The 57,671-nt window shown below is 72.7% G+C and carries 46 protein-coding genes (1 of these 46 running past the window's edge); 27 read left to right on the top strand and 19 right to left on the bottom strand.

Going from position 1 to position 57,671, the window contains the following annotated elements; translation table 11 throughout:
* Positions 1-212, top strand: partial view of an ATP-binding protein gene (locus NQO67_RS08130; protein ID WP_255948647.1) — the 3' portion only. It extends 292 nt beyond the left edge of the window; the window shows 212 of its 504 coding nt (coding positions 293-504); its start codon lies beyond the left edge, outside the window; the stop codon is at positions 210-212.
* On the opposite strand, the gene NQO67_RS08125 is transcribed toward NQO67_RS08130, so the two are convergent.
* Positions 205-1,239 carry a LacI family DNA-binding transcriptional regulator gene (locus tag NQO67_RS08125; RefSeq protein WP_255948646.1) on the bottom strand — a complete coding sequence of 345 codons (1,035 nt, stop codon included), beginning with the start codon at positions 1,237-1,239 and terminating at the stop codon, positions 205-207. The two genes, NQO67_RS08130 and NQO67_RS08125, sit on opposite strands and share 8 nt — an antisense overlap.
* Positions 1,240-1,339: 100 nt before the next feature.
* Here NQO67_RS08125 and NQO67_RS08120 point away from each other — a divergent pair, with 100 nt between their 5' ends.
* The 3 genes from NQO67_RS08120 to NQO67_RS08110 all read left to right on the top strand — a co-directional run bounded on the left by NQO67_RS08120 (position 1,340) and on the right by NQO67_RS08110 (position 6,315).
* Entirely contained in the window at positions 1,340-1,888 is a 549-nt protein-coding gene (locus tag NQO67_RS08120) for a DUF3558 family protein (protein ID WP_255948638.1), read from the top strand.
* A 234-nt stretch (positions 1,889-2,122) separates the two neighbouring features.
* On the top strand, positions 2,123-4,315 hold the full coding sequence (locus tag NQO67_RS08115; RefSeq protein ID WP_255948636.1) for an alpha-galactosidase: 2,193 nt from the start codon (positions 2,123-2,125) through the stop codon (positions 4,313-4,315).
* Positions 4,316-4,371: 56 nt separating this feature from the next.
* Positions 4,372-6,315, top strand: a complete 1,944-nt coding sequence (locus NQO67_RS08110; RefSeq protein WP_255948634.1) for an alpha-L-fucosidase — start codon at positions 4,372-4,374, stop codon at positions 6,313-6,315.
* 56 nt (positions 6,316-6,371) lie between these two features.
* On the opposite strand, the gene NQO67_RS08105 is transcribed toward NQO67_RS08110, so the two are convergent.
* The gene (locus tag NQO67_RS08105) at positions 6,372-7,007 is read right to left on the bottom strand and encodes an SMI1/KNR4 family protein (RefSeq protein ID WP_255948632.1); all 636 of its coding nucleotides are present in this window, start codon (positions 7,005-7,007) and stop codon (positions 6,372-6,374) included.
* 113 nt (positions 7,008-7,120) lie between these two features.
* On the opposite strand from NQO67_RS08105, the gene NQO67_RS08100 reads away from it, so the two are divergent.
* Positions 7,121-7,537, top strand: coding sequence for a nuclear transport factor 2 family protein (locus NQO67_RS08100; RefSeq protein ID WP_255948622.1), 417 nt, complete (start codon positions 7,121-7,123; stop codon positions 7,535-7,537).
* Between the two features lie 24 nt (positions 7,538-7,561).
* Here NQO67_RS08100 and NQO67_RS08095 read toward each other — a convergent pair whose 3' ends face one another.
* Both NQO67_RS08095 and NQO67_RS08090 read right to left on the bottom strand, forming a co-directional pair.
* On the bottom strand, positions 7,562-8,002 hold the full coding sequence (locus NQO67_RS08095) for an SRPBCC family protein (RefSeq protein ID WP_255948620.1): 441 nt from the start codon (positions 8,000-8,002) through the stop codon (positions 7,562-7,564).
* A 149-nt stretch (positions 8,003-8,151) separates the two neighbouring features.
* Positions 8,152-9,411, bottom strand: a complete 1,260-nt coding sequence (locus tag NQO67_RS08090) for a glucuronyl esterase domain-containing protein (protein WP_255948618.1) — start codon at positions 9,409-9,411, stop codon at positions 8,152-8,154.
* 393 nt (positions 9,412-9,804) lie between these two features.
* Here NQO67_RS08090 and NQO67_RS08085 point away from each other — a divergent pair, with 393 nt between their 5' ends.
* Positions 9,805-10,935, top strand: a complete 1,131-nt coding sequence (locus NQO67_RS08085) for an SGNH/GDSL hydrolase family protein (RefSeq protein WP_255948616.1) — start codon at positions 9,805-9,807, stop codon at positions 10,933-10,935.
* A 134-nt stretch (positions 10,936-11,069) separates the two neighbouring features.
* On the opposite strand, the gene NQO67_RS08080 is transcribed toward NQO67_RS08085, so the two are convergent.
* Positions 11,070-11,873, bottom strand: a complete 804-nt coding sequence (locus NQO67_RS08080) for a DUF4190 domain-containing protein (protein ID WP_255948614.1) — start codon at positions 11,871-11,873, stop codon at positions 11,070-11,072.
* Positions 11,874-12,134: 261 nt separating this feature from the next.
* Here NQO67_RS08080 and NQO67_RS08075 point away from each other — a divergent pair, with 261 nt between their 5' ends.
* Positions 12,135-14,330 (top strand): N-6 DNA methylase, encoded by a 2,196-nt coding sequence (locus tag NQO67_RS08075; protein WP_255948612.1) that lies wholly within the window; start codon positions 12,135-12,137, stop codon positions 14,328-14,330.
* 373 nt (positions 14,331-14,703) lie between these two features.
* The gene (locus tag NQO67_RS08070) at positions 14,704-16,449 is read left to right on the top strand and encodes a protein kinase domain-containing protein (protein ID WP_255948601.1); all 1,746 of its coding nucleotides are present in this window, start codon (positions 14,704-14,706) and stop codon (positions 16,447-16,449) included.
* 122 nt (positions 16,450-16,571) lie between these two features.
* Here NQO67_RS08070 and NQO67_RS08065 read toward each other — a convergent pair whose 3' ends face one another.
* The 9 genes from NQO67_RS08065 to NQO67_RS08025 all read right to left on the bottom strand — a co-directional run bounded on the left by NQO67_RS08065 (position 16,572) and on the right by NQO67_RS08025 (position 28,911).
* Positions 16,572-17,855 carry a transporter gene (locus tag NQO67_RS08065; protein WP_255948590.1) on the bottom strand — a complete coding sequence of 428 codons (1,284 nt, stop codon included), beginning with the start codon at positions 17,853-17,855 and terminating at the stop codon, positions 16,572-16,574.
* Positions 17,855-18,496, bottom strand: a complete 642-nt coding sequence (locus NQO67_RS08060; RefSeq protein WP_255948588.1) for a hypothetical protein — start codon at positions 18,494-18,496, stop codon at positions 17,855-17,857. The genes NQO67_RS08065 and NQO67_RS08060 overlap by 1 nt, the downstream gene beginning before the upstream one ends.
* Positions 18,493-20,631: a hydantoinase/oxoprolinase family protein gene (locus NQO67_RS08055; protein WP_255948586.1), complete on the bottom strand. Its 2,139-nt coding sequence runs from the start codon at positions 20,629-20,631 to the stop codon at positions 18,493-18,495. Before NQO67_RS08055 ends, NQO67_RS08060 begins: the two co-directional genes overlap by 4 nt.
* A 69-nt stretch (positions 20,632-20,700) precedes the next feature.
* Positions 20,701-22,116, bottom strand: a complete 1,416-nt coding sequence (locus NQO67_RS08050) for an FAD-dependent oxidoreductase (protein WP_255948584.1) — start codon at positions 22,114-22,116, stop codon at positions 20,701-20,703.
* Between the two features lie 2 nt (positions 22,117-22,118).
* The gene (locus NQO67_RS08045; protein ID WP_255948582.1) at positions 22,119-23,732 is read right to left on the bottom strand and encodes an FAD-dependent oxidoreductase; all 1,614 of its coding nucleotides are present in this window, start codon (positions 23,730-23,732) and stop codon (positions 22,119-22,121) included.
* Between the two features lie 141 nt (positions 23,733-23,873).
* Positions 23,874-24,929, bottom strand: coding sequence for a LacI family DNA-binding transcriptional regulator (locus tag NQO67_RS08040; RefSeq protein WP_255948580.1), 1,056 nt, complete (start codon positions 24,927-24,929; stop codon positions 23,874-23,876).
* Positions 24,926-25,720, bottom strand: coding sequence for an SDR family NAD(P)-dependent oxidoreductase (locus NQO67_RS08035; RefSeq protein WP_255948578.1), 795 nt, complete (start codon positions 25,718-25,720; stop codon positions 24,926-24,928). Before NQO67_RS08035 ends, NQO67_RS08040 begins: the two co-directional genes overlap by 4 nt.
* A 230-nt stretch (positions 25,721-25,950) precedes the next feature.
* Positions 25,951-27,396, bottom strand: a complete 1,446-nt coding sequence (locus NQO67_RS08030) for a cellulose-binding protein (protein WP_255948576.1) — start codon at positions 27,394-27,396, stop codon at positions 25,951-25,953.
* Positions 27,397-27,801: 405 nt separating this feature from the next.
* The gene (locus NQO67_RS08025) at positions 27,802-28,911 is read right to left on the bottom strand and encodes a LacI family DNA-binding transcriptional regulator (protein ID WP_305125574.1); all 1,110 of its coding nucleotides are present in this window, start codon (positions 28,909-28,911) and stop codon (positions 27,802-27,804) included.
* Between the two features lie 436 nt (positions 28,912-29,347).
* On the opposite strand from NQO67_RS08025, the gene NQO67_RS08020 reads away from it, so the two are divergent.
* Positions 29,348-30,166, top strand: coding sequence for a phosphotransferase family protein (locus NQO67_RS08020; RefSeq protein WP_255948573.1), 819 nt, complete (start codon positions 29,348-29,350; stop codon positions 30,164-30,166).
* A gap of 149 nt (positions 30,167-30,315) precedes the next feature.
* Here NQO67_RS08020 and katG read toward each other — a convergent pair whose 3' ends face one another.
* Positions 30,316-32,532, bottom strand: coding sequence for a catalase/peroxidase HPI (gene katG / locus NQO67_RS08015; RefSeq protein ID WP_255948571.1), 2,217 nt, complete (start codon positions 32,530-32,532; stop codon positions 30,316-30,318).
* 592 nt (positions 32,533-33,124) lie between these two features.
* Here katG and NQO67_RS08010 point away from each other — a divergent pair.
* Both NQO67_RS08010 and NQO67_RS08005 read left to right on the top strand, forming a co-directional pair.
* The gene (locus NQO67_RS08010; protein WP_255948556.1) at positions 33,125-33,535 is read left to right on the top strand and encodes a Fur family transcriptional regulator; all 411 of its coding nucleotides are present in this window, start codon (positions 33,125-33,127) and stop codon (positions 33,533-33,535) included.
* A gap of 44 nt (positions 33,536-33,579) precedes the next feature.
* Positions 33,580-34,110 carry a DEAD/DEAH box helicase family protein gene (locus NQO67_RS08005; protein WP_255948554.1) on the top strand — a complete coding sequence of 177 codons (531 nt, stop codon included), beginning with the start codon at positions 33,580-33,582 and terminating at the stop codon, positions 34,108-34,110.
* A gap of 34 nt (positions 34,111-34,144) precedes the next feature.
* Here the strand turns inward: NQO67_RS08005 and NQO67_RS08000 are convergent, their stop codons facing one another.
* Positions 34,145-36,934, bottom strand: a complete 2,790-nt coding sequence (locus NQO67_RS08000) for an AAA family ATPase (protein ID WP_255948552.1) — start codon at positions 36,932-36,934, stop codon at positions 34,145-34,147.
* Between the two features lie 366 nt (positions 36,935-37,300).
* Here NQO67_RS08000 and NQO67_RS07995 point away from each other — a divergent pair, with 366 nt between their 5' ends.
* The 3 genes from NQO67_RS07995 (at position 37,301) to NQO67_RS07985 (ending at position 40,878) form a co-directional block, all read left to right on the top strand.
* Positions 37,301-37,963 carry a helix-turn-helix transcriptional regulator gene (locus NQO67_RS07995; protein ID WP_255948550.1) on the top strand — a complete coding sequence of 221 codons (663 nt, stop codon included), beginning with the start codon at positions 37,301-37,303 and terminating at the stop codon, positions 37,961-37,963.
* Between the two features lie 151 nt (positions 37,964-38,114).
* Positions 38,115-38,792, top strand: coding sequence for a Pvc16 family protein (locus tag NQO67_RS07990; RefSeq protein ID WP_255948548.1), 678 nt, complete (start codon positions 38,115-38,117; stop codon positions 38,790-38,792).
* Positions 38,793-38,820: 28 nt separating this feature from the next.
* Positions 38,821-40,878: an ATP-binding protein gene (locus NQO67_RS07985; protein ID WP_255948546.1), complete on the top strand. Its 2,058-nt coding sequence runs from the start codon at positions 38,821-38,823 to the stop codon at positions 40,876-40,878.
* A gap of 93 nt (positions 40,879-40,971) precedes the next feature.
* Here the strand turns inward: NQO67_RS07985 and NQO67_RS07980 are convergent, their stop codons facing one another.
* Positions 40,972-42,327: a ricin-type beta-trefoil lectin domain protein gene (locus NQO67_RS07980; RefSeq protein WP_255948544.1), complete on the bottom strand. Its 1,356-nt coding sequence runs from the start codon at positions 42,325-42,327 to the stop codon at positions 40,972-40,974.
* Between the two features lie 301 nt (positions 42,328-42,628).
* Between NQO67_RS07980 and NQO67_RS07975 the strand changes: the two genes are divergently transcribed.
* From NQO67_RS07975 to NQO67_RS07960, 4 genes are all read left to right on the top strand, one after another.
* Positions 42,629-44,212 carry a phage tail sheath subtilisin-like domain-containing protein gene (locus tag NQO67_RS07975; protein WP_255948542.1) on the top strand — a complete coding sequence of 528 codons (1,584 nt, stop codon included), beginning with the start codon at positions 42,629-42,631 and terminating at the stop codon, positions 44,210-44,212.
* Positions 44,213-44,298: 86 nt separating this feature from the next.
* On the top strand, positions 44,299-44,742 hold the full coding sequence (locus NQO67_RS07970; protein WP_255948540.1) for a phage tail protein: 444 nt from the start codon (positions 44,299-44,301) through the stop codon (positions 44,740-44,742).
* Positions 44,742-45,269 (top strand): hypothetical protein, encoded by a 528-nt coding sequence (locus NQO67_RS07965; RefSeq protein ID WP_255948538.1) that lies wholly within the window; start codon positions 44,742-44,744, stop codon positions 45,267-45,269. Before NQO67_RS07970 ends, NQO67_RS07965 begins: the two co-directional genes overlap by 1 nt.
* Positions 45,266-45,424 (top strand): DUF6760 family protein, encoded by a 159-nt coding sequence (locus tag NQO67_RS07960; protein WP_255948536.1) that lies wholly within the window; start codon positions 45,266-45,268, stop codon positions 45,422-45,424. Before NQO67_RS07965 ends, NQO67_RS07960 begins: the two co-directional genes overlap by 4 nt.
* Before the next feature lie 161 nt (positions 45,425-45,585).
* Here NQO67_RS07960 and NQO67_RS07955 read toward each other — a convergent pair whose 3' ends face one another.
* Positions 45,586-45,804 (bottom strand): hypothetical protein, encoded by a 219-nt coding sequence (locus NQO67_RS07955; RefSeq protein WP_255948534.1) that lies wholly within the window; start codon positions 45,802-45,804, stop codon positions 45,586-45,588.
* A 2,158-nt stretch (positions 45,805-47,962) separates the two neighbouring features.
* Here NQO67_RS07955 and NQO67_RS07950 point away from each other — a divergent pair.
* The 9 genes from NQO67_RS07950 (at position 47,963) to NQO67_RS07910 (ending at position 57,403) form a co-directional block, all read left to right on the top strand.
* Positions 47,963-48,853 (top strand): extensin, encoded by an 891-nt coding sequence (locus tag NQO67_RS07950; RefSeq protein WP_255949669.1) that lies wholly within the window; start codon positions 47,963-47,965, stop codon positions 48,851-48,853.
* A gap of 156 nt (positions 48,854-49,009) precedes the next feature.
* Positions 49,010-49,435, top strand: a complete 426-nt coding sequence (locus NQO67_RS07945) for a phage tail protein (RefSeq protein WP_255948525.1) — start codon at positions 49,010-49,012, stop codon at positions 49,433-49,435.
* 52 nt (positions 49,436-49,487) lie between these two features.
* A complete protein-coding gene (locus tag NQO67_RS07940) occupies positions 49,488-50,213 on the top strand; it encodes a CIS tube protein (RefSeq protein WP_255948523.1) in 726 nt (241 codons plus the stop codon).
* On the top strand, positions 50,213-52,120 hold the full coding sequence (locus NQO67_RS07935; protein ID WP_255948521.1) for a VgrG-related protein: 1,908 nt from the start codon (positions 50,213-50,215) through the stop codon (positions 52,118-52,120). Before NQO67_RS07940 ends, NQO67_RS07935 begins: the two co-directional genes overlap by 1 nt.
* An 82-nt stretch (positions 52,121-52,202) precedes the next feature.
* Positions 52,203-52,646 (top strand): GPW/gp25 family protein, encoded by a 444-nt coding sequence (locus NQO67_RS07930; RefSeq protein WP_255948519.1) that lies wholly within the window; start codon positions 52,203-52,205, stop codon positions 52,644-52,646.
* Complete coding sequence (locus NQO67_RS07925) at positions 52,646-54,604, top strand: putative baseplate assembly protein (RefSeq protein WP_255948516.1); 1,959 nt, start codon at positions 52,646-52,648, stop codon at positions 54,602-54,604. Before NQO67_RS07930 ends, NQO67_RS07925 begins: the two co-directional genes overlap by 1 nt.
* Positions 54,605-54,674: 70 nt before the next feature.
* Positions 54,675-55,232 (top strand): phage tail protein, encoded by a 558-nt coding sequence (locus NQO67_RS07920; RefSeq protein ID WP_255948514.1) that lies wholly within the window; start codon positions 54,675-54,677, stop codon positions 55,230-55,232.
* The gene (locus tag NQO67_RS07915; protein WP_255948512.1) at positions 55,229-56,632 is read left to right on the top strand and encodes a zinc ribbon domain-containing protein; all 1,404 of its coding nucleotides are present in this window, start codon (positions 55,229-55,231) and stop codon (positions 56,630-56,632) included. The genes NQO67_RS07920 and NQO67_RS07915 overlap by 4 nt, the downstream gene beginning before the upstream one ends.
* Positions 56,633-56,827: 195 nt before the next feature.
* Positions 56,828-57,403, top strand: coding sequence for a toll/interleukin-1 receptor domain-containing protein (locus NQO67_RS07910; RefSeq protein WP_255948511.1), 576 nt, complete (start codon positions 56,828-56,830; stop codon positions 57,401-57,403).
* A 21-nt stretch (positions 57,404-57,424) separates the two neighbouring features.
* On the opposite strand, the gene NQO67_RS07905 is transcribed toward NQO67_RS07910, so the two are convergent.
* Positions 57,425-57,671, bottom strand: a 247-nt coding sequence (locus tag NQO67_RS07905) for a hypothetical protein (RefSeq protein WP_255948509.1), incomplete at its 5' end; no start/stop codon positions are given.

Below are 57,671 nucleotides of genomic sequence, written 5' to 3'. Positions count from 1 at the left end.
GGCCGGCAGTGACCACGAAACCGTCGGACGAGGCGGCCACGTTGGCCGACGGTGGCAGGGGCCTGCTGATCGTCGACGCCGTCACCACCCGCTGGGGCGTCGGTGAGCGGGTCGGTCCGGGCAAGACCGTCTGGGCGGAACTGGACCTACGGGAGTGGCGAGGGCAGGGGCAGCGGCAGGGACGAGGGGACGACGGCCGACCCGTCACGTAGACCCCCGTACGACCAACTCCGTCCGGATCACGGTGTCCGGCGTCCCGTTCGCCGAACCGCCCGCCGAACCGCCGGTCGTACCGGCCATCTGGTCCGCGACCTGCTCCACCGCCGCCCGCCCGAGCCGGTGCTTGTCGATGGCGAGGGTGGTCAGCGGGGGGTCGACGAGTTCGCCGAGGGCCAGGCCGTCGAAGCCGACGAAGGCGAGGTCGGCGGGGACGGCGTGGCCGCGGGCGAGGGCGTGGCGCATCGCGCCGATGGCGATCATGTCGTTGTAGGAGACGACGGCGGTGATCTCGGGGGCGGTCGTCAGGAGGCGTTCCATGGCGTCCGCCCCGCCCGCGACGGAGTTGTCCGCGAGCTGGCGCCAGCCCGGCTCGACGGGCAGGTCGAACTCGGCGGCGACCTCGGTGAACAGCGTGCTGCGTACGTCGTTGGTGCCGGACTCCGCGCGGGCCCGGTCGTCGATCATGGCGATCCTGCGGTGGCCGCGGGAGACCAGGTGGGCGAAGGCCTGCCGGATGCCGGAGCCGAAGTCGATCCGCACGGTCGGGGCCTGAACCGGGCGGTCCTCGTTGCCGAGGAGGACGAAGGGGAGACCGGAGGAGGCGATGCGGGCGATGGCGGCGTCGTCGAGGAGGAAGGCGACGCAGGCGTCCGCGTGGTCGATGACCGTCTCCGCGACCTCCTGCTCACGGGCGATCCGGGACGCTGTGGTGTAGACGGCCACGTGCCAGCCGCGGGCGTCGGCGGCCTCCAGGACGCCGGCCACCACCTCGGGGAAGAACGGGTTCAGCACGTCCGCGATCACCAGGCCGAGCGTGGTGGTGGACTGCCGGACCATGCCGCGTGCGAAGCGGCTGGGGCGGTAGCCCATCCGCTGGGCCGCGGCGAGGATGCGCTGACGGGTGGCCGGGTCGATCTCGGGCTTGTCGTTGATGGCCCGGGACACGGTCTGCCGCGAGACCCCCGCCGCACGTGCCACGTCGTCGATGGTGACGCGGCGCGGCCTGTTCGTCGTAGCCACGGGGGAACCCTAACCGTCCCGGACGCCTTCCCGAGAGGAAGCACCCCGACGACCCCTCCGATACGATTCGGCCTTGACCGGAATTGAGGGGGGACACTCAATGCGACGTGTGGTGGCGGCTGCTGCGATCCTGGCCTGCGCGCTGGGGCTCGCAGCCTGCGGCGGCAACGGCAAGGGCAACGGCATGGGCGTGGGCGGCGTCAGGAGTTCGAGCAGCCCGGGAAGCGGCGACACGTCGGACGCGGAGGGTAGCGGCAAGAGGGGTGCACCACTCGCCGGCACCGACCCGTGCACCCTGCTCAAGCCCGCCGACGTGCCGGAACTCAACAAGGACAGCACCTTCAAGCCCACCTCCAGCGGCGACACGTGCAGCGGTTACGACTTCGCCATCCGTATCAAGGACGTCAGCAAGGACGTCTACGACATGGACTTCCACGGTTCGACGGTCAAGGCGCTGCCCGACATGGCAGGGCACAGGGCCGCCCTGTCGGAGACCAACGTCGGCGGGTTGAAGAGCTGCAACGTCGTCCTCGAAGTGACCGCCGACGAGCTCGTGGACGTCACCGTCACGCACGACGTGGATCCGCCGAAGACCTGCGACATCGCGCAGCAGGCGGCTGCGGTCGTCGCAGGCCGGATACCCGCCTGAGATGCCCGCCTGAGCGGGCAGACATGTGCGGCCCGGCCCTCGTGGGGTCGGGCCGCAGTCGTTGGTCCGGCCGCAGTCGTTGGTCCGGCCGCTGTCGTCGGTCGGGCCGCTGCCGTCACGGGGGTTGACACTCGGTACCGGCCGTCCCAGGCTCGTCCGTGAGCCACGCACGTGAGCGCTCACGTGAACGCTCACGGACCGCCGAGTCGCGCGCCAGAATCGAGAGGACGGGCCATGGCCTCCGTTGCCGTCGACCGCAAGCGACGCGTCTGGGTGCTGTCCACCGGCACCACCAGCTACGTCGTGCACGCCGCGGCGGACGACCGGCTCGTCCAGCTGTACTGGGGCGCCCGGCTGAGCACGGCCGATGCGGTGGGCCTCGCCGGGCGGTCGGGAGAGCCGTTCACCACGGCGCCGTACGGGCTGCCGTTGGACGTCGCCGAGCTGTTGCCGGTGGACGGCGGGCTGCGCTGGGGAGTGCCGTCGCTGCAAGTGACGTTCCCCGGCGGGGTGCGCTCGCTCGAACTCGTCCTGATCTCGGATGACGTGGTGGAGGAGGAGCACGGCAGGCGGCTGGATCTCGTTCTCACGGATCGGCACTTTCCGCTTCGGGTGGTGCTGCACCACCGGGTGAGCGAGGGCTCGGACGCGATCGAGCGGTGGGTGACGCTCCGTCACACCGACCCGGCCGGGTGGCCGCACGACGTCGCCCTCACCGTGCACCGCGCCGACTCCGGGAGCTGGCTGCTGCCCGAGCTGCCCGACTACCGCTACAGCGCGGTCTGGGGCGCCTGGGCCGCCGAGAGCCAGCTGCGCCGCGAGCGCCTGCCCGGCGGCGAGCTGACCCTGGGCAGCCGGCACGGCATCACCGGCCACCACGCCAACCCGTGGATCATGGTGGACGACGGCACCGCCACCGAGGAACGCGGCGAGGTGTGGAGCGTGGCGCTCGCCTGGAGCGGCACGTGGCGGCTCACCGCACAGCGACGCTTCGAGGGGCGTGCGGCGGTGACCGCGGGCTTCGGGCACGACGGCGTCACCTGGCGGCTGGGGCCGGGGGATGAGCTGACCACCCCGCCCGTGCTCGGCGTGTACGGCGACGGCGGTTTCGGCGCCGTGAGCCGCGCCTGGCACCGGCACGCACGCACCCGTGTGCTGCCCCGTCCGGGAGAGGTCCGGCCGGTGCTCTACAACTCGTGGGAGGCGACCGGGTTCGACGTCGCCGAGGCCGGTCAGCTGGAACTCGCCCGGAAGGCGGCCGACCTGGGCGCCGAGCTTTTCGTGGTCGACGACGGCTGGTTCGGCGGGCGGCTGGACGACACCGCCGGGCTCGGCGACTGGTGGCCCAACCCGGACCGCTTCCCGAACGGCCTGCGGCCGCTCGCCGACGCGGTGCGCACGCTCGGCATGGCGTTCGGCATCTGGGTCGAGCCGGAGATGGTCAACCCCGAGAGCGACCTCTACCGCGAGCACCCCGAATGGGTGCTGCACCACCCGCACCGCCACCGCGACACGTTGCGCGGGCAGCTGGTACTCAACTTCGCCCGCGAGGACGTGCGCGAGTGGGCCTTCGACTGGCTGGACCGGCTCGTCGGCGACCACGGCATCAGCTTCCTGAAGTGGGACATGAACCGGGCCTTCGCGCAGGCTGGATGGCCGGAGCGGGCCGCCGGCCCCGACACCGCGGGCGACGGCGCGCGCGACGGCGACCAGGATCGCCTGTGGATCGACCACACCCGCAACGTGTACGCCGTCATGGACCGGCTGCGCGCCCACCACCCCGCCCTGCGCATCGAGTCCTGCGCGGGCGGCGGTGGCCGCGCCGACCTCGGCATCCTGGCCCGCACCGACGAGGTGTGGACCTCCGACAACACCGACGGCCACCACCGGCAGTCCATCCAGCACGGCTTCAGCCAGATCCTTCCCGCGGGCGTCATGGCGGCCTGGGTCACGGACGCGGCGCGCACCCCGCTTGCCTACCGGTTCCACGTGGCGATGGCGGGCGTGCTCGGCATCGGCGGCGACCTGCGCGCCTGGGCACCGGAACAACTCACCCAAGCCCGCGGGCTGGTCGGACGGTACAAGGAGATCCGGGCCGCCGTGCAGTTCGGCGAGCAGCACCGGCTGGGCGCCGAGCCCGGCCGGGGGCTGTCAGCGGTCCAGTACGTGCAGGGTGGCGACGTCGTCGTCCTCCTCTACCGTCCGCACGCCGACCTCGGGCCCACCCCGGGCGTGCTGCGGCTGGCCGGGCTCGACCCGGACGCGCGCTACGAGGAGGTCGGCACCTCGCCCGAGGGGGACGGCGCCGCCTCCGCTTCCCCCGTCACCGGCCGCCTCCTCATGCACGCCGGCCTGCCGATCCGCGACCGCCTCGGCAGCGGCGACTGGGCCAGCGCGCTGGTGCGTTTGCGCCGCCTGCCCCAGTAGGTGCGACCTCACCCACTCAATCAACGCAACAACCGTCAAGGAATCAGGTGACGAGCATGACGTCGAACATGGATGGCGAGGCACGGACGCCCAGCGCGGATGGCCTGGCCAGGGCGTCCAGACGCACCGTCCTCAAGGCGACCGGCGCCCTTGCCGGTGCCGTGGCGCTGTCCGGTGCGCTGCCGGGGGTGGCGACCGCGCGGGCGGCGGCCGTGCCCGGGGCGCCGGACTCCGGCACCGCCACGACCCCGAAGGGTGCCCCGGCCGACCCCTCCGACCTCCCCGACCTCCCCGAGGAACTGTTCGACCCCCGGCAGAAGTGGCTGCGTGCCGCGACGGCCGGCCTCTTCCTGCACTGGGGCATGCGCACCGTCCCCGAGCACCAGGACGGCGCGTCCTGGGAGGCGGCGGTCACCGACGGCGGTTGGAGCGCCGACTACTGGGTGGCCGAGGCACGCAAGCTGCACGCGAGTTACCTGGTGCTGACCACGTTCCACAGCAGGCTCGGATACGCACGCGCCTGGCCGTCGAGGATCCCCGGCAGCGCCCGCACCCAACGGGACTTCCTGGGCGAGACCATCGCCGCCGCCAAGGCCGAGGGCCTGCACGTCATCCTCTACATGACCGACGACCCGCAGTGGCACGACCAGGGCGGCTTCGAGCAGCTGGACTCCGCCGCGTACTCGGCCTACAAGGGCAAAGAGGTCGACCTGACCACCCGGATGGGGTTCGGCGAGTTCTCCTTCGACAACTTCGTCGAGGTCATGGACGGCTACCCGGACCTCGCCGGCTTCTGGATCGACAACGACAACGAGTACTGGGAGCAGAACGGCCTCTACGAGCTGATCCGGAACAAGCGCCCGGAGATGCTGCTCTCCAACAACAACGAAGACACGTCGATCATGGACACCGTCAGCAACGAGCAGAAGGTCGGCATGACCCCGCCGTACGACTACCCGGCGGCCGTGTGGACCCCGATGCCGCGCATCGTCGAGGCGGACTACAAGCTCCCCAGCAAGGGCTCGTGGTGGTTCGACGGCTCCGACTCCGACGTCGACCTCGGGCTGAACGTCGGCCGCTACATCACCAACGCAGGCTCCTCCATCAAGTCGCTGATGGCCGAGACCGCGCAGGTGAACGGCAGGTTCCCGGACAAGCAGGAGGCCTTCAACGACTTCATGGCCGGCTATCTGCCGCCGATCTGGGAGTCGATCTCCGGCACCCTCGGCGGCGGGTACATGTACGGCGGGCTCCAGCCGGGCGCGTGGCGGGACGGCGCGTACGGGGTGATCACCATCAGCGAGTCCGACCCGTTCCGCCAGTACATCCACGTCACCACCCGGCCGAGCACCGATGCCCTCATGCTGCGCGACAACGGCTACCGGATCCGCCGGGTGAGCGAGCTGCGCACCGGCAAGCGGCTGTCGTTCACCCAGCGGGACGGCTGGGTGTCCATCACCGGCATCACGGACTGGGACCCGTACGACACCGTGCTGACGGTCCTCACCGGGGACCGCGAGGGCTTCTACCCGCAGGGTTCGATCAGCTCGACGGCGAGCGCCGGCGCGGCGGGCCACGGGGGTGAGAACGTCACCGACGGCTCGTTCCTGACCTGGTGGGACAACGACACGAACCTGCCGGTCTCGCTCACCCTCGACCTGCACGGCCGACGGCCCGTGACGTTCCTCGCCGTCAACCAGCGCGAGAACTCGCCGACGTACAACCGCGAGACCTTCGGACGCAAGGAGGACTCGGCCCGTATCAAGGACTACCAGGTGCACATCAGCGACGACGGCGCCGACTGGGGCGCCCCCGTGCTGACCGGCGTGCTGGAGAGCGCGCGCGGTGTCCGCTTCATCGACCTGGACGTCCCCGACACCCGCTTCGTCCGGCTCACCGTCGACACCACCTGGGCGGCCGAGACGGTGCCGAACTTCTACCGGAAACTGGCCATCGACGAGATCCGCGTCGGCTTCCGGTCACCGGCCGGCCAGGGGTGAGGGCCGGCAGGGATGAGGACGGCTGACGCTGAGGACCGGCGAGGGGTGGGCGAGGGTCAGAGGATGTCCCAGTCCAGCTTGCCCTCCGGGGTGACGAACGGCTTGCAGCCGCCCACCTGCTCGCCGGTCTCCAGGGCGGTGGCCGTCATGGCGAGCAGCGCCGGCAGCGAGGTCCACATGGGCCCTTGCCGGAAGTTGCACCCGTCCTCGTGGTCGGCGTTCCCGATCCGCCCGCGGCGCCGGGCGGTCGGGCGCTCGTCGACCACCAGGTAGTCCCCGCAGTCGTCGGCGGCGAAGGGTATCCACCGCCGGTGCCACCACGGCCCGTGGTCCGCGTCCGGATCGTCCTCCTCCTCGTCCTGGTCCGAGGGCCACAGGTCTCCGTGGATGTCGGTCCGCATACGCCAGCTGTTCGCTATCTCCGCGACGTTCAGCAGTCTCCAGAACGGTGGCAGCAGGGTGCGGTAATCCGTCGTGCCGTCATGCCGCAGCAGCGACCTGCGCAACGGCTCCGGGAAGGGCATCTCGATCGCTTCCTCCGCCGCGGCGACGGCGGCGCGCTCCGCCGGCGGCGCCAGCGCGGCGAAGGTGACCGGCGCGTGCCCGGCCAGCCAGGTCTCGATGCGCTCCCAGGCCGCCTCCACCGGCGCCATCGACGCGACCGGTCCCGCTGACCCTCCTGGTGCTGTCATACCGGCATCGTGCCACCCGGCACTGACAGCCACCGGAATGAAAGGATCGACGCCTGGTTGAAGGATCGACGCTCGGGCTGGCCCCGTTCCGCGCCAGCCCGGAGAGGACGCCCGTGTCACTCGCTCTTGAAGACCGCTTGGCCATCACGGAACTGATCTCGTTGCACGGTCATCTCGTCGACGACGGCAGCCTCGACCGGTTGGACGAGCTGTTCACCCCCGATGTCGTCTACGACGTCACTGAGTTCGGCCAGGAGCCGCTGGTGGGGGTGGCGGCCATCCGGGAGGCGGCGTGGGCGCTGGGAGCCGCCAACCCCGTCGCGCACCACGTCACCAACGTCGTCATCACGGCGTCGGCGGACGGCCGGGTACGGGTCCGCTCCAAGGGCCTCGGCGTCCAGGCGGACGGCTCCTGCGGTTCCGTCTCCTACGACGACACCGTCGTGCGCACCCCGGACGGCTGGCGGATCGACCACCGCAAGCTGTCACCACGCCGCACACCTCTGGGCGGGCTGACGAGCGCCGGCTAGCCCAGGCGGCGAGCCGTCGCGGTGTCAGCCACCGTCGCCCTGCGCCCGCTGCTCGCTCAGCCGCTTGATGCCGTTCGCCTCGTAGGACATGTACCGCCGGGTCATCGCCCCGGTGAACCGGGCGACGGGGCCCGCCAGCAACCCGTCCTGCCGGATGAGGAGTTCAAGCCGCACGCCGCCGTCCTCGGCGACCAGCAGATGGTCAGCCCGCGTGGTGATGCCGGCGGCACGGGACTCCCAGGAGTAGTACTCGCCGGCACGGACCTCCGTGACGGTCCAGACGGTGGGACGCAGTTTCGGCTGCTTGAGCAGGAAACGGTTGCCCGTCGCCACCACGTTCGCATCCAGTGCCCGGGACGAATCCACGGACGGCGTCATCTCGGGCCATCCCTCGATGTCGGCGACCACCTCCCACACACGCTCGATGGGCGCCTCGATCCGAAGCGTGAACGTGAATTCCGGCATGTCGGCCTCTCACGGGTGCAGCGAGCTGAAACGAGCGGGAGTGGCTGGAACGAGGTGAAGCGAGCCGTACGTGGACCGCAGTCAAACACACCGAGGCCCGACGCTCGCGCGCCGGGCCTCGGGTCCTTTCACCGCGTCAGTCGCAGCGACTAGCTGAGGGTCGGAGTCGTCCAGGTCCGCCACTGCGACAGGTCGCCGGGCTTCTTGCTGGAGACCTTGAACACGCCGGGCGGGGTGCCGGAGCCCTTCAGGAAGGTCTGGATGCTCTGCGTCAGCGGAGTCTTCCACTCGGGCCGGACGGCGCAGTGCGTGCCGTCCTGGACGTCCGAGATGTAGCTGATGTTGGCCTGCTGGCCGAGCGCCTTGTAGATCTCGGCGCCACCCAGGGCCGCCACGCTGCCGGACTTGGCGCCCAGCCAGTCGATGGAGGGGTTCTCCATGATGAACAGGCCGCGCGGCGCGATCAGGCCGATGATCTCGTGGGTGTCGATCGGCAACGCGTTCGGGTTGCCGGTGAAGGAGTTGAACGCGTCACCGAACCACGGCTGCTCGGAGTAGGCGCTGCTCAGCGGCTGGGAGCCGCTTTCCTGGGCGATGCCGCGGTAGATCGGGACACCGGCGGTGCCCGACTCGATCGGCATGGTCAGGGCGATGCGCTGGTCCAACGCGCCGATCGCGAAGGCGCCCTTGCCGTACCGGGAGCATCCGGTGACCCCGACCGCGTCCGCCTTGAGGACACTGCCGCCGGACTGCTCGATGACGTCGATGATGCGACTGACGCCCCACGACCAGGCAGCGAGCAGGCCCGTGGTGCTCGACGAGCCGTAGATGCTGTAGTACGCGCCCTGCTTGTTGTTCCTCGGCGTGCCCTCTTTGCCGACCGCGAGGGGGTCGTAGTTGATGACGGCTGCGCCGGCGGCCTTGATGGTGGACGTGTCGGCGCCGAACCCGCCCAGGACCACGACGGCCGGGAAGGGACCGGTACCGCTCGGCAGGGAGACCGACGCGGAGAAGCTGGAGCTCTTGCCGTTGTCCGACACGTTCACGGTGATGTTGGAGCTGGACACCGTGCCCGTGACGCTGGACGGCTTGGGCTGCTTCGTGCCGTAGACGTACGTCTCGGCCATCTTCTTGATCTCCGCGCGCCGGCAGCGCCAGTCGGACTTGGCGGTGACGCGCGAGCCGTCCATCTTCGTGAACGGGTCCGGCAGCTTGGAGTTGTTGGTGGTGGTCGGGGTGGGCACCTGGCAGTCGGTGCCGTCGTCCTCGACACCACCGGCCTGGACCTGCGGGGCTCTGACACTGTCGGCGACGCCGGCCTGTGCCATCGGGGTGGTGATGACCAGGCTCGCTGCGGCCACGAAGACCGACGCGATCCACACCCGGGGCCGATATCGATGGAAGCGCATGCTGAGGGACCTCCATAGGGAGGCGCGCACTCGACAACACAAGCCTTTCTGCCGCACGGCACGAAGCCGTGTCGCCACGCGAAGCCGCGTCACGACTCGACGGTCGCCCTGCGACTTCAAGCTGTATGCCCGCCGGTGCACGCCAGTTTGTGGGAAGTGCACCAGACCACGATGTTTCGTCGAAGCTGCCCCCAGGCCTCAACCGCGGCCCAGTACACAGGAACGGTAAGGGATGTCAGCTGGCCGCGCCACCCCATCCGACCCGGCCAACGGGTCGGTCGTGCACGGGGATTGACGGGCACGTAGGCGGCCAGTCACCCTCAATGGGAACAAAATGGGAGCGCTCCCATTCGAGGGTTCCCGCTCGTCCGTCCCCCCACCAAGGAAGGGCCCATGCCCCCATCTCGTCACCTCTCCCGGCGGACCTTCCTCGCGGTCGCCGCCGCGGGCGCCGTCACCGCGATCGCCTCCCCCTCGCATGCCTCTCCCTCGCAGGCGTCCGGCGCGCAGTCCGGGTTCCACACGGTGGGCCGGGTCAAGGACGCCGGTGACGGCACCGTGCAGTACACCTGGCCCGGCATCTACTTCGAGGGCCGGTTCCGTGGCACGGGCGTCGGGATCGTCCTGGCCGATTCCGACAACGACTACGACGTCCAGGTCGACGGCGCGACGGTCGCCACCCTGGTGCTTCCGGGCCAGACCACCTACTGGGTCGACCAGCTTGCGGACGCCGAGCACAGCGTGCGGCTCGTGAAGCGTACGGAGAGCACCTGGGCCGCCGGCCGGTTCGGCGGGTTCGTCGCCGCTCCGGGGGGCGAGGTCCTCGCCCCGCCCGCGGCGCGCAGCAGGCAGATCGAGTTCATCGGGGACTCCTACACCGCGGGCTACGGCAACGTCTCGGGCACCCGGGACTGTTCGAGCAACGGCGGCGTCAACCGCAACTCCGACGCGGACCTCTCCTTCGGCGCCCTCACCGCGCACGGCCTGGACGCCGACTACCAGATCAACGCCTTCTCCGGCCGGGGCATGGTCCGCAACTACGGCGGCGGCGATCCCGGCACCGACTTCCGCACCTACTACGACCGCGCCCTGCTGAACGTCGAGGGCGACGTCTGGTCGGTGCCGAGCAGCTGGCGCCCGCAGGTCGTGGTGATCGGTCTGGGCATCAACGACTTCTCGACGGCGCTGGGCGCGGGTGAGAAGTGGAGCACCCAGGACGAGCTGATCGCCGACTACGAGAGCGCGTACCACGGCTTCCTGGACAAGCTGCGCGCCCGGTACGGCGCCGGCTCGTTCCTCGTGGTCAGCGCCACGGCGGTGTCCGGCACCACCGCCTTCGCCGACACCGCCCAGCGCATCGTCGCGGACCGCAACCAGCGGGGCGACGACCGGATCGGCTACTGGTACTACGACGATCCGAGCCTGGACCGGCTCGGCTGCGACTGGCACCCCTCGGTCCACGACGACCGGATCATCTCGGGGCTGCTCGACGACTACCTGGCGACGCTTCCGCTGGACTGGTGAGACGGCCGGCGGGCGCCGGGCGGCGGTCCGCCCTGTGAACGGCGCCGGTCCGGCACCGCGGGAGCGCGGTGCCGGACCGGTCGGGGGAGGGGAGGGAGAGGAGGGGGGAGGAGCGTGGCCGTGCGGCGCGTGCCTCAGAGGCCCAGCTTCCAGTGCACGCCGTCGAGCAGCAGGTCCGGCGTGACCTCGACGTCCAGTTCCTTGGCGGTCGGCGGCACGTCGAAGACCATCTCCACGCTGGCCGACTCGCCGACGGCGATCGAGTCGCCGAAGTCGGCGTGCAGCACACCGTGCTTGTCGTCGTTGACCTCCTGGACCTCCTTGCCGTCCACCCGGGCCTTGGTCTGCACGAGCGGGTCGTCGAAGACCTTGCTGCCGCCGTTCTTGACCGTCACGGTGACCAGATACGCCTTGTTGCCGTCGGCGTGGCCGTCGATCAGCGTGTTCGGGTCGATCGTGTAGGGGCTGGTCTTCGAGACGGTGACCTGGACGCCGTTGTTGTACTTCGCCGTGGCGCCCGGGGCGAGGTTCTGGGCGCTCTTGCCGGAGGAGTCCTTCGGCTGGCCCTGGAGCTGGTCCACCTGCTTCTGGACCTCGTCGGTGGCCTTGTTGACCGCGAAGACGGTGACGCAGGCGCCGACGATCGACAGGATGATCGCGATCACGCCCAGGATCAGCCCGGTCATCGCCACGCCCTTGTTCGTGGCCTGGCCCTTCTTGACCCGGCTGCGGCCCACGAAGCCGAAGATCAGCGCCAGGATGCCGAGCGGGGCGGCCAGCCAGAAAAGGATCATCGGGATACCGCTGAGCGCTCCGATGATGCCGAGGACCAGGGCGGCGGTGCCGAGCCCGTTACGGGCTGCCTGGGGCATCTGAGCAGGCGGGGGAGCGCCGTACGGCCCCTGCGGGCTGGGCTGGTACTGCATTTGCTGAGACATGCGTGGGCCCCTTCCGGCCACTCGACTGGGTAGTCGCTGAAGCGATGGGTCAATCAGAGCAGAGCCTGTGAATCGAGTCAACACGAGTAAAGAAAGATGCATGGTTCACGCTGTGAAGGGTGATTGCTGGAGGTGGATTGTTATGCTGACCGTGAAGGACTCGGGGGCGCGGGCAGGTCGGGTAGGTCGGGCTGGGAGTACTCCGCCACCGCCTTACAGGCGTGGGAGGTGCTCCCACCCACCCCTCACGGCAGGAGGAGCATGGGAGCCAGCCAGGCGGTGGACGGCGCAGCACCGGACAAGGCCGCGGACTCCGGGTCGGCGGATCGCCCGGCTCAGGTGACCGCCACCGGCATCGCCCGGCTCGCCGGCGTCGGCCGCGCCGCGGTCAGCAACTGGCGGCGCCGCCACGCGGACTTCCCCAAGCCCGTCGGCGGCACCGAGTCCAGTCCCGCCTTCGCCCTGCACGAGATCGAGCAGTGGCTGCGCGACCAGGGGAAACTCGCCGAGGTACCGCTGCGCGAGCAGGTCTGGCAGCAACTCGTCGGGCACCCGGCCGGCGCACCGGCGGCGCTACGCCAGGCCGGTGCCGTGCTGCTGCTGGTGCACGAGCGCCCCACGGTGTGGAAACGGCTGCGCGCCACCGATGACGCCGCGCTGACCGGCGTCCTGCCCGCGGTGCTGGACTCGGTGCTGGCCGACCGGCTCGGCGACGCACACCCCGTCGGCGGGCTGACCGGCGAGGCCCTCGCCCCGTCCGCCGCGCTCGCCCGGGCCACCGGCGACCTCGCCGCCCAGGACGGCGCCGCGCAGGCGTACGACTTCCTGCTCGGCCGTCACCTGGCGACCAACCCCCGCCAGTACACCCTGACCCCGCCGGGGCTCGCCGACCTGATGGCCGAACTGGCCGCGCAGGCCGGCCCGCTGGGCACCGTCCTCGATCCGGCCTGCGGCGCCGGCGCGCTGCTCACCGCCGTCCCCCGGCCGTCCGGCAGGCGCCGGGGGGACCCGCCCGTCACGCTCTACGGGCAGGAGGCCGACCCGGACCTGGCCGCGCTCGCCGCGCTCCGCCTCGCGCTGGCCGCGCCCGGCGCCGTGGTCCGGGCGCAGGCCACCGACACCCTGCGCGCCGATGCGTTTCCCCTGGTCACCGCCGACGCCGTACTGATCCACCCGCCGTTCAACGAACGCAACTGGGGTCACGAGGAACTCGCCTACGACCCCCGCTGGGAGTACGGCCTGCCGGCCCGCACCGAGTCCGAGCTGGCCTGGGTGCAGCATGCACTGGCCCGGCTGCGCGAAGGCGGCACCGCCGTCCTGCTGATGCCGCCCGCCGCCGCGTCCCGCCGCTCCGGCCGCCGGATCCGTGCCGACCTGCTGCGCCGCGGCGCGCTGCGCGCCGTGATCGCGCTGCCCGCCGGCGCCGCCCCGCCCAACGGCATCCCCCTGCACCTGTGGGTCCTGCGCAAGCCCGGCGCCAGCACCTCACCCAACCCGCACCTGCTCGTCGTCGACACCGCGAGCCACGACAAGGCCGACTGGGCCAGTGTCCGGGGCACCGCCATCGAGGCGTGGCAGACCTTTGAACGCGACGGTGACATCGAGGAAACGCCCGGCGTGCGCCGTTCGCTGGCCGTCATCGACCTGCTCGGCGAGGACGTCGACCTCGCCCCCGCCCGGCACCTGCCGCCGCCCGCCGCGGCCGGCGGCCCCGGTGAACTCGCCCGGGTGCACGACCGGCTGACCGACACCCTCGCCCGCACCACCGAACTCGCCCCCCGCCCCGCGGACGGCGCCGTCGCGCCCGGTCCCGGTCCCAGCACCACCGCGTCCGGCCGCTGGCCCCTGACCACGATCGGTGAACTCGCGCGCTCCGGCGCCCTGCTGCTGCGCTCCGGCGGTTCCGGCACGGCGGCCTCCGGTGGGGGTACCGCCCTGTTCGAGCGAAGCCGAGAACTTGGGGGAGCCCCGGTGGTGCTCACGGACCACGACGTCATCGGCGGCGACGCACCCTCCGGCACGCTCCCCGAGGCACCCGCGGCCACGCCCGCCGAGGAGCCCGTGCTGCTCGACGCCGGCGACGTCGTCGTTCCCGTCCTGGGCGGCGGGGCCATCGCCCGGGTCGTCGACGAGGCCACCGCCGGTGCCGCACTCGGCCGCAACCTCATGCTGCTGCGCCCCGACCCGGCCGCCCTCGACCCCTGGTTCCTCGCCGGCTTCCTGCGCGGCACCGCCAACACCCGGCAGGCCAGCAGCTACGCCTTCACCTCCAGCCGGCTCGACGTGCGCAGGATCCAGCTGCCCCGGCTGCCGCTCGCCGAACAGCGCCGCTACGGACGCCGGTTCAGCGAGCTGGCCGCGTTCGAGGGCGCGCTGCGCCTGACGTCCCGGCTCGGCGAGCAACTGGTGCAGGGGTTCTACGACGGGCTGACGGACGGCTCGGTCACGCCCGACTGAGCGCGTGCGGCGGGCCCATCCCGGGTCCGGGGCCGGTCCGCGGGCTCCGCTGCGGCGGCCGGACATCCGGCGAACGCCGTGCCGGCGATCGGCCCGTCGGCGACCCTTACGTCCGCACCCCGTTCCTCGCCGTCCGCCGTCATATCCGGCCCCGCGGTGCACGGTCGTCCTGCTAGGCTCGCTCACCTGTTCCCGCGGCCCGTCGCGGTCGCCCGGGCCCACTTCCGCTCCACGCCCGAAGTCCCAGCCGGACGAGGGCGTCCGCCCCGGAACCCGTGACTCCCCTGATCGAGATCCGTATGTCGCCCGCACCGTTCCCCGGCCAGCACCCCGCACCCGTCCCGCCCGTCCCGTGCCGCACGGAGGCAGCACGGTGAACGGTCAGGTCATCGGCGGGCGTTACGAACTTTCCACGCCGCTCGGGCAGGGCGGCATGGGCCAGGTCTGGATGGGCTACGACCGGCGCCTCGACCGTCGGGTGGGCGTCAAGCTGATGCGCGTGGACCGGGTGACCGGGACCCTGGACGCCGCGGAGACCCGCCGTCGCTTCGTGCGCGAGTGCCGGGTCACCGCACAGGTCGACCACCCCGGACTCGTCACCGTCCACGACGCCGGAAGCGACGCCGAGGACCTCTACCTGGTGATGCAGTACGTGGACGGGGCCGACCTCGCCGACCACCTCGCCGAGCACGAGCCCTACCCGTGGCGCTGGGCCGCCGCGGTCGCCGCACAGCTGTGCGCGGTGCTCACCGCCGTCCACGCGGTGCCGGTCGTGCACCGCGACCTCAAGCCCCGCAACGTCATGATCCGCCCGGACGGCACCCTCGTCGTCCTCGACCTCGGCATCGCCTCCGCGCTGGGCACCGACACCACCCAGCTCACCCGCACCGACTCACCCGTGGGCAGCCCCGCCTACATGGCGCCCGAGCAGGCGATGGGCGGCACCGTCGGGCCGTACACCGACCTCTACGCGCTGGGCGTGCTGCTCCACGAACTCCTCAGCGGCCAGGTCCCGTTCGCCGGGCCCACGCCCATGGACGTGCTCCACCGCCACCTGCACGAGGAACCGGTCCCGGTGCGCAGGCTGCGCCCCGACGTTCCCGAGGCCCTGGAAACCCTGATCCTCCACCTGCTCCGCAAGGACCCCGAGGCGCGCCCCGGCAGCGCCCAGCAGGTCTACCAGGCACTGCTTCCGCTGCTGCCCGCGTCCGTCGCGGGACCGCAGGCCGAGCCGGCGCCCGCACCGCTCGCCCCCATGGACCCCACCCGGCCGTTCCGCCAGCCGCACGCCCCCTGGCCGATGCTCCCCGCACGCGCCCACGCACCGGACCGCGCCCACCCGTCGACCGTTCCCGCAGGCACCGGTGCGGCGGCCGTACGCCCGGTGCCGGTGTCCGACCCGCGCGTGTCGGCTCCGCGGCCCGCCGAGCCGGCCGGCCCCCAGCCCGTCGCCCCCGTCGCTCCCGACGTGGCCCGCGCCGGTGCCTGGACCGCGGTGGCCGCCGCTCCTGCCGCCGCGCCGCCCGGACAGCGGTCCGCCGCGTCCGCCGCGTCCGCCGGGCCCGACGTCGGGGCCGCCGTCGACGAGGTCAAACGGCTGCTCGACCAGGGCCTGGTCACCCGCGCCGTGGACATCCTCGGCGGCATCCTGCCCGCCGCGGCCGAACGCCACGGCGCCCACTCACCGGTCGTCCGCAGCCTGCACAAGCAGTACGCCGCCACCTTGATGGACAACGGCCAGTACCGCCAGGCGCTGCCCGTACTCCGCCTGCTGGCCGCTGAGTACGGCAAGGAGACCGGCGTCGGCGCCACCCGCCAGGCGCTCCGGTTCCACTACGAGGCCGCCCAGTGCCTGGAGCAACTCGGCGAGGTCGCCCAGGCCCTGGAGGCCTACCGCACGCTGCTCCCGTCCTTCGAGTACTACACCGACGACCCGACGCGCCCGCTGGAGATCCGGCGCTCCATCGGCCATCTGCTGCTGGCCCAGGGCGAACGCGACCGCGCCCGGGACACCCTCACGCACCTCCTCTACGACGCCGAACGGCTGCACGGGCCGCAGCACGCGTTCCCCACGGAGATCCGCCGCATGCTGCACTGGCTGGGCCAGGTCCCCGGCTGAACCGGCTCCCGGGCCGGCCGCCGGTACGCGGCCGATCGGGTCGACGGGGACACGGAGTTCATGGGCCCGCCCTTTTGGCGACCGCGGGTTTATGCCGGGATTCATTCGCACCCCCCGCGACGTCAGCTGAGGAAGCGAACCGCCGTGAGGGACAGGCCTGCGACGGCGATCAGCCAGGTGTAGGGCAGCGTGCGCACCAGCACCTTCTCGGGGCGCACCCCCGCGTACTCGGCGCTCCACACGGTCTGCGTACTGGTCGGGTCGGAGACCCCGAGCACCTGGTTGTACGAGGCCATCACCCCGAGGACCGCCGCCGCCGGGTACACGTGGCCGGCGAGCAGCACGCCGGCCACGCCGGCACCCATGCCGTAGATGTTGAACGGGCCGCGGTACAGGCACAGCGGCACGAGCAGGCCGAGCACCAGCACGAACACCACCGGGTTGTGCGGGGTGACGGCGTCGACGAGGGGCCGCAGCGCCTTGACGGCGCCGGGCAGTTGGACCGCCTGGAGCAGCATGCCGATCGCGAGGAACATCATGATCGGGGCGGCGGCCACCTCGAAGCCCTGGTAGGCGGTGCGCAGCGCGGTCGACGAGAGCTTGCCGGGGCGGGTCGTGGTCAGCAGCGCGTACACGATGCCGACGAGCAGCGAGGGCACGATGGCCACCTGGAACACCAGGGCCAGCACGATCGGCACGAGCGGGGTGAGCAGCGCGTACCACGGGGCGTCCGTGCGGGCCTTGCGCACCGCGGGTTCGGGGGCGGCCGTGGGCATGGCCCAGGTGTGCACCGTGCCGCGCCGGCGGGACTCGATCAACACGAAGGCGAGCCCGAGTACCAGCACGATGGGGAAGAACGTGATCTGGAAGTCGCGCACCACGTGGACCGGCACGCCCACCGCCTGGGACAGGAACTGCCAGGAGGACAGCTCGAACGGGTTCCCGGCGGACAGGCCCATCACCACCACGCCGGAGGCGGTCACCGGCGGCAGCCCGATGCCGATCATGGCGGGTATCGCGATCAGGCCGACGAGCATCGCGGCCGGTGCGGAGCCGGTCACGGTGCCGGTGAGGGTGGCGACCAGGAAGACGCCGACGGCGACGCCGTAGGGCCGGTCGCCGCCGAGCTCGACGGTCTTGCGCACCACCGTCGAACCGATGCCGGTGACGTCCATCAGGGCGCCGAGCCAGGAGCCCAGCGCGATGGCGATGATCGTGTCGGCCAGCATGGCCGAGCCGGTCTGGAGGATGCCGTCGGTGATGCTGTGCTCGCCGCCGGTCAGCGGCGCAGCGGCCAGCAGCCCGATGCCGACCGCGAGGAGCGCGAGCGCGAAAGCGGTGGGCAGCTTCTTGGTCAGGATGAGAGCGACGCATGCCGCCATCAGGGCGAGGATGAGGAAACCCATCAGCCGTCGTCCTTCGCTGTGCGGGCACCGGCCACCAGGGCCAGCGCGTGGGTGATCAGGAGGGGTGAACGGCCGAGCCCGCAGGCCTGCTGCGCGTAGCCGTGGGCGAACACCTCGTGGGCGCCGCCGACATGGCCGTACCGCTGCACGCGGCCGAGCCGGAAGGTGACCAGGCCGAGCCGGGCACGCAACTCGCGGGCGGCGGGGCCGTGCAGCAGGCGGTGGCCGAGCTCATGGGTGACGGCCGCGTCCCGCAGCGCCCCGGCGGGGTACCAGGCGCGCCAGCCGAGCCGGTCCACCAGCCGTTCCGCCAGGTCGAGGGCGTCGTGGTGCAGGCGCACCTCGCGTTGCCGTTCGTGGTACTCGGCGACGACGACCCAGCCGGGGCGTAGCCCGTCGGCGGCGTCGACGACGGTGAGGCCCGACCTGCGCGCCTGCGCGCGCGGGTCGGCACCCGCCGTGCGTGCCTGCGCGCGGCCGGCCTCGGCCGCGACACCGGCCCAGTGGCGCAACTGCTCCGGTGCGCGGTGCGCGTGCACCTGCTGGGTGGCGAGGAACCGGGCGGCCAGCGCCGTGTCGTCAAGATCGGCGAGGGCCGCGCAGTCGTCCAGCACCGCGTCGGGGGCGAGCGTGGCGGTCATACCGGCACCTCCGCGATGACCGCGACCGGTTCGGCACCGTCCCGGCCGGACAGCTCCGTCTCCGCCACGCCCAGCACCTGCTCGGCCCTGGTCATCCCGGCCAGGTTCACGATCCTGCCGCCGAGCAGCAGGTGCACGGCGGGCAGCCGGGCCCCGCCGTCGCCGTACGCGGTCAACTCCTCGAGCACGCTGCCGAGCGTGTCCCGCGCCGCCGCACACGTCGAGGCGCGGACCTGACCGTCGGGCGACTGGAACCGCACCACGCCCTCGCGGTCCACCACCCGCAGCGGCAGCCGCTCCTTGCGCAGGTACCGGGCGGCCCCGCTGCGGGAGTCCGGCACGCCGAAGACGCGGTAGTGCGGGGTCTCGGCGAGCAGCCGCAGGTCGGCCGGTGCCACGCGGGCGGTGACCGCCGCGCACTCGCGCGCCCGTTCCTCGGACAGCGGGCCTTCCCCCAGGTCCTTGGTGCGCAGCTCGGTCGCGCCCGTGGCGATGGCCTGCACGGTGTTGCGGCGCGGGTCGATGACCACGTCGACCTCGACGGTGTCGCTGTGCGCGCCCTGCGCGACGACGGCTCGTTCGGCCTCGCGGCGCACCGCCAGCACATCGGACTGGGACGGCTGCGGGATGACCCGCTCGACCTGCTCGCGCACCATCGCCAGGGCCACCCCGATCGGGCTGATCACCTCGTTGTGCGCGGCGATGCGATGGGCCAGGTCCATGCCCTCGCCCAGGAACGGGGTGACCGCCGCTGCGCCGCCCCCGCCGCCGACGAGCACCAGGGCGTCGCGGTCGAGCCGGTACTGCTTGACCAGCGTCTGCACCACCTCGCGCACCGCCTTGGTGGCCACCTCCAGCACCTGCTTCGCCGCCCCGTCGACCGAGCTGCCGAGCGCCTTGGCCAGCGGTTCGAACGCGGCGCGCGCGGCCGCCGGGTCCGCATGGGCGTGGTCGCCCTCCGGGACCAGGCCGAGGGCGACGGCCGCGCAGGAGACGGTGAGCGCGTAGCGCCCGCCGGCCGCGTCGACGGCCACGTGGTCGTCCGGATCGTCGCCCATCGGGCGCACCGTCACCAGCGTCGCGCCGGCGAGGTCGGCCGGGTCGGCGTAGGCGGCGTACGGCAGTCCCGCGATGTGCGCGCTGCGCGGGCCGACGTGGGTGACCCGGCCGTCGCCGAGGCGCACCATCGAGCCGCCGCCGACGCCCACGGTGCGCACGTCGAGCGCGTTGAGGAAGGTGCGGTGGCCGCCGATCTCGGCGTGCCGCACCGCGACCTTGCCGCGCCGGATGACGCTGATGTCGGTGGAGGTGCCGCCGGTCTCCAGGAAGACGCCCTCGCTGATCTTCTCGCCCATCAGGGCGCCGGCGACCCCGGCGGCGGGTCCGGAGAGCACCGTGAGCAGGGGGCGCGCCCGCATCTGCGCCAGGTCCATCACCCCGCCGTCGCACCGCATCACCATCAGGGGCGACGTGATGCCGGCCGCCTTGATGCTCTTGTCGACCAGTTCGGCGGTGGTCAGCATCCGGGGCAGGATGCCGGCGTTGATGACCGCGGTGCGCACCCGGGTCTTGAGCCCGTACAGCTTGGTGATGTCGTGGCTGGTCGACGCGAGGACGCCGAGTTCGCGTGCGCACGCGGCGACCGCGTCCTCGCCGGCGGGGTCGTCGACGCTGAACGCCTCGGCGCCGACGACGACTTCGGCCCCCTCGCCGACGACCTTCCGCACCGCATCGGCCACCGCGGCTCCGAGGCCTTCGGCGTGCGCGTACGCGGCCTTGAGGTGCTTGCCGGGGGCCAGCCTGATGTCCTGGCCGCGGGTGAGCCGCCGGGTGCGCCAGCCGTCGAAGCCGGTGCCGAGGCCGACCACCCCGACCCGTGCGACGTCGCCCTCCAGGAGCGCGTTGGTCGCCTGGGTGGTGCCGTGCGCGAGGAACCCGACGTCGTCGGCGGTGGCCCCGGTCTGGTCGAGCAGTCGCGTCAGCGCGTCGACGATGCCCTGCGCGACGCCTTCGGCATGGTGGTGGGTCGTCGGCACCTTGACCTGGCCGACGAGTGCGAGCGTCTGCGCGTCGATGGCCACGGCATCGGTGAACGTGCCGCCGACATCGATGCCGACGCGGATGCGTGCGGGCATTTCAACCGCCTCCTTGTGGGGGCGACCCGCCGCGTTGCGGGCCGCCGCTGACCTGTGCGCTGGGCGCGCCTACGCGTGGGGGGTGAGTTCGGGCCCCAGGTACGCGTCCTGCGCGAGGAGGGAGCGTTGGAGCCGGTCGATGTCGACCTTGCGGGGGGTGATGCCGTCCTGGACGGCGAGTGCCGCCGCGACGCCCGCGGCGTGCCCGGTCGCGAACGCGGGTGGCATCACCCGGGTCGCGGCCATCGCCTCGTGCGTGGCGGACAGGCAGCGCCCGGCCACCAGCAGCCGCTCCACCCGGAGCGGCACGAGGCTGCGGTAGGGGATCTCGTAGGCGTTCGCGGTGCCGTACGCCTCGTCCACGCCGCCGCCGGCGCCGGTGGGGTCGTGGATGTCCACGGGGTAGCCGCAGAGCGCGATGACGTCGTCGAAGTGCCGGGCCTGCTGGAGGTCGGCCAGCGACAGGACGTGCTCGCCGACGATGCGCCGGGTCTCGCGCACGCCGACGGTGGCCGCGGTGTCGAGCAGCTCGCACCGCTCGAAGCCGGGCAACTCGGCCTGGAAGAACCGCACCAGCCGGTGGACCTGCTCGCGACCCGCCAGCTCGGCGGCCGTCAGATCGCGCGGGTCCGTGCCGTCCTTGCCGAGGATGCGGCTGGTGTTGATCCGCCACACGCCCGGCCGCAGCGTCTTGTACAGCCCGATCCCGCGGCGCGGCGACGGGAACCGGCCCTCCGCCGTGGCGCGGGCGACGATGGAGGCGTACGGCCGGTAGTCGTCGGGGTGGGAGCGCACGTACTCCTCGACACGTGCGTCGTCCACGCCGCGCACCCGGAAGAACGTGGTCATCGGCTGGGTGAGACCGTCGGACTCCCGCCCCTGTTCGAACGGCACACCGGCCGCCGCCGCCACGTCCGCGTCGGCCGAGCAGTCCACCACCACGCCGGCCGGCTGCACGCGCAGCCCGCCCTTGCCGGCGCACACCACCCCGGTCACCGCGCCGGCCGGGTCGTCCTCGGTCAGCACATCGGCGACGAAGGTGTGGAACAGCAGCTCCACCCCGGCTTCCAGGCACATCCGCTCGGCGACCACCTTGACGGCCTCGGGCTCGAACGGGGTGACCTTGTCGTGGCCGTACTCGATGAACCCGCAGTACGCGCTGCCCGCCGGGATCTCCGAGGGGTGCCGTGCCTGTCCTTCAGCGGCCATCCGCCGGATCAACTCGTCGAAGACACCGCGGATGAGCTGCTCGGAGCCGTCCAGCGAGAACGACGTCATGCACGGACCCACCAGGCCGGCGGTCAGATTGCCGCCGAGGTAGCCGTACCGCTCGACGAGCAGGGTGCGTGCCCCGGTCCGTGCGGCGCCGATCGCGGCGGCGATCCCCGCGGGCCCACCGCCCACGACCAGCACGTCCACGGGGTCGAGGACGGGGAGGGTGCGGGCGAACTCGACGCTCGTCCCGGGCGTTGTCGCAGCAGTCATGTTCAGTAGCCCCTCACGTCGGGCCAGGCCAGCTCGAAGCCCTGCCTGACCAGGTCGGACTGGAATGCGGAGAGCAGCTTCGGATCGGCGTGCACCTGGTGCGGGCGAAGGCCGTGCGCCAGGCAGTGCGCGGCCAGCGCGCCGGCCGCCTCGCCGACGTTCCACTCCACCGGGTGCAGCCGGTAGCAGCCGTTGGTGATGTGCGTGGTGCCGATGTTCTTGCCGGCCGGCAGCAGGTTGCGCATCCGCACCGGCAGCAGCGCACCCAGCGGGATCTGGAACGGCAGGCTGCCGACGTCGATGTAGGTGTCACCGCCCGTCGAGGGGTGCAGGTCGATGCGGTAGGCGCCGATGCCGACCGAGTCGGCGTAGCGGGTGGCGCCGCGCTCGCCGCGCACGGCCAGCGACACGTCGTTCTCGGTGACCGTGGTGACCGCCTCGATACGGCGGGACTCGCGGACGTAGGGCGCCTTCGCGAGGCCGTCGCGGGTGCCGACGATGTCGTGCCGCAGCCTGAGGCCCGGGAACCCGCTCCCGCCGTCCGCCCGCGGTGCCTCGGTCTGCAACCAGTACAGCAGGCTCAACGAGAGCTGCTTGGCCTGCTCGATGTGGCGCGCCGCGGTCTCGGGGGCGACCTCGATGACGTTGCCCAGCCAGTAGTCGTTCATCGGCCAGTTGACCAGGGTGACGTCCGAGTCGAACGCGCCCGGCAGATGGTTGCCGCGCGCGATGATCCGGCGGAACAGCCAGAGGTCCCTGTCGCCCTGGTCCTTGCGCTGGTCGGCCTGGACCGCGGTCGGGTCGTCGCCGGGCGCGGGGTTGAAGATTCGTTCCTGCACGCTGAGGGTGCGCGGGTCGGGGGCCTTGAGGCCCAGCAGCGGACCCGGCCAGAAGTCCGGCCGGTAGTCGCGCCAGAAGGCGTAGTCGCGCGGCCGGTCGATCACATGGTTCTCGCCCGGACGGTGCTCGATCGCGAAGCAGAAGGTGATGCCCTGCATGTTCGCCGGGTCGGCGACGGCGGGGGCGCTCGGCTCCCCGTGCCGGTCACGGCTCTCCGCACCGGTCACGTACGCCACCCCGGCCAGCGGCAGGAGATCGCCGCACTCGGTGGCGTCCAGCACGTAGCCGGCGTGGACGGTCACCGGCTCGCCCGTCGCCTCGTCCCGCAGCGTGACCGCGCGGACGGTGTCGCCGTCGGTGTGCGCCTCGACGGGCACGTGTTCCAGCAGCACGGTCAACCGGCCCGCCGCGCGGTGCGGTGCGAGCATCGCCTCGATCACCGCCAGCGCCACCCGCGGCTCGTGGCACAGCTTGCTCACGCGTCCGGCACCCGGGTTGAGCGCACGCTGGGCGCGGGCCGCGGAGTTGAGCGGGTAGTGCGTGCGGTAGTGGTCCCGGATGCCCTCCCGCAGCCGCCGGTACGCGGCCGTGCAGCCGAACTGCTCGATCCACGGGTGCTCGTCCGGTGGCACCGCCTGGCTCGTCAGCTGACCGCCCAGCCAGTCGGTGGGCTCGGTGAGCACGACCCTGCGGCCCGCCCGGCAGGCCGCGAGGGCGGCGGCGACGCCACCCAGCCCACCACCGACGACGAGCACGTCGGTCTGGATCTCGGACACGGAATTCCCTTCTCCCTGGACTTCTCGATCTCTGGCTTTCTCGGACTTTCGCCGGCTTTCTCGGACCTTCCCGAGCCTTCGCGGGCTTTCCCGAGCCTTCGCGAACCTTCGCGAGCTTTCTTCGAACGGGGCGGCGGCGCGTCAGCGCGCCGGCGGACCGGTGGTGTCACCCACCGCCAGCGGGCAGGCGAGCAGCTCCTGGCGCCCCGCGCCGCCGTCCCCCGCGAGCAGTTCCACCAGCATCCGCGCCGCCCGGCGGCCCATCTCCCGGCGCGGCACGGCGAACCCGGTCAGCACCGGCGTCCCGGACGGGGCGTTGACCTCCTCGCCGAGCAGGGCGAGCGAGAGGTCCTGCGGGCAGCGCAGCCCGGCCGCCGAGACGCTGGAACGCAGCGCGTGGAGCGCCGCCTGGGTGTCGGTGGCCTCCACCACGAACGCGGTGGCGCCGTCCGCCAACCAGCCGTGCAACCGCGCCTGGTCGAGGTCGCCCCCGTCGGTGAGGACGACCTCGCCGTCGATCCCGGTCTCCCGCAGCCCGAGGCGGACGCCCTCCTCACGGTCCAGCGAGGCGATCGCCTGGTCGGGCTCGCGCACGTACACCAGACGCCGGTGCCCCAGCCGGGCCAGCTCGGCCACCACGTCGGCGGCGGCCCGCACGTAGTCGGCGCCGACGTACGGCAGCCGGGTGCCGACGCTGTCGTTGCGTCCGACGTAGACCAGGGGGAACCCGTCGTCGAGCAGGCGCACCAGCTCGTCCTTGGGTGCGTGCCGGCCGATGAGCACGCAGCCGTCCGCCAGGCGCAGCCGGTTCAGCCCGGCCGCCTCCCCGTGTGGCCGGGTCGCCTCGGAGCCGGTGAACAGCAGCATGTCGTAGCCCTGCGCGGCGGCCTCCTCCTCCACGCCCACCAGGAACGGGTAGTAGGAGTTGCGGAAGTCCACCGGGAAGGTGGCCATGAACGTGTGGACGCCGAGCAGCCGGTTGTTCCGCGAGACCAACCGGCGTGCGGCCGGGTCCGCGACGTAGCCGAGCCGTCTGGCCGCCTCCAGCACCCGCTCGCGGGTCGACTGCGCCAGCGCCATCCCCACCTCGTTGTTGCTGAGCACCAGCGAGACCGTGGCCTGGGAGACCCCGGCCAGCCGGGCGATGTCCGCCTGCCGGGGCCGGCCGGACCGCGGTGCGCCGTTGCCGGGGCTCACCGCAGCATCAACCCGCCGTCGACGTCGAGGGCCGCGCCCTGCACGAAGGCGGCGGCCGGCGAGCACAGGTAGAGGATCGCGGCGGCCATGTCCTGCGGGCGGCCCATCCGGCCGAGCGGGATGTTCGCGGCGATGCGCTTCTTGAGGTCATCGGGGACGCCCGTGTGCATGGGGGTGTCGCTGGGCCCCGGCACGAGCGCGTTGACCCGCACGCCCTTGGCGGCGAACTCGCGGGCCAGGGACTTCACCAGGGACAGCACGCCGGCCTTGCTCGCCGCGTACGCCGAGTCGCAGATCAGACCGCCACCGCCGCGGAACCCGGCGTCCGAGGCGACCAGCACCACCGAGCCGCGCCCGGCGGGTTCCATGTGCCGCAGCACCTGCTGGGCCACGGCGAACGTGCCCACCAGGTTCACGTCCAGCACGCGGCGCCAGTGCCCGGCGTCCGCCGTCCTGCTGTGCTGCGAGGTGATCACGGCGGCACAGTGCGCGAGATGGTCGATCCGCCCGTGCTCCCGTGCGACCTCGTCGACGACGTGCGCCACCCGCTCCTCGTCGGCGACGTCCAGCGCCACGCCACGGGATCCGGGGATCCGGGCGGCCGCCCGCCGCACCCCGTCGGCGTCCCGGTCGGCGAGCACCACCCGCGCGCCGCAGGCCGCGAACGCCCGCGCGGTCTCGAACCCCATACCGCCGGCCGCCCCGGTGACGAAGGCGACCTCACCCTCGAAAGCGGACGGAGAGAAGACCTGCCAGGCACTCACGACGGTCTCGTCGCTCGCCGTGCTCATATCCAACCTCGCTCACTCATGGCACCGTTCGGTGAAGCCGTGTTATTAATACGTATTAACTACGAACCTGGGACGAGACTGACGGGCGCCGAGCGAGCTTGTCAACCCTTCGTGCGGCTTCCGTGCCCGCGCGGAACGGCGCAGGTGGCGGTGGGGTAGACCCAGGTCAGGCGGGCAAATCCGGCCGGCGGACCCGGAGATGGGCCCGCCGGCCGGGACGCCGGGTGAGGTCAGGAACCCGGGTGCAGACGCACGACCACGATCGAATAGGCCGGTACCGTCTGGCTGGTGGCGCTGCCCGCCGTGGTCGAACCGATCGACGTGGCGTTCTTCAGGTACGAGTGGACCGCCGGCGTCGCCGTCGACGGGGTGAACCCGTGGTACGACAGGCTGACCGTGGTGTCGTTGCCGGGGTCCTTGTTGATGAGCATGACGGCCACGTCGCCGTTCGCGCTCCGGACCGCGTGCGCGGACACCAGCGAGGTCGAACTGCTGGTCTTGACCAGGGTGTCGTCCGGCGAACCCAGCTTGGTGACCATCTGGACGCCGTAGTACGGCGGGAACGGGGTGTTCAACGACGGCTCGCAGGAGGCGCCGCTGGACAGGATCCCGCCGTCGTCGTAGTCGGTGGCGCCCTCCACCGTGGTCACCTTGGAGCAGTCGGTGCCGTTGTGCAGGTCCCACCAGTCGAGGGTGAACGCGCCGTTCTCCAGCCAGGTCAGATACTCGTCCGGCGCGAAGAGACCGTTCGGGGCGGTGTCCTTGTAGGCGTTGGCGTTGGCCTCGGTCACCGCGATCCCGACGTGGGACGCGTTGCTCCCGGCGTACTGGTCGATCAACTGCCGCAGCGTGCCGGCCATGCCGGGGATCTCGGCCTGCGGCTTGCCCAGCAGGTCCGCCTGGCTGTTGCCGATGGGGTAGTGGTGCACGATCACGAAGTCGATCTTCTGGCCGGCGATCGACATGACCGTGTGGTTCCAGTCCATCGAGTCGCCGGTGCCGGTGATGCCGTCCGGCCAGGCCCCCGGGGTGGTCAGCACCGCGCCGATCTTGATGGTCGGGTCGACCGCCTTCATCGCCGACGCGTAGCTCAACAGGTTCGTGGCGTACGTCGTCGCGCTGTGGCTGTCATGGTGGTCGGTCTCCCAGGTGGCGCCGTACTCGCCGTTGCCGTAGACCTCGTTGCCGATCTCCCAGTACTTCACCCCGTACTGCTTGGTCACGTTCGCGTACCGCACCCAGGCGGCGGCCTCGTCCGGGGTGCCCGAGCCGTAGTTCGCGGTGACGATCGGCTGGGCGTGCGCGGCGTGCACCGAGCCGACGAACGTGTCGAAGTCCGTGTCGGGCGCCACGTAGCCGCCCTCGACGGTGTGCGTCTGCCAGTGGTAGCCGTCCGAGTAGCTGCCGCCGGGGTAACGGACCATGCCGACACCTGCGGCCTTGTACAGCCCGGAGATGTCCGGGTGGTTCATGTTTCCGTCGTAGACCGCCACGTTCATGCCGACGCCGGTGGCCGGGATCGTCGCCAGGGCCTGGCCGGCGTCGATCGACACCGACGCGGTGGTGGCGGACGTGGCGGGTGCGGCGGTCGCGGGCGACGGGGGCGCCGCGGACCGCGGGGCCGCAGCGGACGTGCCTGCGGCGGCCAGCAGCAGGGCGGCCGACAGACCGGCCAATCGAGTGATGTGTCCATGACATATGGCGCGCACACGGCTTGATCTGCGCATGAATACCTCCGGGGGTGCACTACGTGGTGCGAGGCGTGGATCCGGGCGTGGCTTCCTGGGGCGGACCTGCCTGAGCGGTTGGGCGCAGGTCCATGGGCGCGGTCTTCGGAAGCCGTCGATCGAATCGACGGAAACTCTCCATCGCTATGGCCCGATTGTTTCCGGAAGGCTAGTGAGGACACCCGTTGCGGTCAATGGGCGCTTGGCTGCCGCGGGCTGACGCGGTCGCAGGGCAGTCCGCAACCCGGCCGGGCGCAGATGGCGTGGTGTGGCCGGTGAGGTGGGGGGACTCGCCCCTCGGGGGGCGGGTCGGCTCCGTCCGGGAGGGGCGTGGGTCGGCTCCGCGGCGCGCGGTCATCCCCGCGGCGGCGCCGTGCTGGACCGGACGGTCAGGGTGGTCGCGATCTCCAGTCCGGTCTGGGGCGCCTTCTCGCCCCGGCCGAGCGTGAGCGCCATCTCGGTCGCCGCCACGGCCATTTCCGTGAGGGGCTGGTGGACGCTGGTCATCGGGGGGTCCACCCAGGCGGCGACCGGCAGGTCGTCGAAGCCGACCACGCTCAGGTCGTCGGGGATGCGCAGACCGGCCTCGCGCGCGGCCTGGTAGACCCCGAGCGCCTGGAGGTCGTTCGCGGCGAAGATGGCGGTCGGCCGGTCGGCACGTGCCAGCAGCCCGCGGGCGGCGGCGCAGCCCGCCTCGCGGGTGAGGGCGGCGTGCACCACGAGGTCGGGGACCGCGGGCAGGCCGGCCGCCTGGACGGCCGAGCGGTAGCCGTCCAGCCGTGCGCAGCAGCACAGCACGTCCTCCGGGCCGCTGATCATCGCGATGCGACGATGGCCGAGCTCGACCAGGTGCCGGGTCGCGGTGCGGCCGCCGGACCAGTTCGTGGCGCCCACGAACGGGACGTCGTCCGGCAGTTCGGTGGTCGGGTCGAAGACGACGAACGGGATCCCCTTCGCCGTCAGCTGCGCGCGCTCGGCGTCGGTGAGCTGGGCGACGGACAGGACGCAGTTCGGCCGCCGGGAGACCGTGTCGTCCCAGCTCGGTGCGGTGGTGTCGTGCAGTCCGAACTCGGACACCAGGACACCGACGCGGTGCTTGCGTGCCACCTGCTCCACACCACGGATGATCTCCACGGCCCACATGTCCTTCAGCTCGCGGAACACCAGCTCCACCACGTTGCTGCGGCCCGCCCCCGCAGGCTTGCGGTAGCCGTAGCGGTTGACCAGTTCCTCGACCCGGGCGCGGGTGTCCGCCGACACCCCCGACTTGCCGTTGATCACCTTCGACACGGTGGGGACGGACACCCCAGCGGACTCCGCTATATAGGCGATGGTGACCGGCCTGGCTGCGTCGCCGGGCGCGGGCTCCTCCGTGGGATCCGCCCTGGGCTCCTCCGCGGGCTCCGCATGGGGCGCCCCCGCCACCGGTCCATCAGCTGTGTGGTCCGCTGTGTGGTCCGCCAAGGTCGCCTTCTCCCGATCCCCGGACCGCGCACGCCCGGCTGGCGCGGGGCGAAAGCGGCCTGAACGACGTCATGTGCGTGGACAGCGTCATTCTGGCACTCCACGGTGCCGGACCGGCGTCCGCTGGCAGGCTCCGTATAAATTCTCTGCCGTTCTTGAAGAAAGTTTCTTTCCGTTACGTCTATGCCTACGCCTACGCCTACGCCCCGGCACCGAGGGAAGCGGCCTCGTCGGGGACCGCGGCGACGTCCTTCTCCGTCCTCGCGTCGACCGGGTGGCTCAGGTCGCCTCTGGAAGGCGGCACATTCGTTGCGCGTCAGCCGTCTGACGACTGTCAATGGTCGAAGTTCGCCCTGGTCAGAGGGGTGGGCCCGGGATTCCGGTCCGGTCGGGCGGGCCGTCGCCGGGCTTCGCCGGCCTGGCAGGATGCAGGTCCATGAGCGCTCAGCGGTGGAGCACCCACGCGATCGAGATGACCCGCGACCGGGTCGTCAAGCGGTTCCCGAAGAACGACGAAGGGCGTGCCGAGCGTGAGTGGCGGGCGCTGACGCTGCTGGCCGCGCACGCCCCGGGGTTGGCCCCCGAGCCCTGGGAGGCGGACCTCGCGGCCGATGAGCCGGTGGTGGTGATGTCCCGGATCGCGGGCGATCCGCTGCGCGCCGGTCTCCTGGGGAACGAGCAGGTGAAGGCCCTGGCGGAAGCGGTGACCCTACTGCACTCGGCCGTGCCGGCCGACGTCCTCGACGGGGTCCTGCCGCGGCCCGGCCGGCAGGTACGGCTGATCGAACATCTCGACGTGTGGGGCGAGACCGTCAGGCCCACATGGGATGGCCTGGTCAGGCAGGCCATGGATGCCGGGATGGGGTGGCTGGGCCGGTCCGGTCTCGCGGCCGGCGGCACGGGGGAGGGGCGTGCGGTCTTCGGCCCGGGGGACGGCAACCTCGCCAACTACCTGTGGGACGGCTCCCGGGTGCGCATCGTCGACTTCGAGGACTCCGGCCGCAGCGACCGGCCCTTCGAACTGGCGGAGATCACCGAGCACGTGGCCAGCTGGGTGGAGCAGCCGCTGGACGTCGCCGCGTTCCTCGGCCACTTCGACCTCTGCGCCGCGGAGACCGCCCGCCTGCGGGAGTGCCGTCGACTGCTGGCGCTCGTCTGGCTGTTCCTGCTGGCGGGCGACGATCCGCAGTGCCCCCGCAACCCACCGGGAACGGTGGAACGGCAGGCCGAACGGCTGCTGGAGCTGCTGGCCTGAGTGCCGGGCCCTGCTGGAACGGCAAAAACGGCGATGAGGGCGCCCGGGCCGGCCGTCGTGGCCGGGCCGAACGCCCTCATCCGGTGCACGGGGCGAGCAGCGCGGGTGATCAGGGGAGTGAGATCGGCCGCGCCGCTCGCACCCGTCGATCAGACCAGGTCGAACCGGTCGCCGTTCATCACCTTGGCCCACGCCGACACGAAGTCGGTCACGAACTTGTCCGACGCGTCGTCGCTCGCGTAGACCTCCGCGAGCGCCCGCAGCTCGGAGTTCGAGCCGAAGACGAGGTCGGCACGGGTGCCGGTCCACCGGACCTTGCCGGTGGCGTCGCGGCCCTCGTAGGTGGTGCGGTCCTCGGAGGCCGCGTTCCACGTGGTGTCCATGTCGAGCAGGTTGACGAAGAAGTCGTTCGTCAGCGTGCCCGGCTTCTCGGTGAAGACACCGAGCGACGACTGCTGGTGGGTGGCGCCCAGCACGCGGAGGCCGCCGACGAGGACGGTCATCTCGGGTGCGCTCAGGCCCAGCAGGTTCGCCCTGTCGAGCAGCAGGTACTCGGCCGGGAGGCGGTTGCTCTTGCCGTGGTAGTTGCGGAAGCCGTCGGCGGAGGGCTCCAGCGCGACGAAGGACTCCGCGTCGGTGTGCTCGTCCGTGGCGTCCACGCGACCCGGCGTGAAGGGCACCTCGACGTCGTGACCGGCGTCCTTGGCGGCCTTCTCGATGCCGGCGGAGCCGCCGAGCACGATCAGGTCGGCGAGGGAGACCTTCTTGGCGCCGGAGTTGAACTCACCCTGGATGCCCTCCAGGGTGCGCAGCACCTGCGCCAGCTGGTCGGGGTCGTTCGCCTCCCAGTTGCGCTGCGGCTCCAGGCGGATGCGGGCACCGTTGGCGCCGCCGCGCTTGTCGCTGGTGCGGAAGGTGGAGGCCGAGGACCAGGCGGTGTACACCAGCTGCGACACGGTCAGACCCGAGTCGAGGATCTTGGCCTTGAGGGCCGCGACGTCGGCGGCGTCGATGGCCTCGCCCTCGGGCTCCGGCAGCGGGTCCTGCCAGATCAGGGTCTCCTCCGGGACCTCCGGGCCGAGGTACAGCGACTTCGGGCCCATGTCACGGTGGGTCAGCTTGTACCAGGCGCGGGCGAAGGCGTCCGCGAACTCCTCGGGGTTCTCGTAGAAGCGCCGCGAGATCGGCTCGTAGATCGGGTCGAACCGGAGCGAGAGGTCCGTCGTCAGCATCCGCGGAGCGTGGCTCTTCGACGGGTCGTGGGCGTCCGGGATGGTGCCGGCACCCGCCCCGTCCTTGGCGACCCACTGGTTGGCGCCGGCCGGGCTCTGCTCCAGCTCGTACTCGTACTCGAACAGGTTCTTGAAGAAGCCCATGCCCCACTGGGTCGGCGTGCTGGTCCAGGTGACCTCCAGGCCACTGGTGATCGCGTCGCCGGCCTTGCCGGTGCCGTGGCTGTTCGCCCAGCCGAGGCCCTGCGCCTCGATCGGGGCGGCCTCGGGGTCGTCGCCGACGGCGTCGGCCGGGCCGTTGCCGTGGGTCTTGCCGAAGGTGTGGCCACCGGCGATGAGGGCGACGGTCTCCTCGTCGTTCATCGCCATCCGGCGGAACGTCTCACGGATGTCGCGGGCCGCCGCGATCGGGTCCGGGTTGCCGTTCGGGCCCTCCGGGTTGACGTAGATGAGGCCCATCTGGACCGCGCCGAGGGGCTCCTCGAGGTCACGGTCGCCGGTGTAGCGCTCGTCGCCGAGCCAGGTGGTCTCGGGGCCCCAGTAGACGTCCTCCTCCGACTCCCAGACGTCCGCGCGGCCGCCGGCGAAGCCGAAGGTCGTAAAGCCCATGGTCTCCAGGGCGACGTTGCCGGTGAGGATCAGCAGGTCGGCCCAGGACAGGCTCTGGCCGTACTTCTTCTTGACCGGCCACAGCAGCCGGCGGGCCTTGTCCAGGTTGCCGTTGTCCGGCCAGCTGTTGAGCGGGGCGAAGCGCTGCTGGCCGGCGCCGGCGCCGCCGCGGCCGTCGCTGATGCGGTAGGTGCCCGCGCTGTGCCACGCCATCCGGATCATGAGCGGGCCGTAGTTGCCGAAGTCGGCCGGCCACCAGTCCTGGGAGGTGGTCAGCACCTCGGCGATGTCCTGCTTCACGGCCGCGAGGTCGAGTGCCTTGAACGCCTCGGCGTAGTCGAACCCCTCGTCGAGCGGGTTGGCCACGGCGGGGTTCTTGGCGAGGATCTTCAGATTGAGCCGCTCCGGCCACCACTGGCGGTTTCCGCCGCCCTGCGTCGGGTGGGGCGCACGCCCGTGCGCGACGGGGCAGCCACCGCCCTCCGTCTTGGCGTCTGTGACGATTGCGTCTGGGTTCTCGGACAAGGTGGGGAATCCTTCCGGACTAGATCACTGTGCTCAAGCACTGCGGGCGGTCGGACAGTCGGGGCACAGGCCCCAGTAGATCACCTCGGTGGTGATCGCATCCGTCTCCTCGATCAGGAAATCGAGGAGCCGTGGTCTTCGGTTGTGACGCTCTCACCGGTGGCGGGTCGTGGTCGTCGACCGGTGCGACGGGGCGACGTCCCGTGGCGGCGAACCCGCACGGGGCCGCGCGTCCGGACGGAAGTGAGACATGGCCCACGTGGTCGCGTATCCGGGAGGTGGTCGCCGTTCCGGCGGGCCGACCGCCGAGTGGATCTTCTCGGCGATCACCGTCCCGTGCGGTCCTCTCGGGCGGCGCGACGCGGGCCGGAGTCATCCGTGGGCCGGCACCGCGCGCCGGCTCGACGGTCGTCCTGTCACGTCTCTCTCTCCTGCCGCACTGGGATCTTCCCGTCCCTCGGTTATGGTCGGAACCGATCCTACAATGGACAAAGTCCAAGTCAAGAAGCACGCCAAACCCGTAACCGATCGTAACTCGGACATCTACTGGTAATCTTCCGGTATCCCACTGAACCTGAACGGGTGAACCGACATGAGTGACCTGCTGGAGCGACTGAGGGGACGTGGCTGGCGGATGACCTCTCAGCGACGTGTCGTCGCTGAGGTCCTCGACGGCGAGCATGTCCACCTCACGGCCGACGAGGTGCATGCCCGCGCGGGACAACGCCTGCCCGAGATCTCCCGGGCGACCGTCTACAACACGCTCGGCGAGCTCGTCCTGCTCGGCGAGATCATCGAGGTCAGCACCGACGGCCGCGCCAAGCGCTACGACCCCAACGCCCACCGCCCGCACCACCACCTGGTGTGCACCAACTGCGACACCATCCGTGACGTCCACCCGAGCGGCAATCCGCTGACCGACCTCCCGACGGAGGAGCGTTTCGGCTTCCGGGTCACCGAAGCCGACATCACCTACCGCGGGCTGTGCCCGTCCTGCGCCTAGGGTCTTTCGGTCGGGACGGGGCGGGACACGGGGAGGGCGCAGTCGTGCAGGCGAACAGGCTGGTCATCGTCAACGGCCAGGAGGGGGTGGGGAAGTCCACCCTGGTGCGGGCGCTGCTCCGGCACACGCCCCAAGGCGCACAGATCGACGCGGAGGACGTGGGCCAGGTCCACCCCTGGGTCTTCGACGACGCCTTCCGGGAGCTGCACCGCCGCAACGTCGCCTGCCTCGTGCGCAACTTCTGGCAGGCCGGCTACCACAACGTCGTCGCCGGCAGCTTCCTCCAGGACCACGCGCAGTACCTGGCCTTCCGCGCCCTGCTGCCGGAGGAAGCCGCCGTCTTCGTCGTCCGGTTGCTGGCCTCGAAGGCGGTACGTGACCACCGGCGCATCCATCGCGGGAAACCCACGAGCAGACAATGGCGTGATCACGTGGACGCGGCATACCCGGACGACACCACGTTCCGCCGCGCCACGGCCGACTACCGGTACGTCGAAGTCGACAACAGCCACCAGACCGTGGAGGAGACCGTGTCCAGCATCAAGGCGGCGTTCCCCGAGATCTACACCGCCTGACCGGCTGCACCTACGCCGCTCGACCCCACCTCCGCTACGCCGGTTGGCCTTCTTCCCACCCCTCGCGCTGCTTGCCCAGCGCGGCCCGCAGCTGGGTCCGGCGGCGAATGCCGAGCTTGCGGTAGGTGCTGGTCAGATGGGTTTCCACGGTGCGCCGGGCGACGTGCAGGAGGCCGGCGATCTCCGTGTTGGTGTGGCCGTTGGCGGCGAGCGCCGCGATACGGCGCTCGCTGGCGGTGAGGGAACCGGAGCCGGTGAGCGCCGCTGCCGAACGGCGGGCACCGCCCGCGCGCAGCCCCTCCTCGGCCTGCCGGCGCAACCGTACGGCGCCGAGCCGCTCGGCGTACCCGGCCGCCTCCCGCAGCCGGTCACGGCCATGTGCCCGCTCGCCAGCGGCGATGAGCAGGCGGCCCTGGCCGAGCAGCGCGCCGACCAGCTCGACGTGGGCCGGTGACCCCCGCAGGGTGTCCACGGCCTGCTGGGCCAGCTCCAGACCGCGCCGCCCGCCGGTCACCCGGCCCAGCACCCCCAGCGCCCGGCCCACGGTGCGCGGGGTGCCCCAGATCCGGGCCAGTCGCAGCTCCTCCTCCGCCAGCACCAGCGCCTCCTGGGGGCGGCCCTGCGCCAGCCGGCACTCGGCGGCGGCCGTCCGCCACGGTGTGACGACGGGGCTGATCACCGCGCGCGCCGACTGCCGCCGGCCGCACTCCAGGAAGTCGTGCAGGGCGCCGGAGACATCGCCTTCGACGGACCGCAGCATGCCCCGTGCGTAGAGGAACCGGTTCAACTCCCAGGAGTCCGGCGTGCGACGCAGGTCGAAGCCGTCGGCGAGCTGCCGCGCCGCCTGGGTGCGACCGGTCTCGACGAGGGCGAGCAGGGTGTGCGCGTCCGCGTTGGACGGCCCGCCGGGGTGGCCGGCCGCCCGCGTCGGATGGGCCGCGAGCAGCCGGTCGTACTGTCCGCGTGCCGCCGCGATGTCCGCCCGCGTGTCCAGCAGGGCCTTCTCCATCGGGTGCAGCAGCGGCGGCCGTTGACCGGTCAGGCCGCGCTCCACGAGGCGGTCCGCCTCGTCCAGGTCGTCGGCCCACTGGGCGACGGCGGCGGCCGTGCCCAGCAGGAAGGGCTCGGCGAGCGGGTCGGACGGCTCGGCGAGCAGGGCCCGCAGCTGCCGCATCGACGCCTGTGCCGAACTGGACCCGGCCGTCGCCGCGTGCCGCACCAGCAGCGCCTGCCCGGCGGTGCCCACCAGCTCCCGGGAGTGCTTCGCGGTGTCGCTCAGCCACTGGTAGGCCTCCCGGCGGGCCGTCAGGTCCTGGTCGGACAGCAGGGCGCTGGCGGTCTGCACGGTGCGGGCCAGTTCGGGGTGGTCGGACAGCTGGTCCTCCAGCTGGCGCAGCACCTGGAGGGCGGCCCCGGTCTGGCCCCGGCCCACCAGGGCCGTGCTGAGGGCTATGGCGGTACGCACCCGGTCGCGGGGTTCGGCGGGCAGCCGCAGCGCCTCGGTGAGGTGGGGTATGCCGCTCGGGGTGTCGATGCGCGCGTACTCCAGGGAGCCCAGCTCCGTGAGGAGGCGTTGCCTGAGGTCGTCGGGCAGCGGTTCCTCCAGCGCCCGGCGCAGGTAGCCGACGGCGTCGTCGGGGCGTGACTCGCGCACCGCGCCGAGCGCGGCGTCCCTCAGCACGTCCAGCGCCCACGGCAGACCGACCGCCGTGGTGCCCAGCAACTGCCCGGCCACCGCCTCGACCTGGTCGCCGCGGGCCAGCATGGCCTCCGCCGCCGCCCGGTGAACCTCCCGGCGCGCGGCGGCGGGCCAGCCGGTGAGCACGGCGTCCCGCAGCAGCGGATGCGCGTAGTGGGGCACGCCCGTCGGGCCGGGGCGCAGCAGCCCGAGCCGGGTCATGGCGGTGAGCCAGCCGGTGACCCGGGCGGGGTCGGCGCCGGCCGCCTCGGCGAGCAGATGCGCCAGGCCGTCGGCGGTGTCGTGCGTACCGTTCTGCTCCGGTGCCGCCGTACCGGTCTGCTCCAGTGCCGCGAGCGCCCGTGCCACCCCGGCCGTCGCCGGCCCCGCACTGTCCAGCCACCACGAGACGGCCGCCGGGTACGCGCCCGGATACAGCGCGGCGCAGGTGTCGGGGACGGCCGGCGGCGGGGAGCCGACCAGGTCGTCCAGCAGGGCGCGCAGCAGCAGCGGGCTGCCGGCGCCGGCCCGCACGCAGTGCGCCGTCCACCGGTCGGTGGCGGTCGGGACCACGCGCCTGACCAGCGCTGCCGCCGCCTCGTCGGTGAGCGGGGCGAGGGTGTGGGTGCGTACCAGGGCGGGGGACAGGGCGTGCGTGAGACCGACCGGTGGCGGGCTGACGTCGTACTGGCTGCGCTCGGTGGCCACCAGCAGTACCCCTAATCGGTCGACCCGGCGGGCCGCCTCGACGAGCCAACGGCGCGAGGCCCCGTCGGCGAGGTGCACGTCGTCGACGGCCACCACCACCGGCGCATCGGCCGCGTACGAGCGCAACAGCCGCCACAGCCGGGCCGCGTTGCCCCGATCGTCGCCCCCGGGGGCAACATCGGCGAACTCGGGGACCGAACCCAGCAGATGCAGTACCGCGGAGAACGGCACTGTGGTGTCCTCGGGGGAGCAGCGCACCCGCAGCACCCGCAGGCCGCGGTCGGCCGCGTGCGCGGCGGTGGCCTCCAGCACGGCGGTGCGGCCGGTGCCGGTGGCCCCGCGCAGCAGGACGAGCCGGCCGCTTCCGGCGCGGGCGCGCTCGGTCTCGGACGCGAGCAGCGCGAACGCGTCGTCGCGGGCGAGCAACGGTCCGGTCATCACTGCCTCCTGTGGTCGATCGGGCATCCCGGGAGAGGGAAGCGCGGCGGAGTCGGTTGCGCCGCGGGCGTCGCTGCCCGCGTGGGCCGTGGAGCGTGGAGAGCAAGGGCGACGGCCACCGTGGTGGGGCTCACGGTGGTGTGGGAGCGCGCCCACTCAGGGTCGCGCGCCTTTGCGCGCCCCCTCGTTCACCTGCGGTGATGTGGGTGCGGTGAAGGTCATTCGTGGTGATGGGCCGGCTGTTCTCGTGGTCCGCCTCGTGGTCCTCCACGATTGCGCGTGCCGTGATCGGCGAAGGAATGTAAAGGACGTTCATCCGCAATCGGTCTTCGTCTGCTGGCGAGCCCGCGACCATGGGGGGAAGGGTTGCTCAGCACACCCCGGACGACAGCCGCCGGCACCACCGGCACCGGGCGTCGGATACCCGTGACGGTGGAGGCACCCGACCCGATCACCCGCGAGGGTGCCGTCAGCCAGCTGCGCCGGCACCCGGAGATCGAGCTCCACGAGGAGCTCGGGCGCGACACGGTGGCCCTGCTGATCGAGGACACGCTCGACGAGGCCGCACTCACCCGGCTGCGCCGGATCGTGCGCAGCGAGGGCGCCCGCGCCGTGCTCGTGGTGGGCACGATCCGCGAGAACGAGCTGCTGGACGTCATCGGATGCGGCGTCGGCGCCATCGTCTGGCGCCGCGAGGCCACCGAACACCGGCTGGTGCAGGCGGTGCTCGCCGCCTCACGCGGCGACGGCGACCTGCCACGCGACCTGCTCGGCCGGCTCATCAGCCAGGTGGGATCACTGCACCGCGGCACGGCAGCACAACCCGGCGCCCCCTCGCTGGGCCTCGTGCCCCGCGAAGTGGACGTCCTACGACTGGTCGCCGAGGGACTCGACACCGGGGAGATCGCCAGCAAGCTGTCCTACTCCGAACGCACCGTCAAGAACGTCATGCACGGCCTCACCACACGCCTGCACCTGCGCAATCGGGCGCACGCTGTCGCCTATGCCCTAAGGGAAGGCTACATCTGACCGGAAGGGCAACGAAGGCGAACACGCGGGCAACAGGCTCTGCCCGGCCACCGACCCCGGCGCGCCTGCGTCCCGGGCGCCACACAGGGCACCATCGACACCGGCACGGCAGCACGCGGCGCCGGCGATACGGCAGGGCGGGAGCGCGACGGTGATCCACGAGGTGGACGAGGTCCTCAAAAACCTCATCGGCGGCGGCGCGTTGGCCGGCTCCGGCATCGACGTCTCCTTCGAGGCCCCCACCCGCGACTGGGCCGCCCGGCGTAACGCACCCGTGATCAACACCTACCTGTACGACATCCGCGAGGACGTGGCCCGTCGGCAGCGCGGCCAGGTCTCCATCCGCGACGAACGGGACGTGGTGGTGCGCCGCCGCCAGCCACCGCGCTGGTTCCGGCTGTCGTATCTGGTGACCGCCTGGACGAAGACGCCGCAGGACGAACACCGGCTGCTGTCGGCGGTGCTGGCCACGCTGATCCCGCGCGAGCTGCTGTCCGCCGGCGAACTCCCCGGCGCGCTCGGCCAGCTGGGCCTCGCGGTGCCCCTCACGGTCGCCGGCATCCAGACCGAATCCCGCTCCCTGGCCGAGATCTGGTCAGCGCTGGGCGGTGAACTCAAGCCCTCCCTTGACCTGGTGGTGACCGCGCCCTTCCCGGCGTACCCCGAGTACGACGCCGGGCCGCCGGTCACCGAGGGCGCCGCGGTCCGCGTCGGCGGCCTGGACGGCGACCCGCCCCACGACGGGGAGCGCGCCCACCGGCCCCACCAGGTGGCAGCGGCCCGCGCCGCCCGCGAAGAGGCCGCGGCGGCGCGCACCGACCGACGATGACCCCCTCGCGCACCCCACAGGACCGACGATGACCGCTCCGTCCACCACACCGTCGCCCGCCGCCGCCCCCGACGAGACGGCGGGGAGCCCGGCCGGCACGCCGGTGGACGAGCAGGGCGGTCCGCTGCTCGCCCGGCTGGCCGGGCTGCGGGAGCGGGTCGCCGCGCTGGTCGAGCGACGCACCGCCGGGGACCCCACGGCCGCCGACCCGCTACGCGGCCTGTACCTGTCCGACGACGCCGTACAGCACCTGCTGCACAACGGTCCGGCCACCCCCGGGGACGGCGGGCCGGCCGACCTCGCGGGTGGGACGGCCGCGCTCGGGTCCGGCGACCGGCTGGCCGACCTGGCAGTCCGGCTGGGCCTGACGGAGCTGGACACCGCGATCCTGCTGATCGCCGTCGCCCCGGACCTCGACCGCACCTTCGAGTCGCTGTACGGCTATCTGAACGACGACGTGAGCCGGCGCCGGGCCACCACGGGGCTCGCCCTCGACCTGTGCGGGCTGCCCGCGCACACGGCGGCGGCCCGCGCCCGCTTCCACCCCACCGCGCCGCTGCGCACCCTCGGCCTGCTCCAGGTGACCGAACCCGAACGCCCCTTCCTCGGGCGCCCGCTGCACGTCACCGACCGGTTGATCGCGCATCTGCTCGGCGACGACACCCCGGACGCCGCGCTGCACGGACACCTGCACCCGCTGCCCGAGCCACTGCCGGACACCGACGGCACGGACTTCGTCCACCGGCTGGCCGCCCGGCTCCACGAGGGCCCGTCCACCGTCTACCTGCGCGAGCACCGCGAGGGCGACGGCCTGGCCTGGATCGCGGCAGCGCTGAGCACCGCGAAAAGGGACGCCCTGCGTTTCTCGGGTCCCGAGGAGCACATCCCCGAACTGCTGCGGGAGGCCCGGCTCGGCGGCCGGGCGATCGTGCTGACCGATCTCCCCCGGCAGCCGGGCCCGCTGCTCGAGGCGCTCGCCGCGGCGCCGGACGTGCCGGTGCTGCTGGCGGACCGGCGCCCGTACGACCCGCAGTGGTGCGCACCCGATCCGCTGGTCCTCCAGGCCCCACGGCTCCGGGCGGGCGGCACGGCCGCGTGGGCGGCGGCCCTGGGCCCTGACGCCACCGGATTCGACCTGGCCACGGCCGTTGCCCCGTACCGTCTCGGCGGTGACCGGATGCGGCGCGCCGCGCGCGCCGCCCGTGGCCTCGCCGCGTTCGAGGGCGTCCCGCTCGGCGCGGCGCACGTGCGGCTCGCCGCCCGGCAGCAGTCGGCGTCGGGCCTCGAACAGCACGCCCGCCGGATCAGGCCCGCGGTGAGCTGGGCCGACCTCGTACTGCCCGACCGGCCGCTGACCCAGCTGCGCGAACTGGCCCTGCGCGCCCGGCACCGTGACCGGGTCCTCGGCGACTGGCGGCTCAGCGCGGGCGGCGGGCGGGGCCGGGGCGTCCTCGGTCTCTTCGCCGGCGAGTCCGGCACCGGCAAGACCCTGTCGGCGGAGGTCGTCGCCGCCGAACTCGGGCTCGACCTGTATGTCGTGCAGCTGTCCTCGGTCGTCGACAAGTACATCGGCGAGACCGAGAAGAACCTGGAGCGCATCTTCACCGAGGCCGACCGCACCGACGCCGTGCTGCTCTTCGACGAGGCCGACGCGGTCTTCGGCAAGCGCTCCGAGGTCAGGGACTCCCACGACCGCTACGCCAACATGGAGAGCGCCTACCTGCTCCAGCGGCTGGAGTCCTTCGACGGCATCGCGCTGCTCACCACCAACCTGCGGGCCAACATCGACGAGGCGTTCACCCGGCGGCTCGACCTGGTGGTCGACTTCCCGTTCCCGGACGTCGACCAGCGCCTGGCCCTGTGGCGGCACGGCCTGATCCACGTCCCGTGCGCCGACCACATCGACCCGGCGCCACTGGCGCGGGAGTTCGAGCTGGCCGGCGGATCGATCCGCAGCGCCGTGGTGACCGCCGCCTACCTCGCCGCCGGCCGTGACGAACCGGTCGGCGCCGACGACCTGCTGGAAGGGGCCCGCCGCGAGTACCGCAAGGCGGGCCGGCTGGTCCCGGGCGAAGCCACCTGGTAACGGCAGCGCCCGCGGAGGGCCGGTGGCCTCCGCGGGCGAGGGGCGGTCACGCCGTCGGGGTCAAGGGACGGTCACGCCGTCGGGGTCACCGGGTCATCCCTGGGTGTGCCACTTCTGGTTGGGGGTGCCCGAGCAGGTCCACAGCTGGAGCTTGGTGCCGCTGGCTGTCTTGTTGTCCATGACGTCCACGCACTTGTTGGCCTGCGGGTTGACCAGGTCTCCCGCCTGGCTCATCACGAACTGCTGGGCCGGGTTGCCGCTGCACCGGGCGATCTGGATGTGCGCGCCGTCGTCCGACGAGCCCCAGGCGACGTCCATGCAGTAGCCGAGCGAGCGCACCGTGCCGTCCGGGCGGAAGTCCCACTTCTGGCTGTCCGAACCCTTGCAGTCCCGGATCTGGAGTTGGGTGCCGTCCTTGCCCTGGGCGGTGGCGTCGACGCAGCGGTTCGACCCGTCGCCGATGATCAGGACGCCGGGGGCCGGCTTGTGCTGCGTGGTGCCGCTGCCGCCCTTGTTGCCGCCGCCGCCCCCGCCGGAGCCACCTGATCCGCCGCCGCCCCCGCCGCCGGCAGGGGGTGTCGTCTGGCCGGAGCCGCCACCCGCTGGGGGCTGTGAGGGGGTGTTGTCCTTCGGCGGTTCCGCTTCCTTCGAGGGCGGCGGGCTGGGCAGCGCGCTGCTGCCGGCCGCCACCTTCTCCGTGGCGCGGGTGTCGACCCGCGGTTTGTAGGCCAGCCAGAGCGCCACGAACGCGATCGCCAGCGCCACCACGAGGCTCAGCACCGTCATCAGCCAGCGCGGCAGGAACCCGCGCTGTACGAACGTGCCGTCCACCGTCAGCGGCGGCACACCCGAGCGCCGCACCAGCATCGAGTACGGCCGCTGTTGTGACGAGCCGAACCAGATCGTCTGCCGCGGTCGCAGCGTGGCGTCCACGAACGCGGCGCGGCCGGGCTCGATCTGGACGTTGCCGGGACGGAGCTCGTACGCCAGGTTCTCGCCGTTGTCGGTCCCGCTGATCGAGGCGGTGAGCCGGCTGTTGCCGAGGTTGTCGACGGCGAGCCTGGGGCGGCCGCGGAAGCGGCCCTTCACGGTGGGCGGGACGAGTTCGGCACGCAGCTCGGTGAACGGCGTGACGGTGAGGACTCCTTCGGGGACCGTGACCTCGTCCGGGTGCTCGGTGGGCGTGATCCGCACCGCGTACGGGTTCGGTCCCGCCGTCGCGTCGGGGGTGCGCGGTGGCGCGAAGGTCAGTTCCACCGTGCCCGTCGTACCCGGGTAGAGCCGCAGGGTCTGCGGTTCCACGGTCGTCCAGGGCGCCACAGGACCCACGGGTTCGAAGCGGTACTCCTCGACGATGTCCCCGGTGTTGCGCAGCCGCAGCCGCACGGTCGTGCTGTTGCCGGGGTCGACGGTGGCGGAGGCGGGCTCCAGCGAAGTCCAAAGAGTCACCACACGGACGCTACGCGGCGTGTGAAGTACCGTCAGGAGGCTACGGGGCAGCCCCGGCTGCCCGAACAGCCCCCTCGCCTGCCCGGGTACCCGCTCGCCCCGCCGGACCGCCGGCACATCGGCAGGGCCGGCGGACCCGGCAGCCGCGTCGACACGCGTATCCGACGCACCACAGGTCACCGGTTTGCCCCTGGGGGCAACGACGGTGCCCCCGGTACGGCACCGCGGGACGTGTCGGCAGGTACCCCGCACGCGTGATGGTGGGGGGTGTCCTGACTCGTACTCCGAGGAGATACCGCGCATGCCGTCCTACCTGTCGCCCGGCGTATACGTCGAGGAGGTGGCCAGCGGCTCCCGCCCGATCGAGGGGGCAGGCACCTCGGTGGCGGCCTTCGTCGGGCTCGCCCCGACCGGCCCGCTGAACGAGCCCACCCTGGTCACCAACTGGACCCAGTACGTCGCGGCCTTCGGTGACTTCACCGACGGGTACTACCTGGCGCACTCCGTCTACGGCTTCTTCAACAACGGCGGCACCGCCGCGTACGTCGTCCGGGTCGGTGGCGCCGCGGCCGGCGCCGCAGGTGAGGCCGCCGCGCTGACCGGTTCGTCCGGCCAGGCCGCGCTGCCCGCCGGGGAGCCCAAGCAGCTGGGCACGTTCACCGTGACGGCCACCGCGGCGGGCCAGCAGGGTCCGCTGAGCGTGGAGGTCGCCGACCCGGACGGCGAGGGGCCCGCCGAGCGCTTCAAGCTGATCGTCAAGGACGGCGACAAGGCCGTCGAGACCTTCGACGTGACGGCCAAGAAGGGCAACCGCGCCTACGTCGTCACCCAGGTCAAGGAGCGCTCGAAGCTCATCACGGTGGCCGAGGCCGCCCCGTCGGGCCAGCTGGCCCGCCCCGACAACCAGACGGTGACGCTGGCCGCGCCGTCCGCCGCAGCGCCCGGCGGCCCGGCCGGCGAGGCCGCCCCCGCGCAGGCCGGCCCGGCCCAGTACCTCGGCGACAGCGCCGACCGCACCGGCTTCGGCGGCCTGGAGGCCGTCGACGAGGTGTCCATGGTGTCGGTGCCCGACCTGATGGCCGCCTACCAGCGCGGCGTGATCGACCTGGAGGCCGTCAAGGCGGTCCAGCTCGGCCTGATCGCGCACTGCGAGCTGATGGGGGACCGGGTCGCGATCATCGACCCGCCGCCCGGCCTGAACGCCCGCCAGATCCGCGTCTGGCGCCAGGAGACGGCCGGCTACGACTCCAAGTACGCCGCCCTGTACTACCCCTGGATCAAGTCCTTCGACCCGGCCTCGGGACAGTCCCGGCTGATCCCGCCGAGCGGCCACGTCGCCGGCGTCTGGGCCCGCAACGACGCCGAGCGCGGCGTGCACAAGGCCCCCGCCAACGAGGTGGTGCGCGGCGCCGTCGACCTGGAGATCCAGATCACCCGCGGCGAGCAGGACCTGCTCAACCCGATCGGCGTGAACTGCATCCGCGCCTTCCCGGGCCGCGGCATCCGGGTCTGGGGCGCGCGCACGCTCTCCTCCGACCCGGCCTGGCGCTACGTGAACGTCCGCCGGTACTTCAACTACCTGGAGGAGTCCATCCTCACCGGTACCCAGTGGGTGGTGTTCGAGCCGAACGACCACGCGCTGTGGGCCCGCATCCGGCGCAACATCTCGGCCTTCCTGGTGAGCGAGTGGCGCAGCGGCGCCCTCTTCGGCGCCACCCCCGAGGAGGCGTACTACGTCAAGTGCGACGAGGAGACCAACCCGGCGGAGTCCGTCGACGTCGGCCGGGTGGTGTGCGAGATCGGCATCGCACCGGTCAAGCCCGCCGAGTTCGTGATCTTCCGGCTGGCCCAGTTCTCCAGCGGCAACGGCGAACTGGAGGAGTAGGGCCTTTCGTTCGGCCCACTCTCCGGTAACGGCGCCAACCGCCCCCGTCAACACTCCAGCAGGACAGCAAGAAGGACGGCCAACACATGAGTCTCCAGCCGGGTGACGCCCTCACCTCACATAATTTCGGTCTCCAGATCGACGGCGTGATGGTCGAGTACCTCGCCGAGGTCAGCGGCCTCAGCCTGGAACAGGACGTCATCGAGTATCAGCAGGTCTCGGCGCAGGGGAAGCCGGTCACCAAGAAGATGCCGGGCACCAAGAAGGCGGGCACCTGCACGGTCGTGCGCGGCATGACGCAGTCCGCGGCCTTCAACCAGTGGATCACCCAGTCGGTCAACGGCGCCATGGGCTCCGCCCGCAAGAACGCCACGATCATGGTGATGGACTACCAGAACAATCCGGTCAAGCGGTACAACATGCGCAACGCCTGGTGCAGCAAGATCGACACCAGCACGGTGAAGGCCGGTGAGGCGTCGACCCTGACCGAGACGGTGACCATCACGTTCGAAGAACTGGTCATCGAGTAATGCGACGTACGACTGTTCGGACGGCGGGCGGGCCCGTCCCGTCGCCGTCCGCACCGTCGGACGGGGTGCCGCAGGCCCCGCAAACCCCCGGCGGGGCTCCGGGCCCCGCGGTCGGCGCGCCGGCCCTCGGCGCGCCGACCGCGCTGCCGGCGCAGCGCCTCCAGACGGAGTTCCCCTTCGAGCTGCCGCGCGGCTACGTCGACGAGTCGGGCACGGTGCACCGCGAGGGCGTGATGCGGCTGTCCACCGCACGCGACGAGCTGGTGCCGCTGCGGGACGTCCGGGTGCAGGAGAACCCCGCCTACCTGTCGGTGGTGCTGCTCGGCCGGGTCATCACCCGGTTGGGCACGCTGGCGATGGTGCACGACGGCATCGTGGAGAACATGTTCGCCTCCGACCTGGCGTTCCTCCAGGACTTCTACCGCCAGATCAACGCAGAGGGCCACACCCGCGCCGAAGTGGAGTGCCCGCACTGCTCGGAGCCCTTCGAAGTGGAACTCGGCGGGAGCCGCCTGGGGGAATCGTGACGTACGCGACCGACCGGCTGCACGAGGAGATCGCGTACGTCGCCTACCACTTCCACTGGAGCCAGGCGGAGATCCTGGACCTGGAACACCACGACCGGCGCCGTTACGCGGACCACATAGCGGCCCTGGTGTCCCGAGGCGGGGCGGAGGGCTGACACATGGGGTTCCTGGACCGCTTCCGGGGCACGCGCGCCGGCTCGGCGACGCAGGGTGCGCCGTCGCGTACGGCGGGCACCGGTACGGGTGACCGGTCGGTCGACGCAGGTGAGGGCGCGTCGGCCGGCGGCGTGAGCGGTGCGGCCACGGTGCCCGGTGCTCAGGCCGGCGGTGCGGCGGGTCCGCCCGCTGTCGTCCGGGCCGCCTGGTCGACGATGCCGCCCATCCAGCGGGCGGTGACCGGCGGCGCCTCAGGCGTCGCCGACGCCGGCTTCGGGAGCCGGCTGGCCACCTGGCAGAACCCGTCCTTCACCGGCACGGTCCCGCACACCGTCCTGGACGCGGCACGCGGCGGCCCCGCCGGAACCCTGCTGTCCACGTCAACACACCCTTCGACGGCTCCCGAACCCCCAGCTCCGGTCCGGTCGGGCGCCCCGTCACCGGCCGGGCCGGACCCCGCGTCCCCAGCACCCCCACCGGCCACCCCCGCGCTTCCGGCGCGGGGCATCCGCGTGTCCCCGGCGCACCCGCATCCAGACCCCGCCCCGGTCCCGCTGACCAGGTCCGCGCCCGTCCCCGCGCAACGCCGCACGCTGCCCGCCCGGCTCCCGTCCGGTGCCTCCAGCGCCGGTCCCACCAGCGCCAGTCCCACCGCCGCTCCGGCACCCCCCGCTCGCGCGACCGGGGGCGCGGACGGCAAGGACGGCAAGGACGGCTCGGAGCCGGGCGGGGGAGCGGCAGCCGGTCCGGGTGCGCAGACCGGCCAAGGGCCTGCGGTTGGCAAGGGCGCTGCGGTCGGCCAGGGTTCGTCGGGCCGGTCGCAGCAGGCGGCCGTGGTGATGCCCCGGCCCACCGGCGGCCCCGACGGGCGGCCGGTGCAGCGTGCGGTGACCCCGCGGGGAAGGAGCACGCAGGCTCCGCAGGGCGGTACGCAGGCGGCTGGTCCCGGGGCGACCGGGACGTCCGGGACGACCCGGGCGATCGGACGCGCTGTGACACCCGCGGGCAGCCCCGCGCCGGCACGTGTGCCGGCACCCGAACGGAAGTCCACGGGCCCGGCGGTGGCACCGGTCACGCCGGCGCCCGGCGGCCGTGCGCCCGCCTCCGGGCCCCGGACGACCCCGCCGGCCACGTCCGCCGCGCCCGGACCCGCACCTACGGGTTCCGCCCGTTCCGGTGGCGGCGGTGCACCTGCGCCTTCCGCGGGTTCCGGTCCTGCGGGTTCCGGTTCTCCGGGGCCGGCAGGGGGCGGACGGAGCGTGCAGCGCGCGGCCGAGGGACGCGCCGGCTCGCCCCCACCCCGCGTGCCGGCGCCCGATGCGGGCGGTGGCAGAGCGGCCGGGAACCCCGGATCGCAGTCCCCGGCCACCGGCCCGGCGAGCCCGCAGGCGCCCACCGGTGGCCCTGGCCTTCCGGCGCCCCGGGCCACCACGCAGGCGTCGGGCCCTGATGGCCCTTCACCCCGGTCCGGTGGCCCTTCGCCCCGCCCGGGGGGTGTTGCCGGCCCGGCCGCCGGGTCCGGCCCGTCCCCGGTCGGCGTGCAGCGATCGACGCCGTCCGGCCGCCCGTCCCCCCGTTCCGCTGCCACCACACCACCGGCCCCGTCCGCCCGCACGACACCCGTGGCGCCGACGACACCGCCAGCGGCACCGACGGCACCGATGGCACCGAGGACGTCGACGGCAGCCGTCGGCTCTGAGCCCGTGTCCGGAGCCGGAGCCGGAGCCGCACCGACCGCCGGCGGGCTTGGGCAGCCCACGGGGCGGAGCGGTTCCGCGACCCCTGCCGGAACGCGGGGCGTGTCCGGGGGCGCGACGGGGGTGCCCGCGGCCGTGCAACTGCGCCCTGCCACCGCATCGTCGACCTCCCCTGATGCCGTGCCGAGCAGCCGGGAAAGCACCTCTGGTGCGACGTCCGTGCGGCGTCGCGGTGGCCTCGGAGTGCCCACTTCACGCGGGATCGCCCCCGGTGCCGGCACCGGGGCAGGCCGTCCGGGAACGGCATCCGCGGTGCCCGGCACGGTCGGAGCCCCCCTTGCCCCCGTCCAACGGGCCACGTCCGCCACACCCTCCGTCCCTTCCACCCCGCCCGCACCGCTCACCCCTGGCACCGCCCTACCGGGCACCGGCGCCCGCACCCCTGCGGACCCGGCCACCGCGCGCCCGGGGAGCACCCCCACACCGGTACGCCCCGCGACGCCCACCCCGCCTTCCTCCGCCGGCGCCGCGGTGCGTGCACGTTCGCCGCTCGGGGCGCCCCTCGCCGGTCGTCCTGCGGACGCGGTGCCGCTCGGTGCGTCGGGCGGTCCGCGTGTTCGTGCGCCGGGCGGTCCGCGTGCCGTGCAGCGAGCCGTCGCATCCCGGAACCCTGCGGTCCAGCCGGCCGCCCCCGCGGCTGCCGGGCCCTCTCCCGCTTCCCGCGCGGCGTCGGCTCAGCCCGGGTTCCCGACCGTTCAGACCGGGTTCCCGACCAACGCGCCGACCGGGACGCCCGTGCCCGGACCGGGTGTTCCGCACGTTCCCGCGCCGGTGACCGGCGTGCAGCGCGCCCCTGCGCTCCCCACCGCGCCCGTGCCGGCACCCTTCCCCGGAAGCGGTCCGGTACCGTCCGCGTCCGGCGCCACCCCACCGCCCCTGCCGACGCCGCAAGCCACCGTCCCGCCCGGGCTCGCCGCGGCCGGTACGGACCGGCCCGGGGCGCCGGTGCTACGGACGCCGCCGCCGATCGCCGTCACCGGCCGGCCGCCGACGTCGCCGCTGAACCCGCCCTCGCCCCCGACCTCGTCCCCGTTGTCCCCCTCGTCTGCGCCGCTGCTCCCGCCCACCGTCCAACGGCGCGCGAACGCGGGAGCGCCCGCCGTGGCGTTGCGACGCTCGGCGCCCGGCGGGGACGCGCGCCCGGTCGCGCACCCGCGCCCCGGCGCCGGGGCCTCCGCCGCCCCCGGGCGCACGGGCGCCGGGGCACCCGCCGGCATCCCGTCGCCCCCGCAGCCCGCCGCCGGCTCCGCCACCTCCGTCGTCCAGCGTCTGCCCCTGCCGGCACCGGCGTCGACGGCACTCCCCGCGCGGCCCGCCGGCACCACTCCGCCCGCCGCCACCCCGGCGCCTCCCGCCCTGCCGGTACCGCCGCCCCCGACCATGGGGTCGCCGACGGTTCAGCGCAGAGCCGCGCCCCTTCCTTCCACCACGTCCAAGTCCACGGCTCCGCCTCCGAACCCATCGCCGCCCCAGGGCGCGCGGCACGGTGCGGGGGCGGGGCCGACCGCGCGCCCCGACGCCTCCCGCGGAGGCTTCGACCCCCGTGCCCTGACCGACTTCCAGCTGGACGAGCTGACCCACCGGCTCACCGGCCGGATCACCCGGTTGCTCCGCACCGAACTACGGCTCGACCGGGAGCGGATCGGCAGGCTCCGCGACCCCAGGAACTGACCGCACGACAGGCGACACCCACCGCACCACGGACAGCGCGCCACGTCCCACGCACCACGGACAGCGCACCACGCACCACAGCAGCAGACGACGAACCGCACCCGGCACCCGACGAACCCGGCACCAGGTGCGGGCGGCCCGAAGAAAGGTCCCTCGATGCCCAGCGATCTCGACCCGGGCTCCACCATCTTCTTCACCCTGACCATCGACGGCGAGAGCCTCGGTTACTTCAACGGGTGTGAGGGGCTGTCGTCCACGGTGGAGATCGAGCACCGTCAGGAAGGCGGCAACAACGGCTTCGTCTGGCAGTTGCCCTCCCGGGTGACCTTCTCCACGATCCGGCTGACCCGGCCGCTCACCCCGGACACCACCAAGGTCGCCAAGTGGATCTCGTCCGTGGCGACCGGGGTGACGCGGCCGACCGCCCAGATCGCGGCGCTGCGCGCGGACGGTTCCGAGGTCGCACGCTGGGGGCTGATCGACGTGTTGCCGGTCAGCTGGCAGGGGCCGTCCCTGGACCCGGCCAGTCCGGGCGTCGCCACGGAGGTCCTGGAGATCACCCACCACGGTTTCACGGACTGACAACGGACTGACGACGGCTCACGGGCTGAAACAGGGGAGAGGAAGGACTGTCATGGCCAAGGGGAGCAAGGGCGGTGCCGGCAAGAGCCTGGTACGCGCCACCCTCGCGATCCACGAGCCGCCGGTGGGCACGAGCACCACGCCGGGTGGGCTGATCAAGTCGTTCGGGTTCGACTTCAACCCGTCCCAGCTGTCGCTGGGGCGCCGTGCCGAGTGGAAGGTGACGCCGACGGCGGCGGTGCGGGACGGCTCGGTGCCGGAGTTCATGGGGCCCGAGCCGCGCGAGATGACCGTGGAGATCTTCCTGGACCGCTCGGACGATCCGGGCAGCAACGACGTGCTGAAGAAGGTGGAGTCGCTGATGGCCTGCTGCGAGGTGACCGCGAAGAGCATCGCGGTCAAGCAGCCCTCGCCGCCGTGGGTGGTCTTCCAGTGGGGGTCGTTCTCCACGGCCCGTTTCACCGCCTACGTCAGCAGCGTGGAGGCGAACTACACGCTGTTCGGCACGACGGGCGTGCCGATCCGTGCCACCTGCCAGGTGCGGTTGCACGAGATCCCCAGCAAGACCAAGGGGCAGAACCCCACGTCGGGTGCGCTGACCGCGCAGCGCGTGCACCGGGTGGTGGCCGGCGACTCGTTGCAGTCGCTGGCCTGGCGCGAGTACGGCGACGCGTCCGCCTGGCGCCCGATCGCCGAGGCCAACGGGATCGACGACCCCACCCGGCTGCCCACCGGCATCGAGCTGGTGCTGCCGGCGTCCGAGGAGGTGCGTGGCTGATGGTGCAGTCCGCCTTCTCCAGCATCATCCAGATCACCATCGGCGGCCAGCAGCTGCCGCGGGACTACGCCCCGCTGCTGGTGGACGGCTGGGTCGACCAGGGCATGGGGGTGCCGGCCGCGTTCCGGCTCACCTTCCGCGACCCGAACCGGCTGATCCTCAGCGGTCTCGGCGTGAGGTTCGGCACCCCGGTGGTGATCACCCCGATCGCCGACGGCAAGGGCAAGGGCGACCCGCTGTTCACCGGCGAGGTGACCGGCCTGGAGGTCGACTACGACGGCACCGGCACGTTCACCGTGATCCGCGGCTACGACCGCGGCCACCGCCTGATGCGGCAGCGCCGGGTGGCCCCCTACCGCAACCAGAGCGCCTCCGACATCGCCCGCAGGCTGGCCGGCATGGACGGCGTGCCCATCGGCAAGATCGAGCCGACGAAGCCCGTCTACGAGTTCATCAGCCAGGCCAACGTCACCGACTGGGACTTCCTCGCCCGGCTCGCCGACGAGAACGAGATGGTGATGTTCGTCGACGCCAAGGGCAAGTTCCAGTTCGTCAAGCCGGACCCGGCGTCCGGCGCACCGCCGGCCAGCACGCCGGGCGAGAGGAGTCCGTTCGTGCTGGAGGCGCGTAACGACATCCTGAAGCTGCGGGCCGCCGTCACCGCGGCCGAGCAGGTCGGCACCGTCGAGGCACGCGGCTGGGACGTCACCAAGGCGCAGAAGATCGCCGAGACCGCGCCCGCCACCACCAACCCCGGCATCACCATCGGCACCACACCCGGCCAGGCCGGCGGCGTGTTCGGCAAGGCCAAACTCGTCGACGCGCGCACGCCCTACGACCGCCCCGCGGAGGCGAAGACCGCCGCCAAGGCGCTCGCCGACGACATCACCTCCTCGTTCGCCGAACTGGAGGTTGTGGCGCGCGGCAACCCCAAGCTCAGACCGGGGGTGCCGGTCACCCTCGCCAAGGTCGGTGCGCCCTTCGAGGGCAAGTACACGGCGACGTCGGTGCGGCACGTCTTCGGCGACGGGCGGCACTACGAGGCGTGGATCACCGTCAGCGGACGGCAGTGGCGTTCGCTGTACGGGCTGTCCTCCGGCGGTGGCACGCAGAGCGGCAACAGGCTGCCCGGCGTGGCCAACGCGGAGGTCACCGACGTGCAGGACCCGCTCAAGCAGGGCCGGGTGAAGCTGCGGTTCCCGTGGCTGGACGACGCCTACATCAGCGACTGGACGCGCGTGATGCAGTGGGGCGGCAAGACCGGCGGCTCGATCTTCCCGCTGGACGTGGGCGACGAGGTGCTGGTCGGCTTCGACCGGGGCGCCCTGGACCATCCGTACGTCATCGGGGGCCTCTACAACAACAAGTGGGTCCCGACCCCCGTCAAGGACGTGCCGTTGCACAACGCCGGTGCGCGCCGCCAGTCGGCCCGGCACACGCTGTCCGACCGGGAGGGCAACCGCGTGGACCTGCTCAGCCAGAGCACCGGCGGCCGCAAGCAGGGGGTGCGGCTGGCCAGCGGCGACAACAAGCTGACCATCCACCTGGACCGCACCAAGACCGAGATCACCGTCGACAGCAAGGGGACGGTCAGCATCAAGGGCAGCCGGGCGGTGTCCGTGGAGGCCGGCACGGACCTCACGCTCAGCGCGGCCCGGAAGCTGACCATCAAGAGCGGCGGGATGCTCGACATCGAGGGCCGCGGCATGGTCAACGTCAAGTCGCTCACCGGCGCGGTCACCCTGGACGCCATCGGCGCCCTCAACCTCAAGGCGGTGGGCGCCGCTTCGGTCACCGCGGGCGGCAGCATCCAGCTCACCTCCATCGCCAACGTGGGCATTCGGGCCGTCTCCGTGCCGGTCATGGGCATGTTCACCGCCAACGGAATCCCGTATCCGCCGCTGTGACCGACATGAAGATCGCCGTGAGGGCCGCCTTGAGGCACGACTCGAACCATTCGAAACACGCGGAAGGGACGGTGGGTATCTGATGTCCGAGCAGTTCGTCGGCTCCGGGTGGGCGTTCCCGTTGCGCATCGGGCCCACCGGGGGCATGGCGCTGGTCAGCGGGGAGCGCGAGATCGAGGAGGCCATCCGGCTGGTGCTGGCCACCGCGCCGGGCGAGCGCCCGATGCGCCCCGAGTTCGGCTGCGCCATCCACGACCTGGTGTTCGCCCCGGTCAACGAGGCCACCGCCGGCCGTATCCAGTACGAGGTGCACGCCACCCTGGACCGCTGGGAGCCGCGCATCGAGGTCTCCGACGTGGAGGTCACCGCCGGCGCCGAGCAGGGCGTGCTCTACATCGACGTGCGCTACTCGATCCGCGGCACGAACAACCCGCGCAGCCTCGTCTTCCCCTTCTACATCATCCCCTCCCACGAGGAGCCGGACCTGCCCGAAGGCACCGGCACCTCCCCCGAAAGCGACCGCTGATGGCCCTGCCCTCCCCCAACCTCGACGACCGCCGCTTCCAGCAGTTCGTCGACGACGCCAAGCGCTACATCCAGCAGCGCGCGCCCGAGTGGACCGACCACAACGTCTCCGACCCGGGCATCACGCTCGTCGAGACGGTCGCCCACATGGCAGACCAGATCGTGTACCGGCTCAACCGGGTGCCGGAGAAGAACCACCTGGCCTTCCTCGACCTGGTCGGCATCACCCTCTTCCCGCCCTCCGCGGCCCGCACCGACATCACGTTCTGGCTGTCGGCGCCGCAGGAGGAGGTCGTCCTGCTGCCGGTGGGCACCGAGATCGCCACCGTGCGCACCGAGAGCGAGGAGGCGGTGGTCTTCGCCACCGAGCGCGAACTGTCCGTCGTGCCCAGCTCGCTCAGGTACCTGGTGGTGCAGCACCAGGGGCAGCCGGTCGCCGACCGGACCACCGACATCGCCGAGGGCAAGGACCTGCTCTGCTTCGCCGAGTCCCCGCAGCCCGGCGACTGCATGCTGCTCGGTCTCACCGCCGCCGTACCGCACTGCGCGGTGGCGCTGGAGCTGGACAGCCGGGTGGACGGTGTCGGCGTCGACCCCCGGCAGCCGCCGCTCGTGTGGGAGGCGTGGACGGAGGACGGCTGGCAGGCCTGCGAGGTCGACCGGGACGGCACCGGTGGCCTCAACCGCCCCGGCGAGGTGGTGCTGCACGTGCCCGGCGGCCATGTGCTGTCACGCTCCGGCGGCCAGGAGGCGGGCTGGCTGCGCTGCCGGGTCACCAAGCCGCTGCCCCGCCAGCCCTTCTACACCACCTCGCCGACGGTGCGGTCGGCCGACGCCTGCACGATCGGAGGCACCGCCCCGGCGCTGCACGCCGAGACCGTGTACGACGAGGCGCTCGGCGAGTCCACCGGACTGCCGGGACAGCGGTTGCAGCTCGCGCACGCACCCGTCGTCAGCGGCGAACCGGCCCTGCTGTTGCAGACCGCCGAGCAGGACGGCTGGCAGGACTGGCAGGTCGTCCCGCACTTCGCCGCCTCGGGACCGAACGACCGGCATCTCACCCTGGACGCCGCCACCGGCGAGATCGCCTTCGGCCCCGCGGTGCGCGAACCCGACGGCAGCCTGCGCCAGTACGGTGCCGTCGCCCCCAAGGGCGCCGTCATACGCGCCCGCCGCTACCGCACCGGCGGCGGCCGGGCCGGCAACGTCGCCCGCGGCGCGGTCCAGGTGCTGCGCACCTCCATCCCGTTCGTCTCGGAGGTCGTCAACCGGGAGGCGGCACGCGGGGGCGTCGACGGTGAGACGGTGGCGGAGGCGAAGATACGCGCACCGATCACGCTGCGCGCCCAGGAACGCGCGGTGACCCTGCGGGACTACGAGGAGCTGGCCCGCCGCGCCGCCCCCGAGACCGCCCGGATCACCTGCCTGGAGGGCGAGGCGGACGAGCACGGGTCGTACGCGGTACGGGTGCTGGTGGTGCCGCAGGCCGTCGCCGACCCCGGCGGCCGGCTCCGTTTCGAGCAACTGGTGCCCGGTGACGCCCTGCTGGAGCGCATCACCCGGCACCTGGACGAGCGCCGGCTGATCGGCACCCGGCTCGCGGTCGGGCCGCCGTACTACCAGGGCGTCACCGTGGTCGCCACCGTGCACGCCTTCCGGGGCGTCGACACCGACCGGGTGCGCCGCCAGGCCCACGACGCCCTCTACCGCCACCTCGACCCGCTGACCGGCGGCGCCGACGGACGCGGCTGGCCGTTCGGCCGGCCCGTGCAGTCCGGCGAGGTCTTCGCCGTGCTGCAACGGGTGCCGGGCGTGGAGCTCGTCGACCAGGTCACCCTGCACCCCGCCGACCCGCTCACCGGCAAGCGCGGTGACGCCACGGACCGCATCGACCTGCAACCGCCGTCCCTGGTCTTCTCCTTCGACCATCGCGTCCGGGTGATCGGAGACGGCTCGTGAACCCCCGCACCGCGCGCCGTTCCGGGCCGGAATTGTCGCCGTCGCCGTCGCCGTTGCAGGGAGGTGGCAGATGAGGGGCTCCATCGACGGGCTCGGCTCGTCCGCGCCGATCGGGATGATGCTGCCCGCGGTCTTCGCCGACGACGAGCTCGCACAGCGCTTCGTGGCGGGGCTCGACGAGGTGATCGCGCCGATCCTGAACGTGCTCGACTGCCTGCCCGCGTACTTCGACCCGGCCCTCGCGCCCGTCGACTTCACCCGCTGGCTCACCGGCTGGGTCGGTGCCGAGACGGACGGCACCGAACCGGAGCACCGGCTGCGGGCCGCGGTGGCCGCCGCCGCCTACCTGCACCGGGTCCGGGGCACCCGGCGCGGCCTGTCCGCCGCGGTGTGGCTGGCGTTCGGCGTGGAGCCGGAGATATCCGAGAGCGGCGGAGCCGCCTGGAGCGCCCGCCCGCTCGGCCCGTTCCCCGGCGACCCGCAGCCCCGGCTGCACGTCGCGATCAGCCTGCCCGACCCGAGCCCCGCGGACCAGCATCGTCTGGACGCCCTGGTGGCGGCCGCCCGCCCCGCCCACATGCCGTACTCGGTCCAGGTGACCGCTGCCGAAAGGATCCCGGAGAGATGACCACCCAGAACTGCCCCGAGTGCGGCACCCGGGCGGAACCCGGCCAGGCGTTCTGCGACGCGTGCGGAGCCGTGCTGAGCTGGACGGAACCGGCACGCGCCGGAAGCCGTGCCGGGGAGGAGCAGCGGCACGCCGACGGCAGCACAAGGAACCCGACCACCGCACCGGCGGCCGGCCCGGGCGGTGCGCCCGCCGCGGCCACCGGTACGCCGGGCACAACGGCACAGCGCCCTGCTGCCGCCCCCGCCCCGTCGGGTCCGCCCGCGCCCGCCGCGCCGGGCGGCACCGGCGTGGCAGGGGCCATGCCACCGGGCGCCGGCAGCCCGGCCGCCGGGCCCACCGGAGGCGCCGCGTACCAGGGCTCCGGCCACGCCGCCGCATCCGGTGCGGACGCCGGCTCCACCCCCGGGTACGGCACCGACCAGGGGCCCGGAGCGGCATCCGGCGACACCGCCCCGACCGAGCCCGTGCCGGCCGCCGACTCCCCCGAAGCGGTCGACGCCGCGGCCCGCGCCCGCTCCCTGCTGGTTCCCGTCGCCGACCCGGAGGAGCGGGTCGCCGCGACCCCGTCGGTCGCCCCGGTGCTCCCCGGCCGGCCGGAGGCCGAGCGTCCCCAGACGCGCGTCCCCGGCCCTCAGGAGAGCATCGAGAACGGCCCGCCGTGCCCCTGGTGCGCCACCCCCAACCGTCCCGACCGGCACTTCTGTGCCCGCTGCGCGATGCCGATGGCCGGTGAGAACCGGGCCACTTCGGAGCGCCGCCCGTGGTGGCGCCGGATGCTGGACTTCCGGAACCGTGCGACCCCGTGGGCCGGCGACCGCCCCCGGATGCGCCGCACCTTCGACCGGATCGTCACCTGGGTGGTGGCAGCGGTCCTGGTCGCCGGGGCCATCTACGCCGGCGTCAAGGCGCCGTCCGCCGTACAGGCCATCCGCGACCACTTCGCCAAGCGCGCGCCGGTCGTCCCCGACGGGTTCAGCGCCTCGCACTCGTGGACGGGCCACAAGCCGCATCTCGCCTTCGACACCTACAACAACACCTGGTGGGGCCCCGGCGTCTCGCAGGCGGGCACGGGCGAGTGGATCGAGGCCCGCTTCAACGAGCCCACCCGGCTGCTGAACCTGGTCATCACACCCGGTGTCTCCACCCACGCCGACCAGCTCTCCGAAGAGGCCCTGCCGCACCGCGTCAAGGCCACGATCACCATGAAGGACGGCAAGACCGTCGACCAGGAACTCATCCTCGACCAGGGCGCCGGAGACCAGACCCGCGCGTTCCGGTTCGGCGACGTCACCAAGGTCCGCTTCACCGTCGAGTCGGCCTACGCCACCTCGGAGAAGAAGCAGGTGGCCATCGCCGAGATCGAGTTCTTCGGCCCGTCGAACGCCGGCGCCTCCTGACGGCACCGGGGCGGCAACGGCGCCGGAGCGACGGCGGCGGCACGGTAGATGGCCGGCGGGGTGGCGGAAAGGCTCAGAGAGGGAGGTCGTCGACTGGCACGCAGAAACGCCTGGGGGGCGCATCTCGATCCCTGCTGCGCCGGGCAGCGGGCTCAACTGCGGAAATCCACCCCGCGCGACAGTAATCTGAAGGCTGTGGATACGACCGGGTTGGTCCTCAGCATCATCGGAACGGTCGCCGGCGTCATCAGCGCCTACTTCGGCTACGTGGCCGTGCGCAACGAACTCACCCGGCGCCGGACCCGTTCCGAGCAACCCGCGGAGCAACCCGCGCAGCAGCCCACCCCGCGGGGCGACGGCACCTACGACGTGTTCGTGTCGTACGGACCCGAGGACGCCGAGTGGGTGCGGACGTTCGCAGGGCGGCTCGGCGAGAAGGGGCTGAGGGTGGCGTACGACGAGGTGGTGAGCCGGCCGGGCGGCATCCGGGTGCACACCGTGGAGGCCGCGATCCGGGCGGCCACCCACGGATTGCTGGTGTTCAGCCCGGCATCGGTGGGCAACGGGTGGGTGGATCAGGAGTACGCCGCGCTGATGCAGCGGTCGATCGAGGACGGCGTGCGGTTCATCCCCGTCGTGGTGGGGGACGTCAGGCTGCCGGAGTTCGCCGCCACCCGGTACTTCGTGGACTTCCGCCCGGCCCATGACTGTGCGGGGTACGAGCGGCGGGTCGACGAGATAGCGGAGGCGCTGCGCAGCCTGGGGGAGTGAACTCTTGCGCTGCGCGCCGCCTCATGCCGTGTCGCCGTTCTGATCGGTGCCCTGATCCGTCCCCTGGCCCGTCCCTTGCCCCGTCCCCTGATCGTCCGTCCCCTGCGCACCGTCCGCGAGGGCGTCCGGGGTGGACTGCGTCAGGGCGCCCTGGCCCGCGCGCTGCATCGCCGTGTCGACGAGGTCCATGGCGCGCTGCATGGGCAGCCACTTCAGCATCGACTCCGCGTCTCCGCTGACCACCTGGGGGACGCCCATGTGCTTGAGT

The organism is Streptomyces odontomachi (genome assembly GCF_024435355.1).
In the GTDB taxonomy this organism is placed as follows: domain Bacteria; phylum Actinomycetota; class Actinomycetes; order Streptomycetales; family Streptomycetaceae; genus Streptomyces; species Streptomyces odontomachi.
Note: the sequence above shows the minus strand (reverse complement) of the source record. Positions and strands in the feature narration are given on the sequence as shown.

Bases quoted from the DNA above. Each gene is read 5' to 3' on its own strand.
- NQO67_RS08120 (WP_255948638.1), top strand. From the start codon at position 1,340: ATGCGACGTGTGGTGGCGGCTGCTGCGATCCTGGCCTGCGCGCTGGGG.
- NQO67_RS08115 (WP_255948636.1), top strand. From the start codon at position 2,123: ATGGCCTCCGTTGCCGTCGACCGCAAGCGACGCGTCTGGGTGCTGTCC.
- NQO67_RS08110 (WP_255948634.1), top strand. From the start codon at position 4,372: ATGACGTCGAACATGGATGGCGAGGCACGGACGCCCAGCGCGGATGGC.
- NQO67_RS08105 (WP_255948632.1), bottom strand. From the start codon at position 7,007: ATGACAGCACCAGGAGGGTCAGCGGGACCGGTCGCGTCGATGGCGCCG.
- NQO67_RS08095 (WP_255948620.1), bottom strand. From the start codon at position 8,002: ATGCCGGAATTCACGTTCACGCTTCGGATCGAGGCGCCCATCGAGCGT.
- NQO67_RS08090 (WP_255948618.1), bottom strand. From the start codon at position 9,411: ATGCGCTTCCATCGATATCGGCCCCGGGTGTGGATCGCGTCGGTCTTC.
- NQO67_RS08085 (WP_255948616.1), top strand. From the start codon at position 9,805: ATGCCCCCATCTCGTCACCTCTCCCGGCGGACCTTCCTCGCGGTCGCC.
- NQO67_RS08080 (WP_255948614.1), bottom strand. From the start codon at position 11,873: ATGTCTCAGCAAATGCAGTACCAGCCCAGCCCGCAGGGGCCGTACGGC.
- NQO67_RS08075 (WP_255948612.1), top strand. From the start codon at position 12,135: ATGGGAGCCAGCCAGGCGGTGGACGGCGCAGCACCGGACAAGGCCGCG.
- NQO67_RS08065 (WP_255948590.1), bottom strand. From the start codon at position 17,855: ATGGGTTTCCTCATCCTCGCCCTGATGGCGGCATGCGTCGCTCTCATC.
- NQO67_RS08060 (WP_255948588.1), bottom strand. From the start codon at position 18,496: ATGACCGCCACGCTCGCCCCCGACGCGGTGCTGGACGACTGCGCGGCC.
- NQO67_RS08055 (WP_255948586.1), bottom strand. From the start codon at position 20,631: ATGCCCGCACGCATCCGCGTCGGCATCGATGTCGGCGGCACGTTCACC.
- NQO67_RS08050 (WP_255948584.1), bottom strand. From the start codon at position 22,116: ATGACTGCTGCGACAACGCCCGGGACGAGCGTCGAGTTCGCCCGCACC.
- NQO67_RS08035 (WP_255948578.1), bottom strand. From the start codon at position 25,720: ATGAGCACGGCGAGCGACGAGACCGTCGTGAGTGCCTGGCAGGTCTTC.
- NQO67_RS08020 (WP_255948573.1), top strand. From the start codon at position 29,348: ATGAGCGCTCAGCGGTGGAGCACCCACGCGATCGAGATGACCCGCGAC.
- NQO67_RS08010 (WP_255948556.1), top strand. From the start codon at position 33,125: ATGAGTGACCTGCTGGAGCGACTGAGGGGACGTGGCTGGCGGATGACC.
- NQO67_RS08000 (WP_255948552.1), bottom strand. From the start codon at position 36,934: ATGACCGGACCGTTGCTCGCCCGCGACGACGCGTTCGCGCTGCTCGCG.
- NQO67_RS07985 (WP_255948546.1), top strand. From the start codon at position 38,821: ATGACCGCTCCGTCCACCACACCGTCGCCCGCCGCCGCCCCCGACGAG.
- NQO67_RS07975 (WP_255948542.1), top strand. From the start codon at position 42,629: ATGCCGTCCTACCTGTCGCCCGGCGTATACGTCGAGGAGGTGGCCAGC.
- NQO67_RS07970 (WP_255948540.1), top strand. From the start codon at position 44,299: ATGAGTCTCCAGCCGGGTGACGCCCTCACCTCACATAATTTCGGTCTC.
- NQO67_RS07965 (WP_255948538.1), top strand. From the start codon at position 44,742: ATGCGACGTACGACTGTTCGGACGGCGGGCGGGCCCGTCCCGTCGCCG.
- NQO67_RS07945 (WP_255948525.1), top strand. From the start codon at position 49,010: ATGCCCAGCGATCTCGACCCGGGCTCCACCATCTTCTTCACCCTGACC.
- NQO67_RS07940 (WP_255948523.1), top strand. From the start codon at position 49,488: ATGGCCAAGGGGAGCAAGGGCGGTGCCGGCAAGAGCCTGGTACGCGCC.
- NQO67_RS07935 (WP_255948521.1), top strand. From the start codon at position 50,213: ATGGTGCAGTCCGCCTTCTCCAGCATCATCCAGATCACCATCGGCGGC.
- NQO67_RS07930 (WP_255948519.1), top strand. From the start codon at position 52,203: ATGTCCGAGCAGTTCGTCGGCTCCGGGTGGGCGTTCCCGTTGCGCATC.
- NQO67_RS07925 (WP_255948516.1), top strand. From the start codon at position 52,646: ATGGCCCTGCCCTCCCCCAACCTCGACGACCGCCGCTTCCAGCAGTTC.
- NQO67_RS07920 (WP_255948514.1), top strand. From the start codon at position 54,675: ATGAGGGGCTCCATCGACGGGCTCGGCTCGTCCGCGCCGATCGGGATG.
- NQO67_RS07915 (WP_255948512.1), top strand. From the start codon at position 55,229: ATGACCACCCAGAACTGCCCCGAGTGCGGCACCCGGGCGGAACCCGGC.